Here is a 56,861-nt window from a genome sequence, read left to right as displayed (position 1 = left end):
TCAAGGAGAAGGGCTGGCTGGAGAAGGCGCTCCCCGGCTACAAGATCAAGTGGACCAAGTTCGACTCGGGCGCCAGCATCAACACCGCGTTCGTGGCCGGTTCCGTGGACCTCGCGGCCATCGGCTCCAGCCCGGTCGCCCGGGGTCTCTCCGAGCCGCTGAACATCCCGTACCAGGTCACCTGGGTGCTGGACGTGGCAGGGGAGAACGAGGCGCTGGTCGCCCGTAACGGCTCCAAGGTCTCCTCCGTGAAGGACCTTGAGGGCAAGAAGGTCGCCACCCCGTTCAGCTCCACCTCGCACTACAGCCTGCTCGCCGCCCTCGACCAGGCCGGGGTGGACGCCTCGAAGGTCCAGCTCCTCGACCTGGAACCGCAGGACATCCTGGCCGCCTGGACGCGCGGCGACATCGACGCCACGTACGTCTGGCTGCCGACCCTGGAGGAGCTGAAGAAGACCGGCAAGGTCCTCGTCTCCAGCCGCGAACTCGCCGCAGCCGGCAAGCCCACCCTCGACCTCGGGGTGGCCTCCACCAGCTTCCTCAAGGCCCACCCCGACGTGCTGCCCGCCTGGCGCAAGGCGCAGGCCCAGGCGCTCGACCTGATCCACGACGACCCCGACGCGGCCTCCGCAGCCGTCGGCAAGCAGCTCGGGATCAGCCCGGCCGAGGCCGGCGCCCAGCTCAAGCAGGGCATCTTCCTCAAGCCGGCCGAGCAGGCCGACGCCAAGTGGCTCGGGGCCCCCGGCAAGGTCGGCGGTCTCGCGGACAACCTGCACAGCGCGGCGCAGTTCCTCGTCGACCAGAAGCAGATCGACTCCGCGCCCGGCCTCGACAAGCTGCGGAAGTCCATCTACGTGGAGGGGCTCACCGATGCCGTCTCTCCCTGACACCGCGAAGGCCCCCGTGCCGGAGCAACGTAAGGGCGGCCCCGTCGTCTCCGTACGCGACGTCGAGCACACCTACGGAGGGCGAGGCCGGGGCGCCGAGAGCGTGACGGCTCTGGGCCCGGTCTCCCTGGAGATCCCGGCCGGGGAGTTCCTGGTCCTCGTCGGGCCCTCCGGCTGCGGCAAGAGCACCCTGCTCCGCCTCATCGCGGGCTTCGAGCGGGCCTCGTCCGGCGAGGTCGAGGTGTTCGGCGAGCGCCCCGAGCCCGGCAACCAGGCGGGCATCGTCTTCCAGCAGCCCCGCCTCTTCCCGTGGCGCACGGTCGGCGACAACGTCGGCCTGGCGCTGAAGTACGCGGGCGTGCCCCGGCCCGAACGGGCCGAGCGGACCGCCGAGTTGCTGGAGCGCGTCGGCCTCGCGGACACCGCGGGCCGCCGCATCTGGCAGATCTCCGGCGGCCAGCAGCAGCGGGTGGCCATCGCCCGCGCGCTGGCGGGCGGCAAGCGGCTGCTGCTGCTCGACGAACCGTTCGCCGCGCTCGACGCGCTGACCCGGGAGCGGCTCCAGGAGGACCTGCGCACGGTCTCCGCCGAGACGGGGACCACGTCGGTCTTCGTCACCCACAGCGTGGACGAGGCGGTCTTCCTCGGCACCCGCACGGTCGTGCTCAGCGCCCGGCCGGGCCGGGTGGCCCTGGACATCCCGATCGGGCTGCCGCGCACCGGCACGGGCCCCGACGAGCTGCGCGGGCTGCCGGAGTACGCCGCGCTGCGTGCCGAGATCGGTACGGCGGTACGCGACGCGGCCCGCTGAGCCCCTCCCGTACGACCGAGAAGCGAGGTAGAACCATGACCCTCACCACCCCGCACACCGCCCCCGCCCTGCGCGACCACCGCATCCCCGCCGACGGGCTGTACGAGGGCCCGCGCGAGCTGCGCCGGGTCCCGGAAGGGTGGACGGACCGGCCGTACGAGCTCTTCGAGCTGGTGCCGCGCGGCCGGGTGATCGGCGCCGAGATCCACGGCGTCGACCTGTCCCGGCCGCTCGGTCCCGCGCTGCGGGCCGAGCTGGACCGGGCGCTGCTGGAGTGGAAGGTGCTGTTCTTCCGGGAGCAGCACCTCACCTCGCTCCAGCAGCGCGCGTTCGCCGGGCACTGGGGCGAGCTGGAGACCAACCCGCTGCTCGCGACCGGCGACGACCCGGAGGTGGCCCGCCTGGACCGCTCGGCCGTCCCCACCTTCGAGAACGTCTGGCACGCCGACGTCACCTTCCGCGAGCGCCCGGCGCTCGGCGCGGTCCTCCAGCTGCGCGAGGTGCCGCCGGTGGGCGGGGACACGATGTGGGCGGACATGGCGGCGGCGTACGACAACCTGCCCGAGGAGGTGAAGGAGCGCATCGACGGGGCGCGGGCGGTGCACGACTTCATCCCCGGGTTCTCGCGCTTCTACCCGCCGGAGCGGCTGGCTCCGCACCAGGACCGGTTCCCGCCGGTCGAGCACCCGGTGGTGCGGCGCCACCCGGTCACCGGCCGCCGGACGATCTTCGTCAACGCCTCGTTCACGACCCGGATCGTCGGGTTCGCGCAGGAGGAGAGCGACCGGCTGCTGCGGTTGCTGTTCCAGCAGGCGCACGCGCCGGAGTTCCAGGTCCGGTACAGCTGGCGGGCGGGCGATGTCGCGTTCTGGGACAACCGGGCCACCCAGCACTACGCCGTCAACGACTACGCCCCGCACCGCCGGGTCGCCGAGCGGGTCGCGATCGCGGGGGACCGCCCCCACTGATCCGTACGGGCGGGCTGCTTGAATGGACGGGTGACCCGAGCCTCCCTGGACAAGCAGCCGCACGAAGTCGCCTCGATGTTCGACGGTGTGGCGGCCAACTACGACCTGACCAACGACGTGATCTCGCTGGGCCAGGCCCGGCAGTGGCGCAAGGCGGTCGCGGCGGCGGTCGACGCCCGCCCCGCGCAGAAGATCCTCGACCTGGCGGCGGGCACCGCGACCTCCTCGCAGCCCTTCGCCCAGGCCGGCGCCTACGTCGTGCCGTGCGACTTCTCGCTCGGCATGCTGGAGGTCGGCAAGCGGCGCCACCCGTGGATGCCGTTCACGGCCGGTGACGGGATGAGGCTGCCGTTCAAGGACGAGGTCTTCGACACCGTCACGATCTCCTTCGGGCTGCGCAACATCCACGACACCGAGACCGCGCTGCGCGAGCTGTACCGGGTGACGAAGCCGGGCGGCAAGGTCGTGATCTGCGAGTTCTCGCAGCCGACCTGGGCCCCGTTCCGCACGGTCTACACCGAGTACCTGATGCGCGCGCTGCCGCCCACCGCCCGGGCGGTCTCCTCCAACCCGGACGCGTACGTCTATCTCGCCGAGTCCATCCGCGCCTGGCCCGACCAGCCCGGCCTCGCCGCACTCCTTCAGAAGGCGGGCTGGTCGAAGGTGGCGTGGCGCAACCTCACCGGCGGTGTGGTGGCCCTGCACCGGGCCACCCGCGCCTGACCTTCGTACGAGGCCTCAGACGTACGAGGCCTCAGAGCTCCAGCCGGTAGCAGCGCGCCTCCTGTCCGGGGCGCGGGGTGGTGAAGGTCTCCGCGAGCCGCATCCCGAGCCGTTCCGCCACCGCGATGGACCGGGCGTTACGGGAGTCGATCATCGCGACGACGTCCGGCACCCCGGCCGCCCGCAGCCGCTCCAGCGTGGTGCGGGCGGCGGCGGTGGCGTACCCGCGCCCCCACGCCGAGCGCCCCAGCCGCCAGCCGATCTCGATGGCGCCGACCGGCCCGTAGTGGGTGTGCGGCCACGGCTGCGCCCCGGTGAAGCCGAGCACGGTGCCGTCCTCGTCGGTGACGGTCCACAGGCAGTAGCCGAGCTCCGCGTCATGGCGGCGCTGACGGGCGGTGAGTTCCTCGTACACGGAGAAGTCCGCTCTCCGGCCGCCGAAGAACTCCATCACCTCGGGGTCGTCGAAGATCCGGTGCCAGAAGAGCGCGTCCTCGTCGGTCGGGACGCGCAGACGTACCGCGGGGGCCGGGGCGGTGGGCGGAACAGGTGCTATCGACATGAGGGAGCCCTTCGGAGGGTTGTTCAGCAGGCCCCCATAGACTGCACGGGACATGTGCCGCGCGGCACGCGAATTCGAGTCTTCGGGAGATCCGACCGTGACCGAGCCCCTCTCCGAGCACAGCGCGGACGTGATCGTCGTCGGAGCGGGCCCAGCCGGCTCCACGACCGCGTACTACCTCGCCAAGGCCGGACTCGACGTCCTGCTGCTGGAAAAGACGGCGTTCCCCCGCGAGAAGGTCTGCGGCGACGGCCTCACGCCGCGCGCCACGAAACAGCTCGTCTCCATGGGGATCGACATCTCCGAGGAGGCCGGCTGGCTCCGCAACAAGGGCCTGCGCATCATCGGCGGCGGCGTCCGGCTCCAGCTGGACTGGCCGGATCTCGCCTCCTACCCGGACTACGGACTGGTCCGCAAGCGCGACGACTTCGACGAGCAGCTCGCCCGGCAGGCGCAGAAGGCCGGCGCCCGGCTGTACGAGCGCTGCAACGTGGGCGCCCCGATCCGCGACGAGCGCACCGGCCGCATCACCGGCGTCGAGGCGAGGGTCGGCGAGGAGAAGACCCCGCTCACCTTCCACGCCCCGCTCGTGGTCGCCGCCGACGGCAACTCCACCCGGCTCTCCCTGGCGATGGGTCTGCACCGCCGCGAGGACCGCCCGATGGGCGTCGCCGTCCGTACGTACTTCACCTCGCCCCGCCACGACGACGACTACCTGGAGTCCTGGCTGGAGCTGTGGGACCGCCGCGGCGCCGAGGACCGCCTGCTGCCCGGGTACGGCTGGATCTTCGGCATGGGCGACGGCACCTCCAACGTGGGCCTCGGCATCCTCAACTCCTCCTCCGCCTTCAAGGAGCTGGACTGGCGCGAGGTGCTCAAGGCCTGGTGCGCCTCGATGCCCGAGGAGTGGGGCTACACCCCGGAGAACATGACGATGCCCATCCGGGGCGCCGCCCTCCCCATGGCCTTCAACCGCCAGCCGCACTACACCAAGGGCCTCCTGCTCGTCGGCGACGCGGGCGGCATGGTCAACCCGTTCAACGGCGAAGGCATCGCGTACGCCATGGAGTCGGGCCAGATCGCGGCCGACGTCATCGTCCAGGCCCACGCCCGCGCCACCCCCGCCCAGCGCGAACTGGCCCTGAACAACTACCCGAAGGTGCTCAAGGAGACCTACGGCGGCTACTACACGATGGGCCGCGCCTTCGTGAAGCTGATCGGCAACCCGAAGGTCATGAAGGTCGCCACGCAACGCGGCCTGACCCACCCGCTGCTGATGAAGTTCACCCTCAAGATGCTCGCCAACCTGACCGACCCGCAGGGCGGCGACGCGATGGACCGCATCATCAACGGGCTGTCGAAGGTGGCCCCGAAGGCCTGAGACCCACGGCTCACAGCGCGGCGGCGGGCCCCTCGCCCGTCGCCGACCCCCGCGTGCGCTCGTAGTGGCGGGCCACCCGGGCCCGGTTGCCGCAGGACGGCCTGCACCACTCCTGGCGGCCGTGGCTCCTGATGAAGTACCGGACGCAGCGCGGCGCGTGGCAGGCCCGCAGCTGTTCGCGCTCCGGCCCGCTCAGGAAGTCCACGGCATCGCGCGCCAGCGCCGCGACCAGCCGTACGCGCGGGTCGTCCTCGGCCGACAACAGCCGGGCCGCGGGGGCCCCTTCGGCGGGCCACTCCAGCTGCGGGGCGACCAGCTCCCGGGCGGCGGCCGCATTGAGGCGGGCCAGGGCCTCGTCGGCCGGCATCAGGCGGTGGGCGTCCGCCGGGCTGGGCGGGGCCGGGCTGACCACCCGTGCGAACAGGGCCCGCACGGCCCGCCGTACGCCGACGATCCGGTCCCGGAGCTCCTCGTCGGCGACGAGCTCCCCGGTGCCCGGTAGCCCGGTCTGCTGCTGGATCCACCGCGTCGTCCCCCGGACCGTCTCCAGGTCGTCGGCGACGCCACCGTCCCCGTCGTGGTGGATGGTGCTCGCCAGTTCCATGACAGGCCGCTGTGCCACCGCCTCGCCCCCCTTCGCCGCCCCCGACTGGTCGTCGACGGCCTCTTGAACTCTGTCCGCTCCCCACTTTAGAGTCCTAACGGCAAAGTGAATCGATAGCATTAGGCACGGGGGGCGTTCCGACATGTTGCTCGCTCAGATCAGCGATCTGCACCTGGACGGCAGTGAACGCGCGACGCGCAGGGCGACCCGCGTCATGGAGTACCTGCGGGCCCTGCCCCGCCCGGTCGACGCCCTGCTGGTCACCGGAGACATCGCCGACCACGCGGCGGAGGCGGAGTACGAGGAGGCGGCCCGCATCCTGACCGCCCCCTTCCCCGTCCTGGCCTGCCCCGGCAACCACGACGCCCGCCCCGCCTACCGCAAGGCGTTCCTCGGCGAGCCCCCGGCCGCCACGCCCGTCAACCGGGTCCACCACATCGCCGGAACCGCGATCCTGATGTGCGACTCCACCATCCCCGGCCGCGACGAGGGCCGCCTCGACACCGAGACCCTCGCCTGGATCGACTCCACCCTCGGCGCGCTCCCGGACGGCGTCCCCGCGCTGATCGCCTTCCACCAGCCGCCCGTCGAGCTCCACCACCCGCTGCCCGACGCCGGGCGGCTGGAGGAGCCGGAGCGCCTCGCCGCCCTCCTGGACGCCCACCCGCGGGTCGTCGCCGTCCTCACCGGCCACGCCCACACCGCCGCCGCCTCCACCTTCGCCGGCCACCCGCTCATCGTCGGGCCCGCCGTGACGTGGACCCTGCGCATGCCCTGGGAGGGGGACCGGCCGGCCGACCGCGACCAGCCTCCGGGCCTCGCGTTCCACGTCCTGGGCGAGGACCGGCGCCTGACGACGCACTTCCGCGTGGTGCTCTGAGCCGCGGCCCGGACCGGGCCAGGGCATAATCCCCGACCCTCCACGTGATCGTGTGCGATGATTTGCGCGCCACCCCCGGTCATCGGCAGTCCCGGACCGGCTGGTGCCCGCCCTCGCCCTGAGCTGCGGCACGCGGCGCGTACGACGCTCTTCTCCGCCCCACGCGAACATCGAACGCACGCCGACGGGGTACGGGACAAGCCGATACAGCGCTGCTCGACCCAAGGACAGACAGCCATGACGACCGCCTCCCTGCCCCGGAACTCCTCCCGCCCGGAACCGGGCGCCGAGGACACCGCGCCGCCCCAGCACCACGGCCTCTTCCTGGAACCGCAGTTCGCCGCGGGCCTGACATCCCCGGACGAGGACGACGAGGAGCTGGACGCCGTGTACGACGCGCTGCCCGCACCCACCACCTCCGCGCGTGAGCCGGAGCGAACCGCGAACCGCCGCCAGCGCCGCCGCTGACCGTCCGGTAGCCTCGCCCCATGTCGAGCCCCGAGTCCGACAGACTCCGCCCACCGGTGCGCCGGTGGGCGAACTGCCGCTGAGCGTCGCCGGATGACCCCACGGGTCACCGGCCGCTCTCGCCACGGCACCGCCCCCGCCGGATCACCGCGGGGACGGGCCGTTCCCACCCCGCGTACGCGCTGACCCACCGCCGTACGCCGGGTTCGTGCCCCAGGCCGGAGAGAGACCGGCCCGGGCACTCCCTCGCGTCACCCCGCCGGTCCTCCGGCGGCCCCGCGCGGCCCGCATCCCCCGCACCTCGGTTCGTCTGTCCACCGACGGTTCCGTCCAAGGGGTCTGCACCCATGCCTTTCGCTGTCCACGTCCTCGGCCTCGCGGTCTTCGCCCAGGGCACCTCCGAGTTCATGCTCTCCGGGCTCGTCTCGTCCATCGCCGCCGACCTCGGCGTCTCCCTCGCCGCCGCCGGCCTCCTCACCTCCGCCTTCGCCGTCGGCATGGTCCTCGGCGCGCCCCTCATGGCCCTGGCCGGCCGCACCTGGCCCCGGCGGCGCGCCCTGCTGTTCTTCCTCGCGGTGTTCGTCGCCGTCCACATCGTGGGTGCGCTGACCCCGAGTTACGGAGTCCTCCTCGCCACCCGCTTCGTCGGGGCCCTCGCCAACGCGGGGTTCTGGGCGGTCGCCCTGACGGCGGCGGTCTCGATGGTTCCCGGCCACCTGAAGGGGCGGGCCACCGCCGTGGTGGTCGGCGGGGTGACGATCGCCTGCGTCGTCGGCGTACCGGCCGGAGCGGTGCTGGGGGAGCGGTGGGGGTGGCGGGCGGCGTTCTGGGCCGTCGCGCTGGTCTCGCTGCCGGCGTTCGCCGCGATCCTGCGGTCCGTTCCGGGCGGCGTACGGGGTGACGGGGAAGCCGCCCCCGTGCCCGTACGGGACGAACTCCGCGTCCTCACCGGCCCCCGCCTGCGCCCCACCCTGCTCACGATGGCCCTGGTCCAGGGCGCCACCTTCTGCGCGTTCTCCTACCTGGAACCGCTCCTCACCCGTACGACCGGCCTCGGCGCCGCCTGGGTGCCCGCCGCGCTCGCGCTCTTCGGGGCGGGGGCGTTCCTCGGCGTCACGGTGGCGGGGCGGTACGCCGACCGCCGGGCCACGGCCCTCGTCGCGTACGGTATGGCCGCCCTGGCCCTCGGCTGGAGCGCCCTGGCCCTGACCGCGGGCCGCCCGGTCGCCGTGCTCGTCCTGATCCCGCTGCTGGGCCTGCTTGCCTTCGGTACGGGCACGGCCCTGATCACCCGGCTCCTCGGGCAGGCCGCCGGAGCCCCGACGCTCGCCGGGGCCTCCGCCACGGCCGCGTTCAACCTGGGGGCGGCGGTGGGCCCGTGGGCGGGCGGCCTGGCCCTCGACGCGGGGCTCGGCCACCGGGCGCCGGTCTGGGTGAGCGCCGCGCTGATGGGGCTGGCCCTGGTCGTCGCGGGGGCGCGGCGGGCGGCCGTGGCGGTGTCCGGCGTACGGGTGACGGAGTGAATGGCGCGAATCGCCCTGTCCCCGACGGGGTGGGAACGGTGTGTTCCGGCCCCTGCCCGGACGGGGCGGGCCGGCCGCCGTCCCTGTACCGCAAGAGACCGGCCAAACATGTCTTTCCGCAGGTCAAACATGCCGCCACGGCTTTCCACCCGAGGGGGTGACACCGCGGGGTGCGGGGGCCTGTGACCGCCCGGACCGCCGCCATGATGTGCGGGTCCTCGCATCCCACCGCAGTCTCCGAGCCCGTGTCCGTCGGGCCGCTGCGGCCTGTGCGCGGACGGAGGAGCGACACCGTGTCCGGACAGCAGGACGAGAGCGCGGAGCAGGCCGTCGGCGCGTTCACGCTCGCGGGTTCACCGCAGGCCACGGCGGCGGCCGGGGCCGCGGCCCCGACCCCCGACGAGGAGTGGGACCTGCCGGGCGGCTTCGCCCGGGTCTACTACGCCGACAGCCGCCGGGGCCTCGTGCGGCCGGTGCTCCTGGCCGACGGCTTCAACCACGGCCGGAGCGATCTCGACGCGCTCTACCTCGGGCTGGAGGAGAGCTTCCCGCTCATCGGGTCCCTGAAGGAGCGGGGCCACGACGTCGTCCTGCTCGGCTACGACGACCGCGGCGCCTCGATCCTGGACAACGCGAGGACCGCGACCGCCGCGATCCTGCGCACCATCGCCACCCGGGTGGGCGACGAGCCCCTGGTGGTCGGCGGCTTCAGCATGGGCGGGATCGTCACCCGCTACGCGCTGGCGAAGATGGAGCACGACCGGATCGACCACCAGACCGCGCTCTACTTCTCCTACGACAGCCCGCACCGGGGTGCCGTGATCCCGATCGGGCTCCAGGCCTTCGCGCACTTCATCCCGGTCGCCAACAACTTCGCCAAGCAGATGAACAGTTCCGCCGCACGCCAGATGCTGTGGCGCCACTACGACAGCGAGACTGGCACCGTCGGGGTCGACCCGGAGCGCGAGAAGTTCCTGGAGGCACTGCGCGCGGTCGGCGGCTGGCCGCAGCGGCCCCGCACGATCGCCGTGGCCAACGGCCGGGGCGACGGCCAGGGGCCGCAGGTGCCGCCCGGTCAGACCGCGCTGGCGTCCACCGGCGACCGGGTTTACCCGGGCACGACCCTTCTGACCCAGGCCGAGGGGCACGAGGTCGTCGTCGCCGAGCTGAAGCGGCTCTTCCCGAAGGCCGGGAAGACGATCACGACGAGCGGGTTCCCGGCACTCGACGGCGCCCCGGGCGGCACGCTCGGCTCGTACCGGATCCTGGCGACCACGCTGGAGAAGTTCGGCGCGACGGTGGACCTGCGCCACCCGGACGTCTGCTTCGTCCCGACGGTGAGCGCGGTCGCGATCCGCGACCTCGACCGGCCGGAGGACCTGTACGCGGACGTCGACGGCCTGTCCCCGGAGGACGGCGAGGTGGACGAGTTCTTCTGTTCGTCGGAGACCACCGGGCACACGGCCATCACCGAGGAGCTGTGCACCTGGCTGCTGGACCGGCTGCCGCAGCGCTGACCACCGCGTCGGCGCGATGACCCGACCACGGCCGAGGGCCGCCACTCCCGAGCGGGGGAGTGGCGGCCCTCAGCCGTGCGCGATCCGGTGCCTCCGGACCGCTTGTGAATCAGAGAACGCGGACCGCGCCGGAGGGCCGGTCGTAGTCCATGGAGCGCTGCACCGTACCGGTGCTGGAGTTCTGCGCGCCGACGAACTGGCCGTCGCCCACGTAGATCGCGACGTGGTACGCGCTGCCCGCGCCGCCCCAGTACAGGATGTCGCCGGGCTGGAGGTTGTCCAGCGAGACCTGGGTGCCGGCGGTCGACTGGGACTGCGAGACGCGCGGGAGGTCGATGCCCACCGTGCGGTACGCGGCCTGGACCAGGCCGGAGCAGTCCCACGCGTTGGGGCCGGTGCCGCCGGACACGTACGCGTCGCCGACCTGGGCCTTGGCGAACGCGACGATGGCGGCGGCGGAGCCCGTGGCGTTCGACGAGGAGGACGGGGCGGACGAGGAGGCGGGCGCGGAGGCCGAGTTGCCCGAGGAGGAGCTGGAGGGGGCGCTGAGCGTCGTGCGCTCGGCGGTACGGGAGGCGCGCTCGGCACGCTCCTTCGCCTCCGCCTCGGCCCGGGCCTTGGCGGCGGCTTCGGCCTTCTTCTCGGCCTCGGCCTTACGGACGGCCTCGGCCTTGGCCTTCTTGGCCTTCTTCGCGGCGCTCTCGGCCGCGGCGTCCTCGCGGGCCTGCGTCTCCAGGTCCAGGGCGACCTGCTGCGTGGCCTGTGCGGAGGCGGCGACGGCGGTGGAGAGCCCGGAGGTGATGGTGGGCATCTCGATCGTCTGGGTCACCGGTTCGGCCTGGGCCGGACCCGCGGCACCCGCGACCGCGATGGTGCTGAGGACGCCACCGGCAACTCCGGCTCGCAGCGCCGACTTCGAGGCGCGCTGGCGGGGCTTCCGGTGGCTGGGTATGTGAGCGGTGTGGGACATGGGTACTAGCGCTATCAGGGCTGTAGGGGTCCCATCAAGAAACGTGTGTTGCGACACAGTTACGTTCGGAATCTGTGAATCCGCTTTCTCTGCGCCTTTATTGACGCCGTAACGGGCAAAACGGGCATGAGCGATCAGGGCCGTGATCACGGCCTTTCGGTAATACGCCCGAATTGCCCGCCGCTTACCATCCGTTCGCACCGATGGCCAAGCCCGGTTTTCCCGCGCGGCGGACCGAGTGGCGCAGGTCACAGTGTGGGGTTCCGGCGACAGGCGACCCTCGCGCACGCGACCGAGGGGTCGCTCGCGCGGGGGCCCGGGAAGTTCGTGAACGCGTGCACGCACCCTCTTCGGTCGACGCCGCCCCCCGTGCGGGTGCGGGGCGGGCGGCTCCCTTATCACCCTGTGGCCGCCCATTGCCAATTTGCTTGTAATGGCTGTCCATTGATAGCGCCGCACGTCTTTGACCAGCGGTAACACCGCTGAATGTCACGTCTCGTGATCACTTCGCCGCTTCGCGTACGAAGATCACCGCTCATACGACTTCATGATCCTTCGTCAGGTGGTGGAGATCACAAAGACGGTGGCGTACCCCGTGTCGCAGATCACAGGGCGACGGGCATAGGATGCGGGGCAGTCGGGCTTGTGAACTGCCTCACATGTGCACGATCTTGGTGAGGTGGCGAGCCGGTCGCCCGATGCGGTCCAACGGTCAAGGACGACTGGAAGGAGCGAGGAGCGTGAATGCCTACGCGCCCATCCTCGTGCTCGGCGCCCTGGGGGCAGGGTTTGCGATCTTCTCCGTGGTCATGGCCACGCTTATCGGCCCCAGGCGTTACAACCGGGCAAAGCTCGAAGCGTACGAGTGCGGTATCGAACCCACGCCGACACCGGCCGGAGGCGGCCGCTTCCCCATCAAGTACTACCTGACGGCGATGCTTTTCATCGTCTTCGACATCGAGATCGTCTTCCTCTATCCCTGGGCGGTCTCCTTCGACGCCCTGGGGATCTTCGGGCTCGTGGAGATGCTGCTCTTCGTGCTCACCGTCTTCGTCGCCTATGCGTATGTCTGGCGTCGCGGCGGCCTGGAATGGGACTGAGGGGCTGAGGGGCACACATGGGACTCGAAGAGAAGCTGCCTAGCGGCTTTGTGCTGACCACGGTCGAACAGGCCGCCGGCTGGGTGCGGAAGTCCTCCGTCTTCCCGGCCACGTTCGGCCTCGCCTGCTGCGCCATCGAGATGATGACGACCGGCGCGGGCCGCTACGACCTGGCCCGGTTCGGGATGGAGGTCTTCCGCGGATCGCCGCGCCAGGCGGACCTGATGATCGTCGCGGGACGGGTGAGCCAGAAGATGGCGCCCGTCCTGCGGCAGGTCTACGACCAGATGCCGAACCCCAAGTGGGTCATCTCCATGGGGGTTTGCGCATCATCGGGCGGAATGTTCAACAATTACGCCATTGTGCAGGGTGTTGATCACATTGTCCCGGTCGATATCTATTTGCCGGGATGCCCGCCGCGTCCCGAGATGCTGCTGGACGCCATCCTGAAGCTCCACCAGAAGATCCAGGACGGCAAGCTCGGGGTCAACGCGGAGGAAGCCGCCCGCGAGGCGGAGGAAGCGGCCCTCAAGGCGCTGCCCCTGATCGAGATGAAGGGGCTCCTGCGGTGAGCGACGACACCCACGGCGAGGGGCAGAACGGCAACTCCGTCCCCGCCCCGCGCGACACCGGCGGCGAGGTCATCCGCGTACGCAAGGGAATGTTCGGCGCCAACAACGGCGGCGACACCTCCGGCTACGGCGGCCTCATCCGCACCGTCACCCTGCCGGGGGCCTCGTCCCGGCCGTACGGCGGGTGGTTCGACGAGGTGGCCGACGAGCTCGAAGGGGCCCTGGAGGAGCAGGACCTGCTCCCCGAGAACGCCATCGAGCGCACCGTCGTCGACCGCGACGAGCTCACCTTCCACATCGCCCGCGAGCACCTGGTCCAGGTCGCCCGCACCCTGCGCGACGACCCCGCCCTGCGCTTCGAGCTCTGTACGGGCGTCAGCGGCGTCCACTTCCTCGGGGACAAGGGACGCGAGCTGCACGCCGTCTACCACCTGCGGTCCCTCACCCACGGCCGGATCATCCGGCTGGAGGTCTCCGCCCCGGACAGCGACCCGCACATCCCGTCCCTCGTCGAGGTCTATCCGACCAACGACTGGCACGAGCGCGAGGCGTACGACTTCTTCGGCCTCATCTTCGACGGGCACCCGGCCCTGACCCGGATCATGATGCCGGACGACTGGCAGGGCTTCCCGCAGCGCAAGGACTACCCGCTCGGCGGCATCGCCGTCGAGTACAAGGGCGCCCAGATCCCGGCTCCGGACCAGCGGAGGTCGTACTCCTGATGACCACTCCCCACGCAACACCCCGTGCCACGACCGAGGGGACTGTATATACAGTCACCGGCGGCGACTGGGACGAGGTCGTCGAATCCGCCGCCAAGTCCGACGACGAACGCATCATCGTCAACATGGGTCCCCAGCACCCGTCCACGCACGGCGTGCTGCGGCTGATCCTGGAGATCGACGGCGAGACCGTCACCGAGGCCCGCTGCGGCATCGGCTACCTCCACACCGGGATCGAGAAGAACCTCGAGTTCCGCAACTGGACCCAGGGCACCACCTTCGTCACGCGCATGGACTACCTGACGCCGTTCTTCAACGAGACGGCGTACTGCCTGGGCGTCGAGAAGCTCCTCGGCATCGAGGACCAGATTCCCGACCGGGCCACCATCCTGCGCGTGCTCCTGATGGAGCTCAACCGGATCTCCTCGCACCTGGTCTGCATCGCCACCGGCGGTATGGAGCTGGGCGCGACCACGATCATGATCTACGGCTTCCGCGACCGTGAACTGGTCCTCGACCTCTTCGAGCTGATCACCGGCCTCCGGATGAACCACGCGTTCGTCCGCCCCGGCGGCCTCGCCCAGGACCTGCCCCCGGGCGCGGTCGACGCGCTGCGCGAGTTCATCAGGACGATGAAGAAGAACCTGCCGGAGTACGACAAGCTCGCCACCGGCAACCCCATCTTCAAGGCCCGCATGAAGGACGTCGGCTACCTCGACCTCACCGGCTGCATGGCGCTCGGCGCCACCGGCCCGGTCCTGCGCTCCGCCGGTCTCCCGCACGACCTGCGCAAGAGCGACCCCTACTGCGGCTACGAGACCTACGACTTCGAGGTCCCGACCACCGACACCTGCGACTCCTACGGGCGCTTCCTGATCCGCATGGACGAGATGCGCGAGTCGCTCCGGATCATCGAGCAGTGCCTGGAGCGCCTGGAGCCGGGCCCGGTCATGGTCGCGGACAAGAAGATCGCCTGGCCCGCCCAGCTCGCCCTCGGCGCGGACGGACTCGGCAACTCGCTCGACCACATCAGGAACATCATGGGCACCTCCATGGAAGCCCTGATCCACCACTTCAAGCTGGTGACCGAAGGCTTCCGGGTCCCCGCCGGGCAGACGTACACCGCCGTCGAGTCCCCCAAGGGCGAACTCGGCGTCCACGTCGTCTCCGACGGCGGCACCCGCCCCTACCGGGTCCACTTCCGCGACCCGTCCTTCACCAATCTGCAAGCCATGGCGGCGATGTGCGAGGGCGGCCAGGTCGCCGACGTGATCGTCGCCGTCGCGTCCATCGACCCCGTGATGGGAGGCGTCGACCGGTGACCGCAAACCAAGAGGTCAGTCTGGGGATGCCGCAGCTCCCCGCCCCCGCCTACCCGGCCGACGTGCGCGCCCGGCTCGACGCGGACGCGAAGGAGGTGATCGCCCGCTACCCGGGAAGCCGCTCCGCCCTGCTGCCGCTGCTCCACCTCGTCCAGTCCGAGGAGGGGTACGTCTCCCGTACGGGGATGGCCTTCTGCGCCGAGACCCTCGACCTCACCACCGCCGAGGTCACGGCCGTCGCGACCTTCTACTCCATGTACCGGCGCAAGCCGAGCGGCGACTACCAGGTCGGGGTCTGCACCAACACCCTGTGCGCGGTCATGGGCGGCGACGCCATCTTCGACACGCTCAAGGAGCACCTCGGCGTCGGCAACAACGAGACGACCGACGACGGCAAGGTCACCCTCGAACACATCGAGTGCAACGCCGCCTGCGACTTCGCACCCGTGGTGATGGTGAACTGGGAGTTCTTCGACAACCAGACGCCCGAGAGCGCCACGCAGCTCGTCGACGACCTGATCGCCGGGCGGACCGTCGAGCCAACCCGCGGCGCCCCGCTCTGCTCCTACAAGGAGACCGCCCGCATCCTGGCGGGCTTCCCCGACGAGCGCCCCGGCGCCGTCGAGGCCACCGGCGGCGCGGGCCCCGCCTCCCTGATCGGGCTCAAGCTCGCCAAGGGCGAGGCCCTGCCGAAGGCACGGGTCGTCTCCCCGCGTGACGGACAGCCGGGAGGCGGGCAGCGCGAGGACGCACCGTCGCACGACGCACAGCCGCACGACGCACAGGTCCACGATCCGTCGCCGGCCGAGCGCCTCAGCTCGCACGACGCACCGCAGCAGACCTCGGCCTCCGACCCGGAGTTCCCGGCCGGGCCCGCAGCCGAGGAGGGGGAGTGATGACCTTGGCCGCCGAGATCGACCACAACGGGACGAGCCCCGAGAAGCTGCTCGCCCCCGTCCTCTCCTCCTTCTGGGACCAGCCCGAGTCCTGGACCCTGGAGACCTACCGCCGCCACGAGGGGTACGAGGGGCTGCGCAAGGCGCTCGCCATGTCGCCCGACGACCTCATCGCGTACGTCAAGGACTCCGGTCTGCGCGGACGCGGCGGCGCCGGCTTCCCCACCGGGATGAAGTGGCAGTTCATCCCGCAGGGCGATGGAAAACCGCACTATCTAGTTGTCAACGCCGACGAGTCGGAGCCGGGGACCTGCAAGGACATCCCGCTCCTCTTCGCGAACCCGCACAGCCTCATCGAGGGCATCGTGATCGCCTGTTACGCGATCCGTTCGTCGCACGCGTTCATCTATCTGCGCGGTGAGGTCGTCCCCGTGCTGCGACGACTGCACGAGGCCGTACGAGAGGCGTACGAGGCGGGTTATCTGGGGACGAACGTCCTGGGCTCAGGGCTCGATCTGGAACTCACGGTGCACGCAGGTGCCGGCGCGTACATCTGTGGTGAGGAAACCGCGCTGCTCGACTCTCTCGAAGGACGGCGTGGACAGCCCCGGCTGCGACCCCCTTTCCCCGCGGTCGCCGGTCTGTACGCCTGCCCCACTGTGGTGAACAACGTCGAGTCCATCGCCTCGGTTCCCGCGATCCTGAACCGGGGCAAGGACTGGTTCAAGTCGATGGGCAGCGAGAAGTCCCCGGGCTTCACGCTCTACTCGCTCAGCGGCCATGTCACCAGCCCCGGCCAGTACGAGGCCCCGCTCGGCATCACGCTCCGTCAGCTCCTCGACATGAGCGGCGGGATGCGGGCCGGTCACCGGCTCAAGTTCTGGACCCCGGGCGGCTCCTCCACCCCGATGTTCACCGACGAGCACCTCGACGTCCCCCTCGACTACGAGGGCGTCGGCGCCGCCGGGTCCATGCTCGGCACCAAGGCGCTCCAGTGCTTCGACGAGACGACCTGCGTCGTGCGGGCCGTCACCCGCTGGACCGAGTTCTACGCCCACGAGTCCTGCGGCAAGTGCACGCCCTGCCGCGAAGGGACCTACTGGCTGGTCCAGTTGCTCCGTGACATCGAGGCGGGCAAGGGCCAGATGGCCGACCTGGACAAGCTGAACGACATCGCCGACAACATCAACGGCAAGTCGTTCTGCGCGCTCGGCGACGGCGCCGCCTCGCCGATCTTCTCCTCGCTCAAGTACTTCCGCGAGGAGTACGAACAGCACATCACGGGCAAGGGCTGCCCCTTCGACCCCGCGAAATCCACGGCCTGGGCCGACGACAAGAACACCGACGGCAAGAACGCTCACCGGGGGGTGAACGCATGACAGTCACCACGAGTGCGCCCTCCGGGGGCGGCGAGGCGGCCATCCCGCCCGAGGACCTGGTCACGCTGACCATCGACGGCATCGAGATCAGCGTCCCCAAGGGGACCCTGGTCATCCGGGCCGCCGAACTCCTCGGCATCGAGATCCCGCGCTTCTGCGACCACCCGCTCCTCGACCCGGCCGGCGCCTGCCGCCAGTGCATCGTCGAGGTCGAGGGCCAGCGCAAGCCGATGGCCTCCTGCACCATCACCTGCACCGACGGCATGGTCGTCAAGTCGCAGATCACCTCTCCTGTCGCCGAGAAGGCGCAGAAGGGCGTGATGGAGCTGCTGCTGATCAACCACCCGCTGGACTGCCCGGTCTGCGACAAGGGCGGCGAGTGCCCGCTCCAGAACCAGGCGATGTCGCACGGCGGCGCCGACTCCCGCTTCGACGGCAAGAAGCGGACCTTCGAGAAGCCCGTCCCGATCTCCACCCAGGTGCTGCTGGACCGTGAGCGGTGCGTGCTCTGCGCGCGCTGCACCCGGTTCTCCAACCAGGTGGCGGGCGACCCGATGATCGAGCTGATCGAGCGCGGCGCCCTCCAGCAGGTCGGCACCGGCGAGGGCGACCCCTTCGAGTCGTACTTCTCCGGCAACACCATCCAGATCTGCCCGGTCGGCGCGCTGACCTCGGCGGCGTACCGCTTTCGCTCCCGCCCCTTCGACCTGGTCTCCACCCCCTCGGTGTGCGAGCAGTGCTCCGGCGGCTGCGGGATGCGCACCGATCACCGGCGCGGCAAGGTCATGCGACGCCTCGCGGCCAACGAGCCCGAGGTCAACGAGGAGTGGATCTGCGACAAGGGGAGGTTCGGCTTCCGCTACGCCCAGCAGCGCGACCGGCTCACCACCCCGCTGGTCCGCAACGCCGACGGTGTCCTGGAGCCGGCGAGCTGGCCCGAGGCGCTGGAAGCCGCGGCGGCCGGACTCCTCGCCGCCCGGGGGCGCGCAGGCGTCCTGACCGGTGGCCGGCTGACCGTCGAGGACTCCTACGCGTACAGCAAGTTCGCCCGGGTCGCCCTCGACACCAACGACATCGACTTCCGCTCCCGGGTCCACAGCGCCGAGGAGGCCGACTTCCTGGCCGCCCGCGTCGCCGGACGCGGCCGGGACCTGGACGGCGAGGGGGTCACGTACACCGCGCTGGAGAAGGCCCCCGCGGTCCTCCTCGTCGGGTTCGAGTCCGAGGAGGAGGCCCCCGGCGTCTTCCTGCGGCTGCGCAAGGCCCACCGCAAGAGCGGCCAGAAGACCTTCGCCCTCGCCTCGCACGCCACGCGCGGCCTGGTGAAGGCGGGCGGCACGCTGCTGCCCGCCGCCCCCGGCACCGAGACCGAGTGGCTGGACGCGCTCGCGGGCGGGGTCGGCCTGGAGGCCGAAGGGGCTGCCGCCGCCGAGGCGTTGCGCGGTGAGCACTCCCTGATCATCGTCGGTGAGCGGCTCGCGGGGGTGCCCGGCGCACTCTCTGCCGCGATTCGTACGGCTGCCGCGACCGGCGCACGCCTGGTGTGGATTCCGCGCCGGGCGGGCGACCGGGGCGCGGTCGAGACGGGCGCGCTCCCGACCCTGCTGCCCGGCGGCCGCCCGGCCACCGACCCGCGGGCCCGGGACGAGGTGGCCGCCGTCTGGCGCGTCGCCGAACTGCCCGCCCGCCACGGCCGCGACACCGGCCAGATCATCGAGGCCGCGGCCACCGGTGAACTGGGCGCGCTGCTCGTCGCCGGGGTCGGCGTCGAGGACCTGCCCGACCCGGCGCGGGCGCTGAAGGCGCTGGACGAGGTCGGGTTCCTGGTCTCGCTGGAGCTGCGGCCGAGCGAGGTGACCGCCCGGGCGGACGTGGTCTTCCCGGTCGCCGCCGTCGCGGAGAAGTCCGGCACCTTCCTCAACTGGGAGGGCCGGGTCCGGATGTTCCAGGCCGCGCTGAAGCCGGAGCAGATGCCCCGGACCCTCGCGCCGGTCGACTCCCGGGTGCTGCACATGCTGGCCGACGCCATGGACGTGCACTTCGCGCTGCCGGACCTGACCGCCGCCCGCCGCGAGCTGGACCGGCTCGGCGGCTGGGACGGCGGCCACGCGGACGACCCGCGCGAGGCGGCGCAGCCGCTGCCGCGGCCCGGCGACGGCGAGGCGGTCCTCGCGGGCCACCGGATGCTGCTCGACCTCGGCCGGCTCCAGGAGGGCGACACCGCGCTCGCCGGGACCCGGCACGCCGCCGTCGCCCGGCTCTCCGCCACCACGGCGGCCGAGACCGGCGTCAAGGACGGCGACCCGCTCGCCGTCACCGGCCCCGCAGGCACCGTCGAACTGCCCCTCCAGGTCACCGACATGCCGGACCGCGTGGTCTGGGTGCCGCTGAACTCGGTGGGACGCGGCATCCCCGCCGACACCGGCGCCAACCCCGGTGGCCTGGTCCGGATCGGCCCGGCCGCCGCGCCGGACGCTCCCGTAGAACCGTCGGAGGTACGAGCGTGATGGGCCTCACCGCACTCACCACGGCACCCCAGGGTGCCGTCATCGCCGCCGAGGATCTCTCGATGTTCGGCACCGACCCCTGGTGGCTGGTGCTGCTCAAGGCGGTCTTCTGCTTCGCGTTCCTGATGCTGATCGTGCTCTTCTCCATCGTGTGGGAGCGCAAGGTCGTCGCCTGGATGCAGCTGCGCATCGGCCCCAACCGGCACGGCCCCTGGGGACTGCTCCAGTCGCTCGCCGACGGCGTCAAACTGATGCTGAAGGAAGACGTCATCGTCAAGCGCGCGGACAAGGCGGTCTACGTCCTCGCGCCGATCCTCGCGGCGATCCCCGCCTTCATGGCGGTCGCGGTCATCCCCTTCGGGCCTGCGGGCAACGAGGTCTCGATCTTCGGCACCCGTACGACGATGCAGCTCACCGACCTGCCGATCGCCGCGCTCTACATCCTCGCCGTCGGCGCGGTCGGGGTGTACGGGTTCGTCCTCGGCGGCTGGTCCTCCGGCTCCACGTACCCGCTGCTCGGCGGGATCCGCTCGTGCGCCCAGATGATCAGTTACGAGATCGCGATGGGCGCCGCTTTCGCCTCGGTCTTCCTCTACTCCGGGTCGATGTCGACCTCCACCATCGTGGAGGCACAGGGCGACCGGTGGTACATCATCCTGCTCCCGATGTCCTTCCTCATCTACATGGTGACGATGGTCGGGGAGGCCAGCCGGGCCCCGTTCGACATGCCGGAGTCCGAGGGTGACCTGGTCGGCGGCTTCAACACCGAGTACAGCTCCATCAAGTTCGCGATGTTCATGCTCGCCGAGTACATCCACATGGTGACCGTGTCGATGATCGCGGTGACGCTGTTCCTCGGCGGCTGGAGGGCCCCGTACCCGATCTCCGCGTTCTGGGAGGGGGCGAACCACGGCTGGTGGCCGATGCTCTGGTTCTTCCTCAAGCTCCAGGCGCTGATCTTCTTCTTCATCTGGCTGCGCGGCACCCTGCCACGCGTCCGCTACGACCAGCTGATGAAGCTCGGCTGGAAGGTCCTGATCCCGGTCTCCGTGGGCTGGCTGATGCTCGTCGCCACCGTCCGCGCGCTGCGGAACGAGGGCTACGACTTCTCCCGGATCGTGCTGTACGTCGGCGGGGCGGTGCTCGCCATCCTGCTGATCTCCCTGGTCGTGGACATGTTCCGCGACCGCAGGGTCAGGGCCCAGGAGGCGGAGGCCGGACCGGAGCCCGCGTTCGACCCGATGGCGGGCGGATTCCCGGTGCCACCGCTGCCCGGACAGAGCCTGCCACCGGTGCCCAGGCGCGTACCGAGGCGCGAGCGGGAGCTCGTTGTCAGTGGTGGGCCCGATACTCAGAGTGACGGAAACGCGAGTGACGGAAAGGAGGCCGGCGGTGTCTGAGAAACCAGAGCTCACGGGCTCATCGGGATCCGCTGGGTCCTCGGGCGAATCGGGAGCGGCGGCGGAGAAGTTCCAGAATCCCGTGGCCGGCTTCGGCGTGACCTTCAAGGCCATGTTCAAGAAGCGGCTCACCGAGCAGTACCCGGAGACGCCGAAGGTGACGGCGCCCCGCTTCCACGGCCGCCACCAGCTCAACCGCCACCCGGACGGCCTGGAGAAGTGCGTCGGCTGCGAGCTGTGCGCCTGGGCGTGTCCGGCGGACGCCATCTACGTGGAGGGCGCGGACAACACCGAGGAGGAGCGCTACTCCCCGGGCGAGCGCTACGGCCGCGTCTACCAGATCAACTACGCGCGCTGCATCCTCTGCGGACTCTGCATCGAGGCCTGCCCCACCCGGGCGCTCACGATGACGAACGAGTTCGAGCTGGCCAACACCACCCGCGAGAGCCTCATCTACACCAAGGACGAGCTGCTCGCGGGCCTGGAGGACGGCATGGTCGACAGCCCGCACGCGATCTTCCCGGGCATGGACGAACAGGACTACTACCGGGGCCTGGTCACCGAGGCCGCTCCGGGTACGGTGCCGCAGCCGGCGCTCTCCAAGGGCGAGCAGCCCAAGTCCGACGAGCCCGCGGGATCCGCCGGGGCACAGCAGGGCAGGGGGGCGGGCGCATGAACGTGATCGCCGCGGCCGCCACCACCTCCACCGGTGAGGCCGTCCAGTTCTGGATCCTGGGGACCGTCGCCGTGATCGGCGCCTTCTCCACGATCCTGCTGAAGAAGTCCGTGCACAGCGCCCTGTCACTCGCCGGGACCATGGTCGTCCTGGCCGTCTTCTACCTCGCCAACGGCGCCTATTTCCTCGGCATCGTCCAGATCATCGTCTACACCGGCGCGATCATGATGCTCTTCCTCTTCGTCGTGATGCTCGTCGGCGTCACCGCGGCGGACTCCCTCAAGGAGACCCTCAAGGGGCAGCGCTGGCTGGCCGTCGGCTGCGGGCTGGGCTTCGGCATCCTGCTGATCGGGGGCATCGGCAACGCGTCGCTGTCCTCCTTCAACGGGCTCGGCGCCGCCAACGCCCTGCACGGCGGGAACGTGGAGGGGCTCGCCAACCTCATCTTCACGAAGTACGTCTTCGCCTTCGAGATCACCGGCGCCCTGCTGATCACCGCGACCGTCGGGGCGATGGTGCTCACGCACCGCGAGCGCACCGAACGGGCCAAGACCCAGCGGGAGATGTCCGAGGAGCGCGTGCGCGGCAAGCACCTCCCGCCGCTGCCCGCCCCCGGTGTCTACGCCCGGCACAACGCGGTGGACATCGCCGGTCTGCTGCCCGACGGCACCCCGTCCGACCTGACCGTCATGAAGACGCTGCGCGACCGGGGCCAGATCCGCGATGTCTCCCAGGAGGCCCTCGCCGATCTCAAGGCGCTGGAGCAGCGCTCCGGCGAGCGGCTCGGACGTGAGGACGCGGACGCCGTGGCACGCGGGGCGAACCCCGCCTCCGCGGCGGAGAATTCGGAGGCCGCCAAGTGAACCCGGTCAACTATCTCTACCTCGCGGCCCTGCTGTTCGCGATCGGCGCCTCCGGGGTGCTGATCCGGCGGAACGTGATCGTGCTGTTCATGTGCGTCGAGCTGATGCTCAACGCGTGCAACCTGGCGCTCGTCACGTTCTCCCGGATGCACGGAAACCTCGACGGACAGATCGTCGCGTTCTTCGTGATGGTCGTCGCCGCCGCGGAAGTCGTCGTCGGGCTCGCGATCATCGTGTCGTTGTTCCGCTCCCGCCACTCGGCCTCGGTCGACGACGCCAGCCTGATGAAGCTGTAAGGGGACCGGAATCGTGGAGAACCTGATCGCGCTGCTCGTCGCGGCGCCCCTGCTCGGAGCGGCGGTCCTGCTCTGCGGCGGCCGGCGGCTGGACAAGACCGGGCACTGGCTCGGCACCGTGCTCGCCGCCGCCTCGTTCGTCATCGGCGTCGTCCTCTTCGCCGACATGCTGGGGAAGGGCGCCGAGGACCGGGCCCTGCACCAGCACCTGTTCAGCTGGATTCCGGTGGAGGGCTTCCAGGCCGACATCGCCTTCCAGCTCGACCAGCTGTCGATGACGTTCGTCCTGCTCATCACCGGTGTGGGCACGCTGATCCACATCTACTCCATCGGCTACATGGAGCACGACGAGCGCAGGCGCCGTTTCTTCGGCTATCTCAACCTGTTCCTCGCGGCGATGCTGATCCTGGTCATCGCCGACAACTACCTGCTGCTGTACGTCGGGTGGGAGGGCGTCGGTCTGGCGTCGTACCTGCTCATCGGCTTCTGGCAGCACAAGCCCAGCGCGGCCACCGCCGCGAAGAAGGCGTTCCTGGTCAACCGCGTCGGTGACGTGGGTCTTTCGATCGCCATCATGCTGATGTTCACCACCTTCGGCACCTTCGCCTTCGGGCCGGTGCTCGAGGCGACCGGTGACACCAGTGAGGGCAAGCTGACGGCGATCGGCCTGATGCTGCTGCTCGCCGCGTGCGGCAAGTCGGCCCAGGTGCCGCTCCAGTCCTGGCTCGGTGACGCGATGGAGGGCCCGACCCCGGTCTCCGCCCTCATCCACGCCGCGACCATGGTCACCGCCGGTGTCTATCTCATCGTCCGCTCCGGCGCCATCTTCAACGGCGCCCCGGACGCCCAGCTGGTCGTCGCCATCGTCGGCGCGGTCACGCTGATCTTCGGTGCGATCGTCGGTTGCGCCAAGGACGACATCAAGAAGGCGCTCGCGGGCTCCACGATGTCGCAGATCGGCTACATGATCCTCGCCGCGGGACTCGGCCCGATCGGGTACGCCTTCGCGATCATGCACCTGGTGACGCACGGCTTCTTCAAGGCCGGGCTCTTCCTGGGGGCCGGTTCGGTGATGCACGGCATGAACGACGAGGTCGACATGCGCAAGTACGGCGGCCTGCGGAAGTACATGCCGGTCACCTTCATCACCTTCGGCCTCGGCTATCTCGCCATCATCGGCTTCCCGGGCCTCTCCGGCTTCTTCTCCAAGGACAAGATCATCGAGGCGGCCTTCGCCAAGGGCGGCACCGAGGGCTGGATCTTCGGCTCCGTCGCCCTGCTGGGCGCCGCGATCACCGCGTTCTACATGACGCGCGTGATGCTGATGACCTTCTTCGGCGAGAAGCGCTGGCAGCCCGACGCGGAGGGCCGTGAGCCGCACCCGCACGAGTCCCCGAAGTCCATGACGGTCCCGATGATCGTGCTGGCCGTCGGATCGGTCTTCGCCGGTGGCTTCTTCGCCATCGGAGACCGCTTCGTCAACTGGCTGGAGCCGGTCACCGGTTACGACCACGGCCACTCCCCGCTGAGCGTGGCCACCGTCACCGGAGCCACCGTCGTGGCCCTGGTCATCGGCGTCGCGGTCGCCTGGGGGATGTACGGGCGCAAGCCGGTGCCGGCCGTGGCCCCGCGCGGCTCGCTGCTCACCCGGGCGGCCCGCCGCGACCTGCTCCAGGACGACTTCAACCACGTGGTCCTGGTCCGCGGCGGCGAGCACCTCACCCGCTCGCTCGTCTACGTCGACCACTCCCTGGTCGACGGCGTCGTCAACGGCACGGCCGCGTCGGTCGGCGGGCTCTCCGGCCGGCTGCGCAAGCTGCAGAACGGCTACGCCCGCTCCTACGCGGTCTCGATGTTCGGCGGTGCGGCGGTCGTCATCGCCGCGACCCTGCTGATGAGGGCGGTCTGATCACATGTCCTTTCCCCTCCTGACCGCGACGGCGGCGCTCCCGGCCATCGGAGCCATCGCCACCGCCGCCGTCCCCGCCGCACAGCGCACCGTGGCCAAGTGGGTCGCGCTGTTCTTCTCGCTGGGCACGCTCGTCCTGGCGGGCGTCGTCTTCGCCCGCTTCGAACCGGGCGGCGACCGCTACCAACTGACCGAGTCCAAGGCCTGGATCGCCGACTTCGGCGTCCGGTACGAACTGGGCGTGGACGGCATCGGGGTAGCCCTCCTCGGGCTCACCGCGCTGCTGATCCCGTTCGTCATCGTGGCCGGCTGGCACGACGCCGACCCCCTGGAGACGAAGTCCTCGCGCTGGCGCCCCACCCAGGGCTTCTTCGCGCTGATCCTCATGGTCGAGGCCATGGTGATCCTGTCGTTCCTCGCGACCGACGTCTTCCTCTTCTACATCCTGTTCGAAGCCATGCTCATCCCGATGTACTTCCTCATCGGCGGTTTCGGGGACCGGGCCCACGCGGGCAGCGACGAGAACGCCGCGAAGCAACGCTCGTACGCGGCGGTCAAGTTCCTGCTCTACAACCTGGCTGGCGGCCTGATCATGCTGGCCGCCGTCATCGGGCTGTACGTGGTCGCGGGCAGCTTCTCGCTCTCCGAGATCGCGGCGGCCCGGGCCGACGGCACCCTGGAGATGGCGACCTCCACCGAGCGGTGGCTCTTCCTCGGGTTCTTCCTCGCCTTCGCGATCAAGGCCCCGCTCTGGCCGCTGCACACCTGGCTGCCCAACGCGATGGGCGAGGCGACCGCACCGGTCGCCGTGCTCATCACCGCGATCGTCGACAAGGTCGGCACCTTCGCGATGCTCCGCTTCTGCCTCGGGCTCTTCCCGGAGGCCAGCAAGTGGGCGACCCCGGTCGTCATCGCCCTGGCGCTCGTCTCCATCGTCTACGGAGCGCTCCTCGCGGTCGGCCAGCGCGACATCAAGCGGCTCATCGCCTACGCCTCGATCTCGCACTTCGGCTTCATCATCCTCGGTATCTTCGCGATGACCAGCCAGGGCCAGTCGGGCGCCACGCTCTACATGGTCAACCACGGCATCTCGACGGCCGCGCTGCTGCTGGTCGCCGGATTCCTCATCACCCGGCGCGGCTCGCGGCTCATCGCGGACTACGGCGGGGTGCAGAAGGTCGCCCCCGTCCTGGCGGGCACCTTCCTCATCGGCGGTCTGGCGACGCTGTCGCTGCCGGGGCTCGCCCCGTTCGTCAGTGAGTTCCTGGTCCTCGTCGGCACGTTCAGCGCCTATCCGGTGGCCGGAATCATCGCCACCTCCGGCATCGTGCTCGCCGCGATCTACGTCCTCGTCCTCTACCAACGGACGATGACCGGCCCGGTCGCCGAGTCGGTCCGCACCATGCCCGACCTCAAGGCGCGTGAGCTGGTGGTCGCCGTACCGCTGATTGCGCTCCTGCTCCTCCTGGGCGTCTTCCCGAAGCCGCTCACCGAGGTCGTCAACCCGGCGGTCAAGCACACGATGTCCGACGTACAGAAGAAGGACCCCCAGCCCGAGGTGGAGGCCGCCAAGTGAGCGCAACAGCTGTCCACAGCCTGTGGACGACGGCGAGCGGGGTGACATCCGCAGCCCCGGGGGACCGCTTCACGGCGCCCACGATCGAGTACGCCCAGCTCGCGCCGGTCCTGATCATCGTGATCGGCGCCGTCCTGGGCATCCTGGTGGAGGCCTTCGTCCCGCGTAAGGCCCGCTACCACGCCCAGCTCCTGCTGACCGTGGTGGCGCTGGCCGCCGCGTTCGCCGCCGTGGTGTCCCTCGCGGCCGGCGGATACGCCACCACGAAGGCCCAGATCGCGGCCATGGGCGCCATCGCGATCGACGGCCCCACCCTGTTCCTCCAGGGGACCATTCTCCTGGTCTCCGTGGTGGCCGTCTTCACCTTCGCCGAACGGCGGCTCGACCCCACCGCCCACGGCAACCGGGTCGACTCCTTCGCCGCCCAGGCCGGTACGGTCCCCGGCAGCGACGCCGAGAAGGCCGCCGTCCGCGCGGGCTTCGCCACCACCGAGGTCTTCCCGCTGGTCCTGTTCTCGGTGGCGGGCATGCTCGTCTTCCCCGCCGCCAACGACCTGCTGACCCTCTTCATCGCGCTGGAAGTCTTCTCGCTCCCGCTGTACCTCCTCTGCGCCGTCGCCCGCCGCAAGCGGCTGATGTCGCAGGAGGCGGCCGTGAAGTACTTCCTGCTCGGCGCGTTCTCCTCGGCGTTCCTGCTCTTCGGGATCGCCCTCCTCTACGGCTACGCGGGCTCCCTCTCGTACGCCACCATCGCCAACGTCGTCGACGGCTCGGTCCTGGAGATCGACCCCGCCCTCGCCGGCACCATGGGCAACGACGCGCTGCTGCTCATCGGCGGCGCGCTGATCCTGGTCGGCCTGCTCTTCAAGGTCGGCGCCGTCCCGTTCCACATGTGGACCCCGGACGTCTACCAGGGCGCCCCGACCCCGGTGACCGGCTTCATGGCCGCCGCCACCAAGGTCGCCGCGTTCGGCGCGCTGCTGCGCCTGCTGTACGTGGTGCTCCCCGGGCTCACCTGGGACCTGCGGCCGGTGCTGTGGGCGGTGGCCATCATCACGATGCTGGGCGGGGCGATCGTCGCGATCACCCAGACCGACATCAAGCGACTGCTGGCCTACTCCTCGATCGCGCACGCGGGCTTCATCCTCGCCGGTGTCATCGCGACCAGCCCGGAGGGGGTCTCCTCGGTCCTCTTCTACCTGGGCGCGTACTCCTTCGTGACGGTCGGCGCGTTCGCGGTCGTCACGCTGGTACGGGACGCGGGCGGCGAGGCCACGCACCTGTCGAAGTGGGCCGGGCTCGGCCGCCGCTCGCCGCTGACCGCGGCGGTCTTCGCGGTCTTCCTGCTGGCCTTCGCCGGGATCCCGCTCACCTCGGGCTTCTCCGGCAAGTTCGCCGTCTTCAAGGCGGCGGCGGAGAGCGGCGCGGGCGCGCTGGTCGTGGTCGGCGTGATCTCGTCGGCGATCGCGGCCTTCTTCTACATCCGCGTGATCGTCCTGATGTTCTTCAGCGAGCCGAAGGCGGACGGCCCCACGGTCGCCGTCCCGTCCCCGCTGACGATGACGACGATCGCGGTGGGTGTGGCGGTCACGCTGGTGCTGGGCCTGGCCCCGCAGTACTTCCTGGACCTGGCGGGCCAGGCGGGGGTCTTCGTGCGGTAGGCGATTCTCCCGCAGAACAGCGCCGGACGGTCCGTTATCCACAGGACCGTCCGGCGTTGTCGTAGGAGCCGCCTATCGTGGTCGGGGACGGAGAGCAGACGGACAAGGTCCGGACGGCGCGGACGGCAGGGTTGCGGACCGGACGGCCGCGGACCCCGGGGGACAGAGCATTGGAAAGCGTGACCATGGATGTGACCGGGACGGTGACCGGCAACGGGACCGACACCGCTGACCCCTCCGAGACCGAGGCGCAGCGGACGCTGCACCGGGTCTTCGGATACGACGCGTTCCGCGGCGAGCAGGGCGCGGTCATCGAGCATGTGGTGTCCGGCGGGGACGCCGTCGTGCTCATGCCGACCGGTGGCGGAAAGTCCCTCTGCTACCAGATCCCGTCCTTGGTCAGGCGCGGTACCGGGGTCGTGGTCTCCCCGCTGATCGCCCTCATGCAGGACCAGGTCGACGCCCTGCGCGCGCTCGGTGTGCGGGCCGGCTTCATGAACTCCACGCAGGACTTCGACGAGCGCCGCTCGATGGAGGCGCAGTTCCTCGCGGGCGAGCTGGACCTGCTCTATCTGGCGCCGGAGCGGCTGCGGCTGGACTCCACGCTCTCGCTTCTGGCCCGGGGCGAGATCTCTGTCTTCGCGATCGACGAGGCGCACTGCGTCGCCCAGTGGGGCCACGACTTCCGCCCGGACTATCTGGCGCTATCCGTGCTCGGTGAGCGCTGGCCCGACGTCCCGCGCATCGCCCTGACGGCGACCGCCACGGACGCCACGCACCAGGAGATCACCCGCCGCCTCGGCATGCCGGACGCGAAGCACTTCGTCGCCAGCTTCGACCGGCCCAACATCCAGTACCGGATCGTCCCGAAGTCCGACCCGAAGAAGCAGCTCCTCACCTTCCTCAAGGAGGAGCACGAGGGGGACGCGGGCATCGTCTACTGCCTCTCGCGCGCCTCCACGGAGAAGATCGCGGAGTATCTGACCCGCAACGGCATCAACGCCGTCCCGTACCACGCGGGCCTGGACGCCTCGACCCGCGCCACCCACCAGGCGCGCTTCCTCCGCGAGGAGGGCCTCGTCGTCGTCGCGACCATCGCCTTCGGCATGGGCATCGACAAGCCGGACGTCCGCTTCGTCGCCCACCTGGACCTCCCGAAGTCCGTCGAGGGCTACTACCAGGAGACGGGCCGAGCGGGCCGGGACGGGGAGCCGTCGACGGCCTGGATGGCGTACGGACTCCAGGACGTCGTCCAGCAGCGCAAGCTCATCCAGGGCGGCGAGGGCGACGAGGCCCACCGCCGCCGGGCCGCCGCCCACCTGGACTCGATGCTGGCGCTCTGCGAGACGGTCCAGTGCCGCCGGTCCCAGCTGCTGACCTACTTCGGCCAGGAGCCCACGGCCGCGAACTGCGGCAACTGCGACACCTGCCTGGCCCCGCCGGAGACCTGGGACGGCACGGTCGTCTCGCAGAAGCTGCTCTCCACGGTGGTCCGCCTCAAGCGCGAGCGGAACCAGAAGTTCGGCGCGGGCCAGATCATCGACATCCTGCTCGGCCGCAAAACCGCCAAGGTCATCCAGTTCGACCACGACCAGCTCTCCGTCTTCGGCATCGGCGAGGAGCTGGCCGAGGCGGAGTGGCGCGGCGTGGTCCGCCAGCTGCTGGCGCAGGGCCTGCTGGCGGTGGAGGGGGAGTACGGCACGCTGGTCCTCACCGACGACAGCGCCACGGTCCTCGGCCGCGAGCGCGAGGTGCTGCTCCGCAAGGAGCCGAAGAAGCCCACGACCCGCTCGTCGTCCTCGGCGGGTGGCAAGGGCGCCAAGGGCAAGGCGGCCGTCGCCGACCTCCCCGCCTCCGCCGTCCCGGTCTTCGAGGCGCTGCGCGCCTGGCGCGGCGCGACGGCCAAGGAGCAGGGCGTCCCGGCGTACGTGATCTTCCACGATGCGACGCTGCGGGAGATCGCGACCCTGCACCCGTCCTCGCTCGCGGAGCTGGGCGGTATCAGCGGCCTGGGCGAGAAGAAGCTCGCGACGTACGGGGAGGGTGTGCTGGAGGTCCTGGCGGAGACGTCCTCCGGGGCGGCGGCCGCTCCGGAGGCTCCCGCCCCGACGGCCCCCGCGCCCCGCGCGGCGGCCCCGGCCCCGGCCCGCACGAAGGCCCCCGCCGCCCCGGCGGCCCAGCCGGTCGGCGACCCCGAGTTCGCCTGGGACGAGGAACCGCCTGAGTACGAGTGAGGCGGGGGCAGGGCGGCGGGACCTACTCCGGGTCCGCCGCCCGCGAGGTGGTCGGGTTGATCGCCGTGAGGTCCAGGTCCATGGGGAATGGAACGGCGACCTTCATTCGGTCGTGGAAGATGCCGGTGGAGGTGTACGTGCCCGTGGCGGGTTCCAGCTCGAAGACGTAGACCACGGCCCGGCCGTCGTGGTTCTCAACCCTCCAGTAGTGGGGGATCTTGACCCGGGCGTACTTGACCGGCTTGGTCTCACGGTCGCGCGAGCGGGACTCCGGTGAGACGACCTCGATAGCCAGCTGTACTGAATCGGCTGGGTAGCGGGTCTGGCCCGGCTTCGGGGCTACCAGGCTGTCGAAGACTGCCACGTCGGGTTCAGGTCGGTTGTAGCGGTCGATGTCGATGGTGCACTCACGCACGACTTGCAGCTCCGGGGGCGCGAGTGACCGCAGGTGCCAGGTGAAGAAGTCAACCGCCCACGAGTGGAAGAAGCTCTGCGGACTCACGAAGATCAGGCTCCCGTCGATCAGCTCCGTGTGGGGAGGCAGATTCGGGAGTGTGTCCAGGTCATCGGCGGTCCAGCCGCCCTCGGGCGGGACCGCCCACCGCGGCTCGGAGGCCTCGGGTTCGATGCTCATCATTGCTCCCATGGGGAGGAGTCTCGCGGGCCCGACCAGCGTATCCGCCGGAAACCGGATAAGGCTCCCCCGAACGTGTGAACGCCAAGCGCACCGCTGACCGGAACACTCCACGGCGGCCCCTCAGTCCCCGCCTCCGCAGCCGCCCCCGCAACTGCTGCCCCCGCTGTCGCCGATCCAGCCGTCGTTCTCGCCGCCGCCCCCGCCGGATTCGTTCTGCTTGACGTTGTAGTTGACGGCCACCGCCGTCCACTCGGAGCGGCGCAGGACCTTCATCGCCGTGCGGCCGGGGCGGCCGTTGCGGGTCAGTTCGCCGGCCAGGCCGATCGCGGAGACCAGGGCGGCCAGGAGGCGGTCGCGGTGGTCCGGGTAGCCCGCCGTCTCGGCCAGGGTGAACCGCCTGCGGACGCCCGGTACGAGGTCCGGGTGGACCGGGAAGTGCCGGTGGGACGGGAACAGGCCGAGGAAGCGGCGGGTCTCCCGGGAGAGCACGGAGCGTTCGACCAGGGAGTCCAGGCAGGTGTCCCGTACGTGCTTGTCGAAGTTGTCCACCCAGTGCCGGGCGCGCATGCCTGAGCGGCGGCCCTTGGCCTGGGGCAGGGTCCGCAGCAGGGCGGCGAGGAGCGGGTCGGCCGGGTCCAGCGGGTTCACCACCTGGACCCGGCCGCGCTCCTCCCGTATGCGCCCCTGGAGCTCCAGCTCCGCGAGGGCGGCGCCGGCCGTTCCGTACGCCAGGGAGGCGGCCGCGCACAACGGCTTGCCGCTCCCCGGGTTCAGGGTGAGCAGGATCAGCTCCTCGGGGAGCGTCAGTGCGGGGGCGGAAGCGTTCATGGTGCCGTGACGATCCTGCCGGTCACGTCGCCGAGGCCCACGCGGGTGCCGTGCGGGCCGGGAGCCCAGGCGGTCAGCGTGACCGTGTCGCCGTCCTCCAGGAACGTCCGCTTGCCCTCGGGGAGTTCCAGCGCGTCGCGGCCGTTCCAGGTGAGCTCCAGGAGCGAGCCGCGCTGGGTGGTCTCGGGGCCGCTGACCGTGCCGGAGCCGTACAGGTCCCCGGTCCGCAGCGACGCGCCGTTGACCGTCATGTGGGCGAGCTGCTGGGCGGCCGTCCAGTACATCGAGGCGAACGGCGGCTCGGCGACGACCTGGCCGTTGATCTCGACGGTGATCCGGATGTCGAAGCCGCCGTGCTCCTCCTCGTTCGCGTCGTCGAGGTAGGGGAGGAGCGGAACGTCCCGGGTGGGCGGGGCGGTGCGGGCCGCGTCCAGGGCCTCCAGCGGGGTGACCCACGCCGATACGGAGGTGGCGAAGGACTTGCCGAGGAACGGGCCCAGCGGCACGTACTCCCAGGCCTGGAGGTCGCGCGCCGACCAGTCGTTGAGCAGCGAGAGCCCGAAGACGTGCTCTCGGAAGTCGGCGAGCGGGACCGGGGTGCCGTGGGCGGAGGGGACGCCGACGACGAAGCCGACCTCGGCTTCGATGTCCAGCTTCACCGAGGGCCCCAAGACCGGCGCCGGGTCGGTGGGGGCCTTGCGCTGGCCGCTGGGGCGCACCACGTCCGTGCCGGAGACCACGACGGTGCCGGAGCGGCCGTGGTAACCGATCGGCAGGTGCTTCCAGTTGGGGGTGAGCGCGTCGCCGTCCGGCCGGAAGATCTTCCCGACGTTGGTGGCGTGGTGCTCGCTGGCGTAGAAGTCGACGTAGTCCGCGACCTCGTACGGCAGGTGCAGGGTGACCGCGTCGACCGGGTGCAGCAGCGGCTCGATGTCCGCGCGGTGGCCCGGGACGGTGAGCCAGGCGGTGAGCGCGCGGCGCACGTCCCGCCAGGCGGTGCGGCCCGCCGCGAGCAGCGGCGTCAGGCTCGGCTGGGCCAGCAGCCCGGCGTACGGGGAGCCGAGCGCGTGGGCGGCGGCGCCGGCGTCCAGCACGTGGTTGCCGATGCGGACGCCGACCCGGCGGTCCTCGGGGTGGTCGGGGGTGGAGAACACACCGTAGGGGAGGTTGTGCGGGCCGAAGGGGTCGCCCTCGGGCAGGTCGAGCGGGCTGCTCTGCTCGGGCATGTGTTGCTGCCTCGCTTTCCAGGTCGTGTGGAGGACACGTTACGTCGGAGGTCCTACCCCACGGCAGTGCCCCGAGTATCCCCGACTATCACCAACTGTGCCTATTGCCCGGAAAGTTCGAAGGGCCCCCCGGAAATCCGGGGGACCCGATGACGAAACACAGCCCTGACTCAGCCCGCCGTGCGCGGGATGCGCTTCTCCCAGGTGCGGTGGAAGACGACCTCGCCGCCGTCCTTGCAGATCACCTCGTTCGAGGTGATGAAGTCGTTGTCGTCGGCGGCGATCTCCGAGCGCGTCTCGACCTCCACGTCCCAGGACATCTCCGGCCGGTGCAGCCGGATCCGCCAGTCGGAGCGGGTGCGCGCGGAGAGCGGGTCGTCCTGCTGGATCGTGTACGTCTCCAGGGCGTCCTCGGTGAATTCCAGGCCGTCGGGGTAGACCCGCGTACCGCCGTAGCGCGGGTCGACCTCCAGCCGCCACTCGCCCTTGGCGACGTCACGGACGACGAGCCGTTCCGGGCGCGGCTCCTCCAGGGTGACCGGGTGGACGACGCCGAGCGGTTCGGCCTGTTCCGGTTCGCCGAATGTGATCGCCGGGTCCTCGGTGTGGCGGCGCACCGGCAGTTCGACGAAGCTGCCGTCCGCGTCGAGCGTGAACCCGGCCGAGCCTGCCTGCGGCCAGATCCAGGGCCAGTACGAGGAGGAGACCGCGAGCCGGATGCGGTGGCCGGGCGGGAAGGTGTGGCCGATGCCGTTCAGGTCGAAGACCACGTCCTCGGTGTCGCCGGGCGTCCAGTCGTCGGTGCGGTCGCGGCCGTGCCGGGCGGCGAGGTTGAGGACGCCCCGGGTGACCAGGGCGGAGGAGCCGTCGGGCGCCACGTCGCAGAGCCGGGCGATGGCCTGGCCGCGCGGTACGTCCATCCGGATGCGGAGCTTCACCCGGGGGCGGCCGAGGATCTCGATCGGCGCCTCCTCCACCGGGAACTCGAACGACACCGACTTCGCGTCCTCGTCGCGCTGGTCCGGCGGCAGGTCCGCCTCGTTGCCGAACGGGAAGAAGCGTCCCGCGTCCAGGCCGGTCTGCTGCGGCGAGGCGACGATCCGCTCACCGCCCTGGAGCGCGTACGCCACCGGGGAGATGTTCTCCGAGGGCCAGGAGGCGTCCCCGACCCAGCGCCCGGGCAGCGTCTCGTACACCGTGGCGGGCGGGTGCGAGCCGCTGATCCAGGACCGCAGCAGCGGCTCCCGCATCACGCCCGTCTCCTTGCCCTTCAGGTGCTGGTCCCACCAGCGCAGCGTCTCCTGGAGGAAGCCGATCGCGGGCCCCGGCGGCAGCCCCCGGTCCGGGTACTGGTGCGACCACGGACCGATGATCCCGCGCACCTGCCCGGGGTCGAGGTGCTCGACCAGGCGCAGGACGGTGTCGCGGTACGGGTCGTGCCAGCCGCCGACCGCGAGGACGTTCGCCTTGATCGCCCCGTAGTCCTCGCAGACGCTTCCGTGCTTCCAGTAGTCGTCGCGGCTCTGGTGGGCCAGCCAGGTGTGGATGGGCGGCTCGACGGCCTCCAGCCGCTTCAGCCACATCTCCTTCCAGTCGTCGCCGATCTGCGCCGGGTCGGGCGGGCGGGAGACGAAGGCGAGCATGGTGGCGGCCCAGGCGTGCATGTCGACGGCGAGGACGGAGCCGCCCATGTAGTGGACGTCGTTGTCGTAGCGGTCGTCGGCCGAGCAGACGGTGACGATCGCCTTCAGCGGCTCGGGGGCGAGCGCGGCGATCTGGAGCGAGTTGAAGCCGCCCCAGGAGATGCCGAACATCCCGACCCGGCCCGAGCACCACTCCTGCTGGGCCAGCCAGTGGATGACGGCGACCCCGTCGGTGAGCTCCTGCGCGTCGTACTCGTCGCCCGGCAGCCCCTCGCTGTTGCCGTGTCCCCGGACGTCGACCCGTACGGAGGCGTAGCCGTGGCCCGCGTACCAGGGGTGGCGCTGCCAGTCGCGCGGGGCGGTCCAGTCGCCGAGCCGGTAGGGCAGGTACTCCAGCAGCGCGGGGACCGGTTCGTCGGTCAGGGGGCGCCAGATCCGGGCGTAGAGCCGGGTCCCGCCGGGCAGCGGGATGTACACGTCCTCGCGGGTCGTCTCGTACGGGAACTCGGTCGTGATGTTCATGGGTCACCTCGGTGGGGGACGGGGGACGCCTCTGCGGGGCTGCTGGGGACTAGTGGACGGGGTGCATCGTGCGCTTCAGCCAGGGCGCGGCGGCGATCATCGCGACGCCCGCCGCCACGGCGATCGCGCCGTTGACGCCGAAGTAGGCGGGGGTGGAGACCTCGCCGTACAACTTCACGACCTGCGCCTGGATGCCGTTGGCGACGGCCAGGGACAGGAACCACAGGGCCATCGTCTGGCTGGCGAACGCCTTCGGTGCGAGCTTGCTGCTGGCGGAGAGGCCGGAGGTCTCCAGGAGTACGTCACCGAGCCCGAGCAGCAGATAGGAGCCGACGATCCACCAGGCGGCCATCCGGTACGTGTCGTCGGCGTGCCCGGAGGTGGGCAGGACCATCAGCAGGAACGACAGCCCGCCCAGGATCACGCCGAAGGCGATCTTGTTGGAGGCGTGCGGCTGGCGGCGGCCCATCCGGACCCAGGTGGCGGCCACCACGGGCGCGAGCGCGACCTCGAAGGCGCCGAGCGCGGAGGCGTACCAGCTGGCCGGGAAGGTGAAGCCGAGGATCTCCGTGCGGGCGTTGGTCGACGCCAGCAGGATCATCGTGGAGTACGCCTGGAAGAGGATGAAGTTGAAGACGACGGACCCCAGGAAGAGCACGACGTACGGCCGCAGCCTGCCGCGCTCCTCGGCGGTGACCCGCGGGCTCCGGAACATCACCACGAAGTACGTGATCGGGGCGATGACCGAGATGACCGTGAGCACGTCCACGAACCGGTCGATGGTCAGCCAGCCCGCCAGCGCCAGGGCGGTCGCGAGGACGGCGACCACGACGGCCCCGCCGATGATCAGCCGCACCGCGCGGCGCATGGCCGCGGGGGCGAGGGCGAATTCGGCGCCCTCCTTGCGTCCGACCAGGTGACGGCGGCCCGCCACGTACTGGATCAGGCCGAGGGTCATACCGATCGCGGCGGCCGAGAAGCCCCAGTGCCAGCTCGCGTGGTCGCCGAGCCAGCCGGTGATCAGCGGTCCGGCGAACGCGCCGATGTTGATGCCCATGTAGTAGAGCGCGAAGCCGGCGTCGCGCCGCTCGTCGTCGGTGCGGTAGAGCTTGCCGACCATCGAGGCCACATTGGGCTTGAGGAGCCCCGTCCCGGCGCTGATCAGCCCGAGCCCGACCCAGGTCATCGCGTCGGTGGGCACGGCCATGGCGTAGTGGCCGCAGGCGATGAGGATGCCGCCGTACAGCACGGCCCGGTACGAGCCGAGGATCCGGTCGGCCAGCCAGCCGCCGGCCACGGAGACCAGGTAGACGAGGGTCCCGTACGCGGCGGATACGGAAGCGGCGGTGCCGGGGTCCATCCCCATGCCGCCGTTGGCCACCTTGTCGGCGAAGAACAGCACCAGGATCGCCTGCATGCCGAGGAACGAGAACCGCTCCCAGACCTCCAGGCCGGACAGGGTCATCAGACCCCGTGGCTGGCCGAAGAAGGCGTGGTCGTCCTCGGGCGGGGGCCGGTCCGGCTCGGTGTCGGCAGCGGTGTGGGACAAAGCGGAGACTCCTGATCGTATGAGCTGATCCCGAACATACCGGCGGTGGTGGGAAGCCGCCCACGGTGATCCACAGGAGACCGGATACGCTGAAGTCGATTTGGGATCCAGCGACACATCGACAATGAGTGTGATCGTCAGCAGACAGGAGATGCCCTCGTGACCGTCGTCGGGCCGTTCGGACTGCACGTGCGGGACCAGGCTCTTGAGGCCGACGTCCAGACGGGCCTGGCCGCTGTCGAAGCGGGGCTGCTCGAAGCCACCAAGAGTGATGTGCCCTTCATCACGGAGGCCGCCCAGCACCTGGTGCGGGCCGGGGGCAAGCGGTTCCGCCCCTTGCTGGTCATGCTCGCGTCACAGTTCGGTGACCCCGACGCGCCGGGTGTCGTTCCCGCCGCCGTCGTCGTCGAGCTGACCCACCTGGCCACGCTGTACCACGACGACGTGATGGACGAGGCCGACGTACGCCGCGGGGTGGAGAGCGCCAACACCCGCTGGGGCAACTCGGTGGCCGTCCTCACCGGCGACTTCCTGTTCGCCCGCGCCTCCCACATCCTGGCCGACCTCGGCCCCGAGGCCGTTCGCATCCAGGCCGAGGCGTTCGAGCGGCTGGTCACCGGCCAGATCCTGGAGACCGCGGGCCCGCGCGACGGCCGCGACCCGGTCGACCACTACCTGGACGTGCTCAGCGGCAAGACCGGCTCGCTGGTCGCCGTCTCCGGCCGGTTCGGCGCGCTGATGGCCGGCGCCGACGAGCGGACCGTGGACATCCTCACGCAGTACGGGGAGCGGCTCGGCATCGCCTTCCAGCTCGCCGACGACGTCCTGGACATCGCCTCGGACTCCCACGAGTCCGGCAAGACCCCCGGCACCGACCTGCGCGAAGGCATCCCCACCCTCCCGGTGCTGCGGCTGCGCGCCCAGGCCGCGGAGGACGGCAAGCCCGACGACCTGGAGCTCGTCGAGCTGATCGACGGCGACCTCGGCGACGACGACACCCTCGCCGAGGCGCTGCGCCGGCTGCGCGCCCACCCGGCGCTGGAGCAGGCCCGCCAGGACACCGTCCGGTACGCCCAGGAGGCGCGCGCCACGCTGGCGCCGCTGCCCGAGGGGTACGCGAAGTCCGCGCTGGAGGAGCTGTGCGACGCCGTGGTGCACCGCGCGGGCTGAGAGCACGCACGCGGTGCCTTCCCCTGGTTCACGCACGGTGCCCTCCCTTGGTTCACGCGCGGCGCGTCCCCTGGTTCACGCGCGGCGCGTTCCCCTGGTTGACGACGCGTCACCCAGTAGGCCACCCGGGGCCCTACCCTACGGGATGGCTGATGCGCCCCGTCCGGTTGTCATACCGGAGCAGTAGTCAGGTTGATCCCGGGGGCTGACGCTTCAGACCGCCCGATTTGGTCAGATGGATACCAACCACTCCTGACCACATCGGGTGAGAATGGCGGCAGGGAGTGGACGAGCAACCGGACGGAAGCCGCCGACCACGGAGGTAGGGCACACATGGCACCGAACGACAGCGCGGAAACCATCGGCGAGGCCACGGGCACTGTCGTGGGCCGCCGGAAGGCGGCGCGCTACATCGTCCCCGTCGCGGTCGCGGGGGTGGCGGCCGCGACCATCGGGCTCGTCCCGGCACTGGCGAACGCCGGCGACCCGGACCTGCCGAAGATCAGCGCACAGGAACTCATCGAGAAGATCGCCGCTTCCGACGAGGAGCAGCTCTCCGGCACGTTCAAGATCAGCACGGACCTCGGTCTGCCCCTCGACGGCCTCGCCGGATCGTTCCTGCCGGGCGCGGACGGCGAGGGCAAGGACGGCGGCGCCGCCGCACCGCAGGACAAGCTCATGGAGCTGACGTCCGGCACGCACACGCTCCGGGTGGCCGTCGACGGCCCGGAGAAGCAGCGGCTCTCCATCCTCGGCAAGGCCTCCGAGTACAGCGTCGTCCACAACAAGGGCGAGGTCTGGGCGTACGACTCGACGTCCGACGAGGTCTACCACGCCGAGGCGCCCGAGGGCGCGGGCGCCGAGAAGGAGGCTCCGAGGGCGCCCAAGGGCGTCCCCGCCACCCCGAAGGACTTCGCCGAGCAGGCGCTCGCGGCGGTCGGCGACACCACGTCGGTCACCGTGGACGGCACCGCGCAGGTGGCGGGCCGAGACGCGTACCAGCTGGTCATCAAGCCGAAGCAGGAGGGCTCGACGGTCGGCTCGATCCGGATCGCGGTGGATGCGGAGAACGGCGTACCGCTGAAGTTCACGCTGGCGGCGGCGGCCGGTGGCAAGGCCGTGGTCGACGCGGGCTTCACCAAGGTGGACTTCGCGAAGCCCGCCGCCTCGTCGTTCGACTTCACCCCGCCCAAGGGCGCCAAGGTGACGGAGGCCGACGAGCTGGAGACCGGCAAGGACGAGCACGGCAAGGCGCAGAAGGCGCTCCCCGAGCAGTTCTCCGGCCAGATCCCGGGCCTGGAGGGGCTGGAGAGCTCCGAGGGCGTCAACGTCATCGGCGAGGGCTGGACGTCGATCGCCGCCATCGAGATCCCCGGCGGCAAGGGCCTGCCCACGGCGGGCTCGGGCGACGTCCCGGCCGAGGCCCAGGGCTTCCTGGACGCGCTCGGCGACAAGGTCACCGGGAAGTTCGGCTCGGGCACGGTCTTCAAGACCCGCCTCGTCAACGCGCTGCTGACGGACGACGGCAAGGTATATGTCGGAGCGGTGACGAAGGACGCGCTGGTACGGGCGGCCGACGGCGCCAAGTAGGGCTTACGGACTCACCCGGTCGTCCCGCCCCGTCGCGCACCCGCGCGGCGGGGCGGTCCGGCCCCCGCATGTGCTGAGAGGTGCGACCGGCATGACGGAGACAGCGACGGCCCCGACGGACGCGGCCCGGTCCACCACCGCCCCCGTCATCGAGACCCGCGGCCTCACCAAGCGCTTCCGGGGCGGCCGGCTCGCCGTCGACGGCCTCGACCTCACCGTCCCCGGCGGCAGCGTCTTCGGCTTCCTCGGCCCCAACGGCTCCGGCAAGACCACCACCATCCGGATGCTCATGGGCCTCATCGACCCCACCTCCGGCACGGCCACGGTCCTCGGCCGCCCCATGCCCCGGGCCGCCCGTACGGTCCTCCCGGAGGTCGGCGCGCTGATCGAGGGGCCCGCGCTGTACGGCTACCTGAGCGGCCGCGACAACCTTCTCCGGTACGACCGGGCCGACCCCACCGCCGACCCGCGCACCCGCCGGGCCCGTATCGACCACGCCCTGGACCGGGTCGGCCTCGCCGCCGCCTCGGCCAAGAAGGCGAAGGTGTACTCCCTCGGCATGAAACAGCGCCTGGGGCTCGCCGCCGCCCTGCTCCGGCCCCGCCGCCTGCTCGTCCTGGACGAGCCGACCAACGGCCTCGACCCGCAGGGCATGCGCGAGATCCGCTCCCTGGTCCGGCAGCTGGCGGCCGAGGGGACCACGGTGTTCCTCTCCTCGCACCTGCTGGACGAGATCGAACAGGTCTGCACGCACGCGGCGGTGATGGCCCGCGGCCGGCTGCTGGCCCAGGGCCCGGTCGCCGAACTCGCCGCGAGCGCCCGCGGCCGGCTCGCCGTCACGACCCCCGATCCCGCCGACGCCGCCCGCATCCTCAAGGAGCACGGCCTCGGAGGCGTGAGCGTGGACGGCGACCGGCTGACCGCCGACCCCCCGCCCGCCACGGTGGACCTCGCGGATCTCAACGCGGCGCTGGTGGGCGGCGGGGTGCGGGTGCGGTCGTTCGGGATCGAGGGCGGGTCGCTGGAGGACGCGTTCGTGGCACTCACGGGAGAGGGATTCGATGTCGCAGGCTGAGGCAGCACTCACGGCCACCACGGCTCCGGAAGACAACGGGCCCCGCCCCCGTAAACCTGGCAACCCCCGTAACCCTCTATGGACCCTCGGAATCCTCCGCTCCGAGATCACCACCACCCTCCGCCGCCACCGCACCTACGCGCTCCTCGCGGTGCTCGCCGCCGTCCCCGTACTCATCGGGATCGCGGTCCGCATCGAGACGGGCGGGGGCGGATCGGGGTCCGGGGGCGGGCCGGACGGAGGGGGAGGCCCGGCGTTCCTGACGCAGGTCACCAACAACGGGCTCTTCCTGGTCTTCGCCGCCCTCGCGGCCACGCTCCCGGTCTTCCTCCCGATGGCCGTCGGCGTGGTCGCGGGCGACGCGATCGCGGGCGAGGCGAGCGGGGGGACGCTGCGCTATCTGTTGGTCGCCCCGGCCGGCCGGACCCGGCTACTTCTGGCCAAATACGCCTCGGTCCTTACCTTCTGCCTGGTCGCGACCTTCGTGGTGGCGGCCTCGGCCCTGGCGGTCGGGGCGCTGCTCTTTCCCGTGGGGGAGGTCACGACGATCTCCGGCACCCGGATCAGCTTCGGCGAGGGCCTGGTGCGGGCCGCGCTGACGGCGGCGGTCGTCGCGGCCTCCCTGGTCGGGTTCGCCGCGCTCGGCCTGTTCGTCTCGACGCTGACCGACAGCGGGATCGGGGCGATGGCGGCGACGGTCGGGCTGCTGATCACGGTGCAGATCCTGGACAGCATCCCGCAGCTGAGCGGCATCCACCCCTACCTGTTCCCGCACTACTGGATGTCGTTCGCGGACGTCCTGCGCGAGCCGGTCCACTGGGAGGAGCTCAGCAAGAACTTCCAACTCCAAGGCCTGTACGCGGCGGTGTTCGGCTCGGCGGCCTGGGCCCGTTTCACCTCGAAGGACATCACGGCCTGAGCCGGGCAGCGCGGTCGTCCCGTGGTGGGACCGTGGCCGGATCGGATCGGTGAGCGGTCGTCCATGCCGTCGGCCGGGCGAGCCGTCCCCCGATCGGCTCGTCGCGGCACGAACGGCACGAACGGTGCGGAGGGTGGGAACGACACGACACGGTACGTTCCGTTTCCGCTTGGGTATTGTTCGGCCTATGACGACTACCTGTCAATAAGGAATGGCTGAAACACCCCTATGCTCACCGAATGATCACACCGCCCAGTAGCCTGCGCCGCAGCGAGAGATCACGCCGCGCGACGCTGCAGGCCGCGCTCGACCTCTGCACGGAGAAGGGGTACGGGCACGTCACGGTGGAGGCCATCGCGGCCCGTGCCGGTGTCAGCAAGAAGACGATCTACCGCTGGTGGCCGTCAAAAGGGGCGGTGCTGCTGGAGGCGTTCACGGACGCGCTGGTGGACGCCACGCCGTTCGTGGACACCGGTGACATCGGCGCGGACCTGCGCACCCACCTGGCGGGCGCGGTGAAGCTGCTCACCGTGCCGCCCTTCGGCCCGGCCTACGCGGGCATCCTCTCCGAGCTCCACCGCGACGACGTCCTCGCGCAGGCGTTGAAGGACCAGCTGGTCGATCCGCGCGTGGAGCAGGCGGTGGCCCGGCTGCGCAGCGCCCAGGACCAGGGCCAGATCCCGCCCGGCGCGAACCTCCCGCTGGCCGTGGAGATGCTGTACGGCCCCCTCTACTACCGCCACCTCCTGCGCAAACCGGTCCACGACGAGGAGACGATCGCCGCACTCGTGGCCCATGTGCTGCGCGCGCTGGGGGCACCGGGGTACTAGGAGCTGTCCTGGCCACCCCCTGGGAACGGGCGGGAAATCGTGGCGTCGGAGGCCCCCTGTATCTTGGGCTGGTGGTCGGCGCAGAGGTGAACGGCAAGGGCCCGGGAGGCCGGCGGATCCGAGGTCTGGACGCCGAGGAGCGGCGCGAGAGGCGCCGCGAGGACCTGATGGACGCGGCGCTGGAGTTGTTCTCCGCGCAGGGGTACCAGGACACCTCGATCGAGCAGATCTGTAAGCAGGCATACGTCGGGACGAAGAGCTTCTACGAAGTGTTCACCGGCAAGGAGAACCTGTACCTGGCGCTGCTGGACCGGATCGTCGTGGACGTGACGGGCCGGCTGACCGCCGCGCTGGACGCGCTGGGCGACGACGAGGGCGCGACCGAGGCGGCGCGGCGGCTGATCCGGCACTTCGCGGACGCCTTCGTGGACGACGTACGTGTGGCGCGGGTGACGTTCGGCGAGGGCCGTGCCGTCACCCCGCTGGCAGAGGTGCACCGCCGGACCAACCGCCGGTGGGCGGCGTCCTTCGTCGAGACCGTCTGGCAGCGCCTCGGCCTCCCGGTCTCCCCGCACGCGCATGTGGTGGCCATGGGACTGATCGGCGGTCTCTTCGACATCATCGCCGACTGGCTCCTGGACGGCGACACCGCGCGGCCCGACGACCGCGCGGCCCTGCAGGCCGGACTCGACCGCTTCTACACCGTCATCAGCGCGGGGCTCGCCGCTTCCTGACGGCCCGTCACAAGCGTTCCCAGGCCCCGGCATCCCCTCCCCGCACAAGGTTCGGAACCGTGCATCTTTTTTGGAAACGATGCCTTGTTCCCAACAATGCCCCGTGCTCTACTTCCGGGTAACCCCACCGCCAACAGGGAGTCGCCCGCATGGCAAAGCTCCGCACGTTCCTGACGGTCCTTCTGCTGTCCGTCCTCGCCTCGACCACCCTCACGACGACGGCCTCGGCCGGGACAGCTCCGGCCGGCACGGCCCCGTCGTCGGGATGGAACGACTGGTCCTGCCGCCCCAGCGCCGCACACCCCGAACCCGTGGTGCTCGTCCACGGCATGGGCGCCAACCACTGGGACAACTTCCTGACGCTGGCGCCGACGCTCCGCGCGAACGGCTACTGCGTCTACTCGCAGACGTACGGCAAGACCCTGCTCGGCGGCCTCGCCGGCGGGCTCGCGCCGATGGCCGACAGCGCCGCCGAACTGAGCACGTTCGTCGACCGCGTGCGCGCCGCGACAGGAGCGTCGAAGGTCGACATCGTCGGCCACTCCGAGGGCACCACCGTCCCCGCCTACTACATGAAGCACCTCGGCGGCGCCGCGAAGGTCGACGACTTCGTCGGCTTCGGCTCCAACTTCAAGGGCACCACCCTCAACGGCCTCGCGACTCTCGCCGAGGCGCTGAAGCTCCAGGGCCTGCTGACCGGTGTGGGCTGCGGGGCCTGCACGGACTATCTGCCGGGCTCGGCCTTCCTCGCCAAGCTCAACGACGGTCCCGTCGCCGTACCCGGGCCGACGTACACCACCATCGTCACCCGCTACGACACGGTGGTCACCCCGTACACCAGCGGACTGCTCGCCCCCGCGCCCAACGTGACGAACATCGTGCTCCAGGACAAGTGCGGGCTGGACTTCGCCGGCCATCTCGGCCTGGCGATCGACCCGAACGTCGCCCAGCTCGTCCTGAACCGTCTCGACCCCGAAGGGTCCAAGCCCTTCCGGTGCCGCCTCTTCACCACCCTCGGCATCTGACGGAGTCACCGACCGGGACGGCACGGCACTCTTTCGGCCTCCGCGCCGTGCCGTCCCGGCCGCAGCTCACAAGACTTCCTCCCAGTGACCGTCCCCGGGAGGAAGAGCATCATGTCCGACAAGCCCACCATCGTCCTCGTCCATGGTTTCTGGGGTGGCGCCGCCCACTGGGCGAACGTCATCACCGAACTGAACAAGCGCGGATACGACCGGATCCGAGCCGTCGAGAACCCCCTGACCTCGCTCGCCGACGACGCCGAGCGCACCCGCAAGATGGTCAAGCAGGTCGACGGTCCCGTCGTCCTGGTCGGCCACTCCTACGGCGGCGCCGTCATCACCGAGGCCGGCGACCTGCCCGACGTCACCGCCCTCGTCTACATCGCCGCCTTCGCCCCCGACGCCGGCGAGAGCCCGGGCCAGATCAGCCAGGAGAACCCGCCCGCCGCCTTCGACAACATCGCCCCCGACTCCGACGGCTACCTCTGGATCGCGCAGGACAAGTTCCGCGAGAGCTTCTGTCAGGACCTGTCCGCCGACGAGGCCCTGGTCATGGCCGTCACCCAGAAGGCGCCGCTCGGCTCCACCTTCGGCGACAACGTCACCGCCCCGGCCTGGCGGAACAAGCCCACCTGGTACCAGGTCTCCACCCAGGACCGCATGATCCACCCCGACAACGAACGCCGCATGGCCCAGCGGATGAACCCCCGCCGGACCGTCGAGCTCGACGCGAGCCACGCCTCCCTGGCCTCCCAGCCGCAAGCCGTGGTCGATCTGATCGAGGACGCCGTACGCGAGACCGCCGGCTGACAGCTCCCAGGGGGCGCTCGGTCTACGTGAAGCACTCCAGGATCAGCGGCAGATCCTCCAGCCACTCCTGGAGACGGGCCCGCCTGCGGGCCGCGAGCAGACAGGAGTAGGGGGCGCCGTGGTGCGGTTGGACGACGACCCTGAGGTGCTTGGGGCCCTCGGCCGCGTACCAGACGGTGCGGATCTCGGCCCAGGTGTACTGCACCTCCGCGCCCGCCGGGCCGAGGGTGACGCCCACGGAGTCGACGAGGAGGGAACTCCCCGGGCCGACCGCCACGAACGTCAGGTCGGCGTCGCCCGGTCCCTCGCCCGGCCCCTGGCCCCGTGCGTCGACCGTCAACGCGGTCTCCGTCGGGGCCTGGTGCGGCAGGAGGGCGTTGGACGGCGCGTACGAAGGCGGCGGAGGCGGAGGCAGGGGCGCCGCCACCACGGGGGGCGCCGCCACGACAGGGGAGGGCCCTACGGGGGAGGGCACCACGGCAGGGGTGTCCGCGACGATGGGGGAGTGCACCACGGTGGGCGGGTACGGCACCGGGTACGGGACGGTGTCCGGTGCGAACAGGTCCAACAGCTCAGCCGGTGTGGGCCGCCGGTCCGGCTCCTTCGCCAGGCACGCCGTCAGGACCGGCCGCAGGCCCTCCGGCACCGCGGCGAGGTCCGGCGGCTCGTGCACCGACCGGTACATCAGGCCCATCGGCGTCCCCGCCCCGAACGCACTGCCGCCCGCCGCCGCGACGAGCACCGCGCCCAGCGCGAACACGTCGGCCGCGCCCCCGACCTCCAGGCCCTGCGCCTGCTCGGGCGCCAGGAACCCCGGCGTCCCGAAGGCCGTGCCGGTGGCCGTGAGGCGGGTCGATTCCATGGCCCGCGCGATCCCGAAGTCCAGGACCCGAGGCCCGTCCGGGGCCATGATGATGTTGCCGGGCTTCAGATCGCGGTGGACCAGCCCGCAGCCGTGGATCGCCGCCAGCGCCTCGGCGAGCGCCGCCCCCAGCTGCCGCAGCCGCGCCTCGTCCATCGGCCCCTCGGCCTCCAGCAGCGCGGCGAGCGTGGGCCCGGGAACGTACGCCGTGGCCAGCCAGGGCGCCGGAGCCGCCGGGTCCGCGTCCACCACGGGGGCGGTGTGGAAGCCGCCCACGCTGCGCGCCGCCGCGACCTCGGCGCGGAACCGCTCCCGGAAGTGCGGGTCGCTCGCGAGCTCCGGGCGCGCCACCTTCACGGCCACCGCCCGCCCGCCGCGTGAACGCGCCAGATAAACGGTGCCCATGCCGCCGGCGCCCAGCTCCCGTTCCACGGCGTACCCGCCGATACGTTCCGGCAGCCTGCGGCCGTCCGCCCCGTACTCCGTCTCCATGCGCTGTACGCCCCCCTCGTGCTCCGGCGGTTCAGTATGGCGCAGGGGCAAGCTGTGCCCGGCGCGAGTCTTTGCCGTACGGTCGACCACCCGCCGCCCCGCCCCGGATAGCGTCCTGGCATCCGTTGATCCAGATGCGCGGACCCTTTCGTGAGCTGCGAGGAGGTCCGCCGGGAGGTGTGTGCGATGAGCGTGGTCAAGGTGTCGGAAGCGGCGACGGCCCTGCCCCGGGCGTGGAGTTCGCGGTTGCTCGGCCGGGTGGGGACGGCCGCGGTGAAGGTCCTGCGGATGGACGAACTGCCGGTGGAGGAGGAGCGGCACGCGGAGCCCGAGGCGCTGCTGGTGCTCGACGGGACGCTCGAACTGACCGTGAACGGCGAGGCGGTGACGGTGGGCCCGGGCGAGATGTACGTGGTGGCGGCGGACACCGCCCACGCGGTACGCCCCGGCAGCAGCGGCACGCTGGTCATAGTGGAGGCAGAGGCAGAGGCAGAGGCAGAGGCAGAGGCAGAGGCAGAGGCGGACCGACCACGAGACAGGTAGGGGCCCCTCCCATGGCAAGCTCGCCCGATGAAGATAGCCGCAGCCCAGCTGACCTCGGCCCCGGCGGACATCCCCGCCAACGTCCGCAGGCTCGCCGCCCTCGCGGAACAGGCCCGCGACCAGGGCGCCGAGCTGCTCGTCCTCCCCGAACTCGCCCTCACCGGCTACGAACTGGAGGCGCTGGCCCATGACCCCACCCTCCTGGTGCGGGACGCGGACGACCCCAGGCTGGACGCCCTCCGGTCGACAGGCATCGCCACGGTGCTCAACTGCGCGGTGAGCACGGGCGGACCGGGCACACGCCCCGCCATCGGCACGTTCGTCCACGGCCCCGACGGCGCGCTGCTCACCACTTACCTCAAGCAGCACCTCCACGAGCAGGAGAACGCCGTGTTCACGCCCGGCGACCGGGACGGGCGGTTCGAACTCGGCGGTCTCCGCTTCGCCCTGGCCACCTGTTACGACAGCCACTTCCCCGACCTGCCCGCCCGGGCCGCAGCGGACGGCTGCGAGGTCTACCTCGCCTCCACGCTGTACGGAACGGGCGACGGCATCGCCCAACGCGCGACCGTCTACCCCCGCATGGCCGAGGACACGGGCCTCTTCGTCGCCCTCGCCAACCACGTGGGCCCCTCCGGCCCGTGGACCGGCTGCGGCCGGGCCGCCATCTGGGCCCCGGACGGCGCACTCCTCGCCGAGGCGGACGACCGTACGCCGACGGTGATCACCGCGGAGGTCGGTCACCGTCGGCGGCGTGGTCGCCCAGGGGAGAGGCCGACGGCATACGGACCAGCGTGACATCACCGTTGGCCGTACCTGCCAGGAGCCGTGGCCCGTCGAGGGCGAGACACGTGACGGAGCCGTGCAGCATCAGCGTGCCGATGTTTTCCCCGGCGATGAGGTCGTTCACCGTGACTGTGCCGCTCCTGTGTCCTGTTGCGAGATGGCGGCCGTCGCTGGAGAGAGCGGCGACCGTGTCATCGTCGGGGAGAGGAAAGAACGGCAGGGCCGGATCGGGCCACAGAGTCCGGGTCAGATCGCCGGTACTGAGACTCCAGACCTCCACCGCCACCCACCGGGGGATGAGACGGCCGCCGAGCTGGGCAGCGGTGATGAGGTGGTCTCCATCCGGTGCGAACCGAGCGGCTTGGACAAGGTGCCCGCCCCGCGTCACCTCACGCACAAGATCGCCGCTGATCGCATCCCAGACACGCACCACGCCATTGAGGGTTCCGGTTACGATGCGGCGGCCGTCCGGTGAGATGTCGAGGGCCGATACGGGGGAACCGTGGCGATGGTCGACGCGCTCCAGCCAGTGATCGCGGGGGCAGCCTCCGACTCCCACCAGTGGCAGCGCCCCGTCCCGGGCGCCTGCGGGTGCCTGCCAGTTCTCGTCGCAGGGGTGGCCGTCCACCAACAGGGTGCGCACCAGGGACGGAACCCGCAGGTCGAAAAGTGCGGCGTCGCCGCCGCCGGTGCCCACGGCGCACAGGCCAGCCCCGTCGTCCAAGGCAAGAGCCTCTCCACCGACCGGTAGGGGCGGGGTGCCCGTCGTCTGCACCAGCCGCCCCGTCTCCACGTCCCAGACCTTGAGAGAGCCTTCATGCCCCAATGTCGCCGCACGGCCGCCGCGTAAAGATGCCGCTTTTACCGAGCCCCTATGGCCGTCGAACGGGAACTGCGGCGCGGGGGACAGGGGGCTGAGGACGTGGGTGCCTCCCAGCGCGGAGCCCACCACTACCGACTGGCCGTCAGGTGAGATCGCCAGGGACCTGACGAGTTCTGCGTCGTAGCGTCCGAGGTTGGTGCATTGGGCGAGGTCCCACACGGTCACGGATCTGGAGTGCGCGCAGACAGCCGCGTACCGGAGATCCGGAGTGATTGCCGCGGCGACCTCGCTGAAATCCACCGAGCCGCCCTGCTCGAAGAAGACGTAGGGCGGGAGCGCCCTCGGCGGGGAGGGGTACGAGAGCCCGACGTCTTCACCGGGCCTCACCGGAGTCCTGGCTCCGGAGGCGAGATCCGAGGCCGTGACGGGGTGTTCTCCACGCAGGGCCACCAAGCGCCGGTCGTCGCCGCTGAAGCGGAGGCCGGACACGGGCACCGTGAGCTCGTTGGTGGACAGCTCTTGAGTCGTTGAACCGCTCTCTGTGTCGAAGACCCGCACAGTTCGGTGGAGATCCTGGCCCTGCCACGTGGTTCCGTAGGCCGCTGTGACGCTTCCGTCGCTGGACATGGCCACGGCCTTCACTGAGAACTCGCTGGTGGCGAGCGTGCGCGACAGCAACCGGGAGTTGCCGCTCACTGAGCTCCACGCTGTTTCGAAGCCCGATCCCCTTCCGGTGTCCTGCGTCCGGATGAGGCCGGGATGACCGCTCACCGAGCACTCGTACAGGAGCTGTTGCACGGTGAACGACGGCGTACGCCCCCCGTCCCCGCCCCGCAGGTTGTGCGCCTGGCGTCCGAGTATCCCGCGCATTGCCGCGAGCGCCGGGCGGTTGGGGAACAGGTCGTGGAGCGTGGTGACCTCGCTCAGGAGCGAGTTCACACCGGTCAAGGAGACACGCGCGCTCAGGTAGCGGGCGTCGGTGACTGTCTCATCCAGCTCGTGGAGCTCTCGCGGGTCGCGTCCGTCGGCCGAGGCGAGGGCTGTGAGGTGGATGCGGTCGGTCAGGTAGCCCAGGAGATGTTCCGCGCTGTGCGGGTCGGTGACATCGGCGCGGAGCGTCCCGATGATCCGCTCCGTCGACTCCTGCGCGTAGACGCCGTTTCGGGAAGCCGAGCGGAGGTGGTCGCGCAGAGATCCGTGGAAGGGGAAGAAGGGGCCGTCGGGATGTGAGCCTCGCAGGTACGGTGCGCACACCTCCAACGCGTCGTCGACGGCTGATTGATGGAGACCGGACAGCTGAGCTAACTGACGCCGGGTGAACCCGTTGCCACGGCTCTGCACCAGCAGACCGAGCACCGTGCGGATCACCTCGCGCCACTGACGGGGGTCGGCAGTCACGCGGCGTTCCAGGAAGCTGCTGTACAGGCCTGCGAGACTGCGTGGCAGAGCTCGTTCGCCCGAAGAGTGCAGGCGCAGGTCTTCGGCACTTTCGGCCGCGACGAGTGCGGCATACAGGAAGTTGCTGTCGGCGGCCTGGGCGATCGACTGCGCGAGGTGCAGGGGGTCGGCGATCCCTCGGTCGTGAAGACGCTGCCGGAGGTAGGCGTACACGTCGTGTGTTCCCGCCGGTTCGTCGTGCTGGAGCCGTAGTTGCTGTCCATGGGTGAACCGCTCGGCGGTAGGGCCGGTGCGTGCAGTGAGTATGAGACGCAGTTCCGGTACGGGGTCGGAGCGCAGAGTGGACAGAAGGGCGGCCAGAGTCTGAGGGCCGCCGATGTGTTCCTCGGTCTCGTCCAAGGCGTCGAGCAGGATGACTGCGGTGGTCCCGAGTTCGGAAAGCGGCCGTCGGAGCATCCTGTCCAGCAGTTGACGCGGTTCGGCGTCGGGCAGGGTCAACTGGTTGATCGCGGTGACGGTGGAGTTCTGTACGGGCCCGGTGAACTGTTGGTTGACCACGATGGTGGTGCCCGGTTCATGGCGTGCCACCGCTTCGGCGTACCCCGGGATCGTGGAGCACAACTGGACCGCTGTCTGCTCCAGCACAGACCGGATGTTCAACGAGCCGAAGCGCTGGGCCTGGCAGAAATGCCACGCGTGCAGCCAGCCCGGTTCGAGCCCCTGCGCGGGCGGCACTTCGCCAAGCGAGATCTGGGCCAGCCGCACCGCGAGCGCCGACTTGCCGACTCCCGGTGCCGCAGAGATAACCAGGAGCGGATCGGTGGTGGCGTACCAGGACGCGACCTCCGCCAGCGCCCATGCTCGTCCGACGAAGGAGCCGGACGGCTCGGCCAGTTCTGCCGGAATGTTCGAACCCTTGCCGAGGGTCACCGCCTGCTGCCCTCGATACCGACGATGGTGGATCGGCTTACTGTTCCGAAACGCTGCCGTACTTCTGTGTCGCCGCTTTCCCCTTGGTGGTCGACCGCAGTGATTTTGCTGTCTGTGACGTCCGAGAAGCTCTGCTCGACTGTCATACGGGCCGGGGAGGGTACCGGGGCGTCGACCCGGGCGCGAACCCACTCGAAGATCGCCTGCGTCAGAAGCAGCGTCCCAAGGCCGGCCCCGGCGGGCCAGGCCCAGCTGCTCGTCCAGACGTTGATGCCGACGGTGGTGGCGCACGCGAGCACGGTCGAGACGACGGCACCCCACGCGCGGGATCGGGTGAGCGGCACAGGAAGCCGCAGTAAGCGGACGGACACGCGTCGTACCTCTCGGGCGGACGGACTGCATCTGCGTTGATCCGGAGCCTATGCCGACAGGGTGTTTCTCTGCCGGGATGACGGGGAAATGGCGAAGGCCGCGCCCTTGCCACCCGCAGATTCGCACCTCATCCGCCCCACCACGCTTCACACCCCCGCCGCCCCCCGGTGGCCGCTCCCGCCGCCCCGGGTGATGCTGGTCCGGCACGTGCCGGTGCTCCGGTGCATCGGCACGCCGGAGCCTGAGGGTGGGTGGAGCCGTGTCGTACGCCGAGACCCCGGCCGGATCCGGAACCCCTCCGGGCGGCCTGGACGATGCCCTGCTCAAGACCCTCTTCACCCAGTCCGCCGTAGGGCTCCTCGTGCTCGACCCGCAGCTCAGGCTCGTCCGCGCCAACTCCCTCGTCGAGGGCGTCGGGACCGAGGAGTACATCGGGCTCCGCTTCACCGAGGCCTTCCGGCTCGACGACCCGGACGGGTCCGAACAGCTCCTCAAGGCGGTCCTCGCAGGTGAGGGGCCCGTACGCGAGCATCTCGTACGCGGCCGCCTCCGCCGCATCCCCGGCGACCGGATCTTCCTGGTCTCCGCCTACCGCCTGGACGGCCCGGGCGGCCCGGACGCTCCCGCCCTCGGGCTGCTCAGCGCGGTCGTCGACGTCACCGAGCGGGAGCGGGCCCGGGCCCGGGAGACCGCGCTGGCCGCCGTGCGCGACGCGGTCGGCGGCTCGCTGGACGTGGCCACCACCTGCCGGGCCTTCATCGACGCGCTGGTGCCGGGCTTCGCCGACCTCGCCGTCATCGAGGTGGTGGACGAGGTCCTGCGCGGAGCCGACCCGCCGGTGGGCCCGCTGCCGCCCGACACCCCGCTGCGCTGCGCGGCGAGAGGCCGCTGCGACACCGTCCGGGGCGACGAGCCGGGCCGCATCCGCCCGGTCGGCGGGACCCGCCGCCTCCCTCCCCGTACGCCGTACGCACTCGCCGTCGCGGACCTGCGGCCCCGGCTCGTCCCGCTCACCGCCGACACCCCGTGGCTCGACCCCGACCCGGAAGGGGTCCACCGCCTCGCGGAGACCGGCGCGCACTCGCTCATCGTCGTGCCCCTCACCCTGCGGGGCGCGGTCCTCGGGCTGGTCAGCCTGTACCGCTGCGGGGCCGCCGAGCCGTTCGACGAGGAGGACGTCTCCCTGGCCGGTACGGCGGCCACCCGCGCGGCCCTCGCCATCGACAACGCCCGCCGGTACGAGCGCGAGCACGTCATCGCCTCCACCGTCCAGCGCCGCCTTCTCCCGCAGGCCGAACGCCACCAGGCCGCCGTGGAGACCGCCCACGTGCTGCTGCCCGGCCGGGACAGCGGCTGCTGGTTCGACTCGATCGGGCTCTCCGGGGCCCGTACGGCACTCGTCGTCGGCGGGGTCGCGGGGGAGGGGCTCCAGTCGGCGATCGCCATGGGCCAGCTCCGTACCGTCGTCCAGGCACTCGCCGGCCTCGACCTGGAGCCGGAGGAGGTACTGGCCCGACTCAAGGAGACCGCCGACCGCCTCGCCCACGAGCGCGCGGCCCTGCCCCCGAGCGACTCCCTCCACGGCGAGGAGCTGCGGGCGGGATGCGTGTACGGGGTCTACGACCCGTTCACCCGGACCTGCACGGTCGCCCGGGCCGGGCACCCCGCGCCCCTGATCGTCGGCCCCGACGGCCGGGCCGTCCCTCTCGACCTCCCCGAGGGCCCGGGCCTCTTCGCCACCGACGGCGCCCTCTTCGCACCCGCCACCGTCACCCTGGAGGAGGGCAGCCTCCTCGCGTTCTGCACGGCCGAACTGCTCGCCGACGAGCACGCCGAGGACCGCATCACGCGGACCCTGGCCCGCCCCGGCCGCAGCCTGCAGCAACTGGGCGACGACATCGTGTACGCCCTCCCCGACGACACCCGGTCCGCCGGGGCGGCGCTGCTCCTGGCCCGTACGGGTACGGTCTCCGACCACCGGGTCGCCACCTGGGACCTCGCCCAGGAACGCACCACCCCCGCCACCGCGCGCCTGCTCGTGCGCGACCGGCTCCAGGGCTGGGGCCTCGACGAGGACACCGTCGACGCGACCGAGCTGATCGTCAGCGAACTGGTCACCAACGCCGTCCGCTACGGAACGCCGCCGCTGCGCCTGCGCCTCCTGCTGGACACCAGCCTCACCTGCGAGGTCCACGACGGCTCCACGGCCTCCCCGCACCTGCGCCACGCCCGCACGGTCGACGAGGGCGGCCGGGGCCTGTTCATCGTCTCCCGCCTCGCCGCCCACTGGGGAGCCCGGCACGGCCCGGACGGCAAGGTGCTGTGGACGGAACAGGACCTTCCGGAGGGCGGCACGCACTAGGCGAGGCGCTGGCCAGGCGAGGCGGCGACCAGGCAGGGCGGCCACCGGGCGAGGCGGCCACCGGGGCTATGTGGCCTCAGCCGAACAGCCGCTCCAGCACCTCCGCCACCCCGTCCTCCGCGTTCGTCGAGGTCACCTCGTCCGCCGCCGCCCGCAGTTCCGGATGCGCGTTGCCCATGGCCACGCGGTGGTCGGAACGGCGGAACATCGGCAGGTCGTTCGGCATGTCCCCGAACGCCACCGTCCCCTCCGCCCCGATCCCCAGCAGCTCGGCCGCCGCCGCGATGCCGGTGCCCTTGTCCACCCCGTACGGAGCCAGCTCAACGGTCCCGGGCCCCGCCATGGAGACGCTCGCCAGATCGCCCACCGCCCCGCGCGCGGCGGCCGCCAGCGCGTCGTCGCCGAGCTGCGGGTGGCGGACCAGCACCTTGATGACCGGCCGCGCCCACAGGGCGTCCCGGGAGTCCACGCGGAGGGCGGGGAGCGTCGGGTTCGGCATCCGGTAGCCGCTCTCGATCAGCGTGACGCCGTCCACCCCGTCCTGGTCCACGGCCGCGAACACCGCCCCGACCTCCGCTTCCAGCTTGCCGAGCGCGGTGTCGGCGGCCTCCCGGTCCAGGGTGACCGAGCGGAGCAGCCGCGCGCCGTCGGCGTCGTACAACTGCGTGCCCTGGCCGCACACGACGAGCCCGGTGTACGCCAGGTCGGCGAGCAGCGCCCGTATCCCGGGGACCGGCCGCCCGGTGACGATCAGGTGCCGGGCCCCGGCGGAGGCGGCGAGGGCGAGGGCTGCGCGGGAGCGGGCGCTGACGGTGTCGTCCGGGCGTAGCAGGGTGCCGTCCAGGTCGGTGGCGACGAGGGCATATGCGGGTGGCGTGGGCATGGGCCACAGCCTAGAAGGGCCCGGACGGCCGCTTGCGCGGGAGGGGAGGATCGGGTAAGCGGTACGCGTACGGGGGAGAGCCGCCGGGTCAGCGACCCGGCCGCCCACTCGCGCGCCGAACCCCCGCCAGCAGCCGCCGCATGCCGACCGCGTGCCCGCCCGACCCGAAGACGATCCGCCGGTAGGCCCGCCCCGCCCGCCCGGGAAACGCGGCCCGGCTCTCGGCCCGCAGCCGGGTGCGGCCCGGCCCGTCGGGTTCGAGCCGGAAGATCAGCAGGTAGGACGAGAACCGATGACGGCCCTGGAGGGCCAGCTCCTCCCCCGGCGAGGCGACGAGAACCCGGAACCCGGGGAACGCCGACCCCTCGGCGAGCGGACGCGGCCCGGCCGACCGGGTGTCGTCGGCCCCGACCAGCCGCGCGTAAACGGCCGCGGGCACCCGCGAGAAGGACCGCTCCAGCTCCGCGCACAGCCCGCGCCAGACGTCGTCGGCCTGGGCGGCGATGACGGTAGCGTGCTCGTCGAGGTGGGGCGGTGGGTCGGCGTGCATCGGGCCTCCGTCGGTTCCGGCCGGTGGCCGTCGTGCGCGGGCACGTGCGCACGTACGACACCCTGACCCTCGCAGGTGGTCCTGTCGAGCGGATCGGGCCGGGGGCACCACGTCGGCCTGGCCCTGGCGGTGCGATTCAGAAGATGCCGAAGTAGCGATCCCACCAGCTGGGCCGCCCGATGTGCGAGGGCAGCCGGCTCGGCCCGTCGTAGTCGAGCTCCAGAATCTCCTCGGCTACCACCACATAGCCGAGCTCGGCCAACGTCCGGTCGACCTTGGCAAGGTCAGCGCCGTCCAGCTCGCCCTCGGCCTGGGCGTCCCCCGTTCCGAGGAAGGCCCCGGGGTTGTCCGCGCAGACGAGGGCCAGCCAGCCGAACTTGCTCACGCAGACAACGATCCGGGTACCGCATATGGTCGCGTCCCCGGGTATGACCACGCGGCCGTACTCGCTGGAGTCCTGGGTGTCCTGCTCAGCCGTGCAGCGAGCCGCGAAGTCTTGTTCGAGCCGGGCCACCAGACTCCCGAAGAGGGCTGCGACCTCGGCGCGGTTGTAGTGCCGCGGCCACTCCAGCCACTCCGGATGATCGAGCTCGCGCAGCAATTCCGGCAGATCCGCTTGGTTCTCGGTCATGCCCCCATCCTGACGGGACAGCGACGCCCGGAGCGGCCGGGATATTGCCACGAACCCAGGATCGCTCCGAAGGTGCCGTCTGAGCCTCGTCGTGCGGGGTGCGTCATGAGCCGGTCTGCTGGGCGGGGCAGGGCAGGCCGGGGGCGCTGCGGTTCGGGGAACAGGTCACCAGGGCGACGGAGTGGAAGACCGTGCCCCGCAGGTAGTGGCCGAGGGACACGTCCCCGCCCCACGCGAGCCGGTCGACCGCCGCCCTGACCAGGAGGCCCAGTCTGGCCGCCTCCCGGTCCTGCTCGGAGGCGAACCGGGGCGCGAACTCCGCGAGTTGCAGCCCCAGCCAGGCACCCGCCTCCTTCGGCTCCTCCCAGGTCCCCCGGATCGTCGACGCCGGCTTCATGAGCCAGTGCGCTGTCTGGAGCGGAGGTACGTCGGAGGCGGGGAACACCGTCACCGCTTCCCGGTAGCGGTCGTGCACGTCGGGGTCGCTGCTCGGCGTCGGGGCCTCGCCCGGGGGTCTGCGAATGCTCTCCTTGTCGAACGTCCGCTTCTCCCCGAGCCAGGCATAACCGTGGTGGTGCACCGGCGCGTTGCCGCTCAGGCGGAGAGGTCGAAGCGGGCGGGGTCGATGCCCGCCGCGTCCAGCTCCGCTGTGGTGAACCGAAGCGGCTCGGCGCCGGGGCGCTTGCTGTCGCCCACGGCCCAGGCGTCCGGCCCGATGCGCGCGAGCGTCACGCACGCCTCGCCGTCGGGGTGGGTGTTGCCGCCGCAGGCCTTCGAGAATGCGGCTCCGGCGATGGGGAGCTCGTACAGGTCGGACATGGCAGTTCCCTTTCTGGGCTGCTGACATCGTTGTGTGTCGGCAGCAATGTTGACCAGGAAAGGGGGCGGTTCCTAGTCGGTTTCCTGTTCGCGCAAAAGCTCGTCCCGGATGCCTTCGATCAGGGCCCGCATGGCATCGCCGGAAACGGCGGTTTCGCTGAATCCATCGAACTTGGATACGTAAAGGGAAACGTCTCTCGGATCGGTCACGACGACTTCCGCGTGAACCGTTTCGACAGCCACGACGCGGTCGTCCTGGATCACAAATGCATGGTTGGGAATGTCGTACTTCCGTCCCTCGATGGGCACGACGCGTATTTCTACGCTCGGCAGGCGAGACGCCGAAACTAGCCGGTCCAGCTGCCCGGCCATGACTCTGGCCGGCACAATCAGCCACCGGAGCACTGGTTCGGTGATGACGAACTGCAACGTCTTGGAAGCGTCGTAC

At 71.0% G+C, this 56,861-nt stretch carries 52 protein-coding genes (2 of these 52 cut by a window edge); 35 read left to right on the top strand and 17 right to left on the bottom strand.

Going from position 1 to position 56,861, the window contains the following annotated elements:
- The 4 genes in view from IF17_RS0103835 to IF17_RS0103820 are tightly spaced (at most 35 nt apart) and all read left to right on the top strand, a layout consistent with a single transcriptional unit that may run on beyond the window.
- On the top strand, positions 1–887 hold the 3' portion of the coding sequence (locus tag IF17_RS0103835; protein WP_030562103.1) for a taurine ABC transporter substrate-binding protein. Its footprint begins 166 nt before the window's first position; only the last 887 of its 1,053 coding nucleotides appear in the window; its start codon lies beyond the left edge, outside the window; the stop codon is at positions 885–887.
- Positions 871–1,698: an ABC transporter ATP-binding protein gene (locus IF17_RS0103830; RefSeq protein ID WP_030562101.1), complete on the top strand. Its 828-nt coding sequence runs from the start codon at positions 871–873 to the stop codon at positions 1,696–1,698. The genes IF17_RS0103835 and IF17_RS0103830 overlap by 17 nt, the downstream gene beginning before the upstream one ends.
- Before the next feature lie 35 nt (positions 1,699–1,733).
- The gene (locus IF17_RS0103825) at positions 1,734–2,666 is read left to right on the top strand and encodes a TauD/TfdA dioxygenase family protein (RefSeq protein WP_030562099.1); all 933 of its coding nucleotides are present in this window, start codon (positions 1,734–1,736) and stop codon (positions 2,664–2,666) included.
- A gap of 30 nt (positions 2,667–2,696) precedes the next feature.
- On the top strand, positions 2,697–3,389 hold the full coding sequence (locus tag IF17_RS0103820) for a demethylmenaquinone methyltransferase (RefSeq protein WP_030562097.1): 693 nt from the start codon (positions 2,697–2,699) through the stop codon (positions 3,387–3,389).
- Between the two features lie 31 nt (positions 3,390–3,420).
- Here IF17_RS0103820 and IF17_RS0103815 read toward each other — a convergent pair whose 3' ends face one another.
- The gene (locus tag IF17_RS0103815; RefSeq protein WP_030562095.1) at positions 3,421–3,951 is read right to left on the bottom strand and encodes a GNAT family N-acetyltransferase; all 531 of its coding nucleotides are present in this window, start codon (positions 3,949–3,951) and stop codon (positions 3,421–3,423) included.
- 97 nt (positions 3,952–4,048) lie between these two features.
- Here IF17_RS0103815 and IF17_RS0103810 point away from each other — a divergent pair, with 97 nt between their 5' ends.
- A complete protein-coding gene (locus tag IF17_RS0103810; protein WP_018510697.1) occupies positions 4,049–5,332 on the top strand; it encodes a geranylgeranyl reductase family protein in 1,284 nt (427 codons plus the stop codon).
- A 10-nt stretch (positions 5,333–5,342) separates the two neighbouring features.
- Here IF17_RS0103810 and IF17_RS0103805 read toward each other — a convergent pair whose 3' ends face one another.
- The gene (locus tag IF17_RS0103805; protein WP_209437744.1) at positions 5,343–5,936 is read right to left on the bottom strand and encodes a CGNR zinc finger domain-containing protein; all 594 of its coding nucleotides are present in this window, start codon (positions 5,934–5,936) and stop codon (positions 5,343–5,345) included.
- 142 nt (positions 5,937–6,078) lie between these two features.
- On the opposite strand from IF17_RS0103805, the gene IF17_RS0103800 reads away from it, so the two are divergent.
- The 4 genes from IF17_RS0103800 (at position 6,079) to IF17_RS0103785 (ending at position 10,324) form a co-directional block, all read left to right on the top strand.
- Complete coding sequence (locus IF17_RS0103800) at positions 6,079–6,816, top strand: metallophosphoesterase (RefSeq protein WP_030562091.1); 738 nt, start codon at positions 6,079–6,081, stop codon at positions 6,814–6,816.
- A 237-nt stretch (positions 6,817–7,053) separates the two neighbouring features.
- Complete coding sequence (locus IF17_RS0103795; protein WP_030562089.1) at positions 7,054–7,284, top strand: hypothetical protein; 231 nt, start codon at positions 7,054–7,056, stop codon at positions 7,282–7,284.
- A gap of 347 nt (positions 7,285–7,631) precedes the next feature.
- Entirely contained in the window at positions 7,632–8,807 is a 1,176-nt protein-coding gene (locus IF17_RS0103790; protein ID WP_030562088.1) for a Cmx/CmrA family chloramphenicol efflux MFS transporter, read from the top strand.
- A gap of 293 nt (positions 8,808–9,100) precedes the next feature.
- Entirely contained in the window at positions 9,101–10,324 is a 1,224-nt protein-coding gene (locus IF17_RS0103785; RefSeq protein ID WP_030562086.1) for an esterase/lipase family protein, read from the top strand.
- Between the two features lie 109 nt (positions 10,325–10,433).
- Here the strand turns inward: IF17_RS0103785 and IF17_RS0103780 are convergent, their stop codons facing one another.
- Complete coding sequence (locus tag IF17_RS0103780; protein WP_030562084.1) at positions 10,434–11,294, bottom strand: C40 family peptidase; 861 nt, start codon at positions 11,292–11,294, stop codon at positions 10,434–10,436.
- Between the two features lie 740 nt (positions 11,295–12,034).
- Between IF17_RS0103780 and IF17_RS0103775 the strand changes: the two genes are divergently transcribed.
- From IF17_RS0103775 to recQ, 15 genes are all read left to right on the top strand, one after another.
- On the top strand, positions 12,035–12,394 hold the full coding sequence (locus IF17_RS0103775) for an NADH-quinone oxidoreductase subunit A (protein WP_018490714.1): 360 nt from the start codon (positions 12,035–12,037) through the stop codon (positions 12,392–12,394).
- A gap of 17 nt (positions 12,395–12,411) precedes the next feature.
- On the top strand, positions 12,412–12,966 hold the full coding sequence (locus IF17_RS0103770; protein WP_018490715.1) for a NuoB/complex I 20 kDa subunit family protein: 555 nt from the start codon (positions 12,412–12,414) through the stop codon (positions 12,964–12,966).
- The gene (locus IF17_RS0103765; RefSeq protein ID WP_030562082.1) at positions 12,963–13,688 is read left to right on the top strand and encodes an NADH-quinone oxidoreductase subunit C; all 726 of its coding nucleotides are present in this window, start codon (positions 12,963–12,965) and stop codon (positions 13,686–13,688) included. The genes IF17_RS0103770 and IF17_RS0103765 overlap by 4 nt, the downstream gene beginning before the upstream one ends.
- Complete coding sequence (locus IF17_RS0103760; RefSeq protein WP_030562080.1) at positions 13,688–15,010, top strand: NADH-quinone oxidoreductase subunit D; 1,323 nt, start codon at positions 13,688–13,690, stop codon at positions 15,008–15,010. Before IF17_RS0103765 ends, IF17_RS0103760 begins: the two co-directional genes overlap by 1 nt.
- A 26-nt stretch (positions 15,011–15,036) precedes the next feature.
- Entirely contained in the window at positions 15,037–15,906 is an 870-nt protein-coding gene (gene nuoE / locus IF17_RS0103755) for an NADH-quinone oxidoreductase subunit NuoE (protein WP_030562078.1), read from the top strand.
- Positions 15,903–17,285, top strand: coding sequence for an NADH-quinone oxidoreductase subunit NuoF (gene nuoF, locus IF17_RS0103750; RefSeq protein WP_179115434.1), 1,383 nt, complete (start codon positions 15,903–15,905; stop codon positions 17,283–17,285). Before nuoE ends, nuoF begins: the two co-directional genes overlap by 4 nt.
- Complete coding sequence (locus IF17_RS0103745) at positions 17,282–19,792, top strand: NADH-quinone oxidoreductase subunit G (RefSeq protein WP_030562073.1); 2,511 nt, start codon at positions 17,282–17,284, stop codon at positions 19,790–19,792. The genes nuoF and IF17_RS0103745 overlap by 4 nt, the downstream gene beginning before the upstream one ends.
- A complete protein-coding gene (gene nuoH / locus IF17_RS0103740) occupies positions 19,792–21,192 on the top strand; it encodes an NADH-quinone oxidoreductase subunit NuoH (RefSeq protein WP_106980141.1) in 1,401 nt (466 codons plus the stop codon). Before IF17_RS0103745 ends, nuoH begins: the two co-directional genes overlap by 1 nt.
- Entirely contained in the window at positions 21,185–21,868 is a 684-nt protein-coding gene (gene nuoI / locus IF17_RS0103735) for an NADH-quinone oxidoreductase subunit NuoI (RefSeq protein ID WP_076965610.1), read from the top strand. Before nuoH ends, nuoI begins: the two co-directional genes overlap by 8 nt.
- Positions 21,865–22,731 (top strand): NADH-quinone oxidoreductase subunit J, encoded by an 867-nt coding sequence (locus tag IF17_RS0103730; RefSeq protein ID WP_030562067.1) that lies wholly within the window; start codon positions 21,865–21,867, stop codon positions 22,729–22,731. The genes nuoI and IF17_RS0103730 overlap by 4 nt, the downstream gene beginning before the upstream one ends.
- Positions 22,728–23,027: an NADH-quinone oxidoreductase subunit NuoK gene (gene nuoK, locus IF17_RS0103725; RefSeq protein WP_018510682.1), complete on the top strand. Its 300-nt coding sequence runs from the start codon at positions 22,728–22,730 to the stop codon at positions 23,025–23,027. The genes IF17_RS0103730 and nuoK overlap by 4 nt, the downstream gene beginning before the upstream one ends.
- Before the next feature lie 13 nt (positions 23,028–23,040).
- Positions 23,041–24,936 (top strand): NADH-quinone oxidoreductase subunit L, encoded by a 1,896-nt coding sequence (nuoL, locus tag IF17_RS0103720; RefSeq protein ID WP_030562065.1) that lies wholly within the window; start codon positions 23,041–23,043, stop codon positions 24,934–24,936.
- Positions 24,937–24,940: 4 nt separating this feature from the next.
- Positions 24,941–26,512, top strand: a complete 1,572-nt coding sequence (locus IF17_RS0103715) for an NADH-quinone oxidoreductase subunit M (protein ID WP_030562063.1) — start codon at positions 24,941–24,943, stop codon at positions 26,510–26,512.
- Complete coding sequence (gene nuoN / locus IF17_RS0103710; protein ID WP_078615775.1) at positions 26,509–28,173, top strand: NADH-quinone oxidoreductase subunit NuoN; 1,665 nt, start codon at positions 26,509–26,511, stop codon at positions 28,171–28,173. The genes IF17_RS0103715 and nuoN overlap by 4 nt, the downstream gene beginning before the upstream one ends.
- A gap of 185 nt (positions 28,174–28,358) precedes the next feature.
- Positions 28,359–30,407 (top strand): DNA helicase RecQ, encoded by a 2,049-nt coding sequence (recQ, locus tag IF17_RS0103705; RefSeq protein ID WP_030562059.1) that lies wholly within the window; start codon positions 28,359–28,361, stop codon positions 30,405–30,407.
- Positions 30,408–30,429: 22 nt separating this feature from the next.
- Here recQ and IF17_RS0103700 read toward each other — a convergent pair whose 3' ends face one another.
- From IF17_RS0103700 to IF17_RS0103680, 5 genes are all read right to left on the bottom strand, one after another.
- On the bottom strand, positions 30,430–31,041 hold the full coding sequence (locus tag IF17_RS0103700; protein ID WP_030562057.1) for a Uma2 family endonuclease: 612 nt from the start codon (positions 31,039–31,041) through the stop codon (positions 30,430–30,432).
- Positions 31,042–31,164: 123 nt separating this feature from the next.
- Positions 31,165–31,872, bottom strand: coding sequence for a GOLPH3/VPS74 family protein (locus tag IF17_RS0103695; protein WP_030562055.1), 708 nt, complete (start codon positions 31,870–31,872; stop codon positions 31,165–31,167).
- Positions 31,869–33,098 carry a fumarylacetoacetase gene (fahA, locus tag IF17_RS0103690; protein ID WP_030562053.1) on the bottom strand — a complete coding sequence of 410 codons (1,230 nt, stop codon included), beginning with the start codon at positions 33,096–33,098 and terminating at the stop codon, positions 31,869–31,871. Before fahA ends, IF17_RS0103695 begins: the two co-directional genes overlap by 4 nt.
- A 170-nt stretch (positions 33,099–33,268) precedes the next feature.
- Entirely contained in the window at positions 33,269–35,263 is a 1,995-nt protein-coding gene (locus tag IF17_RS0103685) for a CocE/NonD family hydrolase (protein WP_030562051.1), read from the bottom strand.
- Between the two features lie 49 nt (positions 35,264–35,312).
- Positions 35,313–36,812, bottom strand: coding sequence for a peptide MFS transporter (locus IF17_RS0103680; RefSeq protein WP_030562049.1), 1,500 nt, complete (start codon positions 36,810–36,812; stop codon positions 35,313–35,315).
- 159 nt (positions 36,813–36,971) lie between these two features.
- On the opposite strand from IF17_RS0103680, the gene IF17_RS0103675 reads away from it, so the two are divergent.
- The 8 genes from IF17_RS0103675 (at position 36,972) to IF17_RS0103640 (ending at position 44,962) form a co-directional block, all read left to right on the top strand.
- Positions 36,972–37,982 carry a polyprenyl synthetase family protein gene (locus IF17_RS0103675; RefSeq protein WP_030562047.1) on the top strand — a complete coding sequence of 337 codons (1,011 nt, stop codon included), beginning with the start codon at positions 36,972–36,974 and terminating at the stop codon, positions 37,980–37,982.
- A 333-nt stretch (positions 37,983–38,315) separates the two neighbouring features.
- Positions 38,316–39,572, top strand: a complete 1,257-nt coding sequence (locus IF17_RS0103670; protein WP_030562045.1) for a LolA family protein — start codon at positions 38,316–38,318, stop codon at positions 39,570–39,572.
- A gap of 91 nt (positions 39,573–39,663) precedes the next feature.
- Positions 39,664–40,647, top strand: coding sequence for an ABC transporter ATP-binding protein (locus tag IF17_RS0103665; RefSeq protein WP_030562043.1), 984 nt, complete (start codon positions 39,664–39,666; stop codon positions 40,645–40,647).
- Positions 40,634–41,566, top strand: a complete 933-nt coding sequence (locus tag IF17_RS0103660; protein ID WP_030562041.1) for an ABC transporter permease — start codon at positions 40,634–40,636, stop codon at positions 41,564–41,566. The genes IF17_RS0103665 and IF17_RS0103660 overlap by 14 nt, the downstream gene beginning before the upstream one ends.
- A gap of 239 nt (positions 41,567–41,805) precedes the next feature.
- Positions 41,806–42,396 carry a TetR/AcrR family transcriptional regulator gene (locus IF17_RS0103655; protein WP_030562039.1) on the top strand — a complete coding sequence of 197 codons (591 nt, stop codon included), beginning with the start codon at positions 41,806–41,808 and terminating at the stop codon, positions 42,394–42,396.
- Positions 42,397–42,467: 71 nt separating this feature from the next.
- Positions 42,468–43,130: a TetR/AcrR family transcriptional regulator gene (locus IF17_RS0103650; RefSeq protein WP_030562037.1), complete on the top strand. Its 663-nt coding sequence runs from the start codon at positions 42,468–42,470 to the stop codon at positions 43,128–43,130.
- Positions 43,131–43,279: 149 nt separating this feature from the next.
- Positions 43,280–44,155, top strand: coding sequence for a lipase family alpha/beta hydrolase (locus IF17_RS0103645; protein ID WP_030562035.1), 876 nt, complete (start codon positions 43,280–43,282; stop codon positions 44,153–44,155).
- A gap of 111 nt (positions 44,156–44,266) precedes the next feature.
- A complete protein-coding gene (locus tag IF17_RS0103640) occupies positions 44,267–44,962 on the top strand; it encodes an alpha/beta hydrolase (protein ID WP_030562033.1) in 696 nt (231 codons plus the stop codon).
- A 22-nt stretch (positions 44,963–44,984) separates the two neighbouring features.
- Here the strand turns inward: IF17_RS0103640 and IF17_RS0103635 are convergent, their stop codons facing one another.
- Positions 44,985–46,316 (bottom strand): serine/threonine-protein kinase, encoded by a 1,332-nt coding sequence (locus IF17_RS0103635; RefSeq protein ID WP_030562031.1) that lies wholly within the window; start codon positions 46,314–46,316, stop codon positions 44,985–44,987.
- A 186-nt stretch (positions 46,317–46,502) separates the two neighbouring features.
- Here IF17_RS0103635 and IF17_RS0103630 point away from each other — a divergent pair, with 186 nt between their 5' ends.
- Together IF17_RS0103630 and IF17_RS0103625 are read left to right on the top strand one after the other, a co-directional pair.
- Positions 46,503–46,859, top strand: coding sequence for a cupin domain-containing protein (locus IF17_RS0103630; protein ID WP_051883874.1), 357 nt, complete (start codon positions 46,503–46,505; stop codon positions 46,857–46,859).
- Positions 46,860–46,886: 27 nt separating this feature from the next.
- Complete coding sequence (locus IF17_RS0103625; protein ID WP_051883859.1) at positions 46,887–47,657, top strand: carbon-nitrogen hydrolase family protein; 771 nt, start codon at positions 46,887–46,889, stop codon at positions 47,655–47,657.
- Here IF17_RS0103625 and IF17_RS0103620 read toward each other — a convergent pair.
- Both IF17_RS0103620 and IF17_RS1000000138870 read right to left on the bottom strand, forming a co-directional pair.
- Positions 47,584–50,796, bottom strand: coding sequence for a WD40 repeat domain-containing protein (locus IF17_RS0103620; protein ID WP_030562024.1), 3,213 nt, complete (start codon positions 50,794–50,796; stop codon positions 47,584–47,586). The two genes, IF17_RS0103625 and IF17_RS0103620, sit on opposite strands and share 74 nt — an antisense overlap.
- Positions 50,793–51,167 carry a hypothetical protein gene (locus tag IF17_RS1000000138870; RefSeq protein WP_030562022.1) on the bottom strand — a complete coding sequence of 125 codons (375 nt, stop codon included), beginning with the start codon at positions 51,165–51,167 and terminating at the stop codon, positions 50,793–50,795. Before IF17_RS1000000138870 ends, IF17_RS0103620 begins: the two co-directional genes overlap by 4 nt.
- Before the next feature lie 260 nt (positions 51,168–51,427).
- On the opposite strand from IF17_RS1000000138870, the gene IF17_RS0103610 reads away from it, so the two are divergent.
- Positions 51,428–53,530 (top strand): ATP-binding SpoIIE family protein phosphatase, encoded by a 2,103-nt coding sequence (locus tag IF17_RS0103610; protein ID WP_030562020.1) that lies wholly within the window; start codon positions 51,428–51,430, stop codon positions 53,528–53,530.
- Positions 53,531–53,606: 76 nt separating this feature from the next.
- Here the strand turns inward: IF17_RS0103610 and IF17_RS0103605 are convergent, their stop codons facing one another.
- The 6 genes from IF17_RS0103605 to IF17_RS0103580 all read right to left on the bottom strand — a co-directional run.
- Positions 53,607–54,413 carry an HAD family hydrolase gene (locus tag IF17_RS0103605; protein WP_030562018.1) on the bottom strand — a complete coding sequence of 269 codons (807 nt, stop codon included), beginning with the start codon at positions 54,411–54,413 and terminating at the stop codon, positions 53,607–53,609.
- Between the two features lie 88 nt (positions 54,414–54,501).
- A complete protein-coding gene (locus IF17_RS0103600) occupies positions 54,502–54,963 on the bottom strand; it encodes a hypothetical protein (protein WP_030562016.1) in 462 nt (153 codons plus the stop codon).
- Positions 54,964–55,099: 136 nt separating this feature from the next.
- Entirely contained in the window at positions 55,100–55,594 is a 495-nt protein-coding gene (locus IF17_RS0103595; RefSeq protein WP_030562014.1) for a hypothetical protein, read from the bottom strand.
- A 103-nt stretch (positions 55,595–55,697) separates the two neighbouring features.
- The gene (locus tag IF17_RS0103590; protein ID WP_030562013.1) at positions 55,698–56,174 is read right to left on the bottom strand and encodes a hypothetical protein; all 477 of its coding nucleotides are present in this window, start codon (positions 56,172–56,174) and stop codon (positions 55,698–55,700) included.
- Positions 56,175–56,188: 14 nt separating this feature from the next.
- Positions 56,189–56,413 carry a DUF397 domain-containing protein gene (locus IF17_RS0103585; protein WP_030562011.1) on the bottom strand — a complete coding sequence of 75 codons (225 nt, stop codon included), beginning with the start codon at positions 56,411–56,413 and terminating at the stop codon, positions 56,189–56,191.
- A gap of 72 nt (positions 56,414–56,485) precedes the next feature.
- Positions 56,486–56,861, bottom strand: the final stretch of a protein-coding gene (locus IF17_RS0103580; RefSeq protein WP_078615772.1) for a helix-turn-helix domain-containing protein. Its footprint extends 458 nt past the window's final position; 376 of the gene's 834 nt are visible here — the last part of the coding sequence; its start codon lies beyond the right edge, outside the window — the gene reads right to left on this strand; the stop codon is at positions 56,486–56,488.

The organism is Streptomyces cyaneofuscatus (assembly GCF_000718135.1).
GTDB lineage: Bacteria > Actinomycetota > Actinomycetes > Streptomycetales > Streptomycetaceae > Streptomyces > Streptomyces cyaneofuscatus.
This window is presented reverse-complemented; position numbering and strand designations above follow the sequence as displayed.

Coding starts and splice junctions, on each gene's coding strand:
- IF17_RS0103745 (WP_030562073.1), top strand. CDS start 17,282: ATGACAGTCACCACGAGTGCGCCCTCCGGGGGCGGCGAGGCGGCCATC.
- IF17_RS0103630 (WP_051883874.1), top strand. CDS start 46,503: ATGAGCGTGGTCAAGGTGTCGGAAGCGGCGACGGCCCTGCCCCGGGCG.
- IF17_RS0103800 (WP_030562091.1), top strand. CDS start 6,079: ATGTTGCTCGCTCAGATCAGCGATCTGCACCTGGACGGCAGTGAACGC.
- IF17_RS0103665 (WP_030562043.1), top strand. CDS start 39,664: ATGACGGAGACAGCGACGGCCCCGACGGACGCGGCCCGGTCCACCACC.
- nuoH (WP_106980141.1), top strand. CDS start 19,792: ATGGGCCTCACCGCACTCACCACGGCACCCCAGGGTGCCGTCATCGCC.
- fahA (WP_030562053.1), bottom strand. CDS start 33,098: ATGCCCGAGCAGAGCAGCCCGCTCGACCTGCCCGAGGGCGACCCCTTC.
- IF17_RS0103635 (WP_030562031.1), bottom strand. CDS start 46,316: ATGGAGACGGAGTACGGGGCGGACGGCCGCAGGCTGCCGGAACGTATC.
- IF17_RS0103585 (WP_030562011.1), bottom strand. CDS start 56,413: ATGTCCGACCTGTACGAGCTCCCCATCGCCGGAGCCGCATTCTCGAAG.
- IF17_RS0103825 (WP_030562099.1), top strand. CDS start 1,734: ATGACCCTCACCACCCCGCACACCGCCCCCGCCCTGCGCGACCACCGC.
- IF17_RS0103605 (WP_030562018.1), bottom strand. CDS start 54,413: ATGCCCACGCCACCCGCATATGCCCTCGTCGCCACCGACCTGGACGGC.
- IF17_RS0103695 (WP_030562055.1), bottom strand. CDS start 31,872: ATGAACGCTTCCGCCCCCGCACTGACGCTCCCCGAGGAGCTGATCCTG.
- IF17_RS0103670 (WP_030562045.1), top strand. CDS start 38,316: ATGGCACCGAACGACAGCGCGGAAACCATCGGCGAGGCCACGGGCACT.
- IF17_RS0103640 (WP_030562033.1), top strand. CDS start 44,267: ATGTCCGACAAGCCCACCATCGTCCTCGTCCATGGTTTCTGGGGTGGC.
- IF17_RS0103655 (WP_030562039.1), top strand. CDS start 41,806: ATGATCACACCGCCCAGTAGCCTGCGCCGCAGCGAGAGATCACGCCGC.
- IF17_RS0103770 (WP_018490715.1), top strand. CDS start 12,412: ATGGGACTCGAAGAGAAGCTGCCTAGCGGCTTTGTGCTGACCACGGTC.
- IF17_RS0103805 (WP_209437744.1), bottom strand. CDS start 5,936: ATGGAACTGGCGAGCACCATCCACCACGACGGGGACGGTGGCGTCGCC.
- IF17_RS0103780 (WP_030562084.1), bottom strand. CDS start 11,294: ATGTCCCACACCGCTCACATACCCAGCCACCGGAAGCCCCGCCAGCGC.
- IF17_RS0103830 (WP_030562101.1), top strand. CDS start 871: ATGCCGTCTCTCCCTGACACCGCGAAGGCCCCCGTGCCGGAGCAACGT.
- IF17_RS0103595 (WP_030562014.1), bottom strand. CDS start 55,594: ATGACCGAGAACCAAGCGGATCTGCCGGAATTGCTGCGCGAGCTCGAT.
- nuoE (WP_030562078.1), top strand. CDS start 15,037: ATGCCGCAGCTCCCCGCCCCCGCCTACCCGGCCGACGTGCGCGCCCGG.
- IF17_RS0103645 (WP_030562035.1), top strand. CDS start 43,280: ATGGCAAAGCTCCGCACGTTCCTGACGGTCCTTCTGCTGTCCGTCCTC.
- IF17_RS0103700 (WP_030562057.1), bottom strand. CDS start 31,041: ATGAGCATCGAACCCGAGGCCTCCGAGCCGCGGTGGGCGGTCCCGCCC.
- IF17_RS0103760 (WP_030562080.1), top strand. CDS start 13,688: ATGACCACTCCCCACGCAACACCCCGTGCCACGACCGAGGGGACTGTA.
- IF17_RS0103815 (WP_030562095.1), bottom strand. CDS start 3,951: ATGTCGATAGCACCTGTTCCGCCCACCGCCCCGGCCCCCGCGGTACGT.
- IF17_RS0103600 (WP_030562016.1), bottom strand. CDS start 54,963: ATGCACGCCGACCCACCGCCCCACCTCGACGAGCACGCTACCGTCATC.
- IF17_RS0103730 (WP_030562067.1), top strand. CDS start 21,865: ATGAACGTGATCGCCGCGGCCGCCACCACCTCCACCGGTGAGGCCGTC.
- IF17_RS0103685 (WP_030562051.1), bottom strand. CDS start 35,263: ATGAACATCACGACCGAGTTCCCGTACGAGACGACCCGCGAGGACGTG.
- IF17_RS0103795 (WP_030562089.1), top strand. CDS start 7,054: ATGACGACCGCCTCCCTGCCCCGGAACTCCTCCCGCCCGGAACCGGGC.
- IF17_RS0103660 (WP_030562041.1), top strand. CDS start 40,634: ATGTCGCAGGCTGAGGCAGCACTCACGGCCACCACGGCTCCGGAAGAC.
- IF17_RS0103790 (WP_030562088.1), top strand. CDS start 7,632: ATGCCTTTCGCTGTCCACGTCCTCGGCCTCGCGGTCTTCGCCCAGGGC.
- recQ (WP_030562059.1), top strand. CDS start 28,359: ATGGATGTGACCGGGACGGTGACCGGCAACGGGACCGACACCGCTGAC.
- IF17_RS0103625 (WP_051883859.1), top strand. CDS start 46,887: ATGAAGATAGCCGCAGCCCAGCTGACCTCGGCCCCGGCGGACATCCCC.
- IF17_RS0103715 (WP_030562063.1), top strand. CDS start 24,941: ATGTCCTTTCCCCTCCTGACCGCGACGGCGGCGCTCCCGGCCATCGGA.